43 protein-coding genes and 1 pseudogene (1 of these 44 cut by a window edge) are annotated in these 46662 nt (G+C 70.9%); 15 read left to right on the top strand and 29 right to left on the bottom strand.

The window, feature by feature from the left end; genetic code table 11:
• Positions 1-749: phosphatase PAP2 family protein (locus ABZY11_RS01045; protein ID WP_356477063.1), on the bottom strand; the 749-nt coding region annotated here is incomplete at its 3' end.
• 90 nt (positions 750-839) lie between these two features.
• Complete coding sequence (locus ABZY11_RS01040; RefSeq protein ID WP_356477062.1) at positions 840-1331, bottom strand: hypothetical protein; 492 nt, start codon at positions 1329-1331, stop codon at positions 840-842.
• Positions 1332-1402: 71 nt separating this feature from the next.
• Between ABZY11_RS01040 and ABZY11_RS01035 the strand changes: the two genes are divergently transcribed.
• On the top strand, positions 1403-2017 hold the full coding sequence (locus ABZY11_RS01035) for a flavin reductase family protein (RefSeq protein ID WP_356477084.1): 615 nt from the start codon (positions 1403-1405) through the stop codon (positions 2015-2017).
• 63 nt (positions 2018-2080) lie between these two features.
• Here ABZY11_RS01035 and ABZY11_RS01030 read toward each other — a convergent pair whose 3' ends face one another.
• Positions 2081-2980, bottom strand: coding sequence for a LysR substrate-binding domain-containing protein (locus tag ABZY11_RS01030; protein ID WP_356477083.1), 900 nt, complete (start codon positions 2978-2980; stop codon positions 2081-2083).
• A gap of 105 nt (positions 2981-3085) precedes the next feature.
• Between ABZY11_RS01030 and ABZY11_RS01025 the strand changes: the two genes are divergently transcribed.
• Positions 3086-3829, top strand: coding sequence for a DUF6585 family protein (locus ABZY11_RS01025; protein WP_356477061.1), 744 nt, complete (start codon positions 3086-3088; stop codon positions 3827-3829).
• 21 nt (positions 3830-3850) lie between these two features.
• On the opposite strand, the gene ABZY11_RS01020 is transcribed toward ABZY11_RS01025, so the two are convergent.
• The 3 genes from ABZY11_RS01020 to ABZY11_RS01010 form a co-directional block, all read right to left on the bottom strand.
• Positions 3851-5197: an MFS transporter gene (locus tag ABZY11_RS01020; RefSeq protein WP_356477060.1), complete on the bottom strand. Its 1347-nt coding sequence runs from the start codon at positions 5195-5197 to the stop codon at positions 3851-3853.
• 97 nt (positions 5198-5294) lie between these two features.
• Positions 5295-5699, bottom strand: a complete 405-nt coding sequence (locus tag ABZY11_RS01015; protein ID WP_356477059.1) for a DUF2809 domain-containing protein — start codon at positions 5697-5699, stop codon at positions 5295-5297.
• Between the two features lie 23 nt (positions 5700-5722).
• A complete protein-coding gene (locus tag ABZY11_RS01010) occupies positions 5723-6931 on the bottom strand; it encodes an MFS transporter (protein WP_356477082.1) in 1209 nt (402 codons plus the stop codon).
• A 151-nt stretch (positions 6932-7082) separates the two neighbouring features.
• On the opposite strand from ABZY11_RS01010, the gene ABZY11_RS01005 reads away from it, so the two are divergent.
• Positions 7083-8066: a helix-turn-helix domain-containing protein gene (locus tag ABZY11_RS01005; protein ID WP_356477058.1), complete on the top strand. Its 984-nt coding sequence runs from the start codon at positions 7083-7085 to the stop codon at positions 8064-8066.
• A gap of 18 nt (positions 8067-8084) precedes the next feature.
• Here ABZY11_RS01005 and ABZY11_RS01000 read toward each other — a convergent pair whose 3' ends face one another.
• From ABZY11_RS01000 to ABZY11_RS00990, 3 genes are all read right to left on the bottom strand, one after another.
• Positions 8085-9134 carry a Zn-dependent alcohol dehydrogenase gene (locus tag ABZY11_RS01000; RefSeq protein WP_356477057.1) on the bottom strand — a complete coding sequence of 350 codons (1050 nt, stop codon included), beginning with the start codon at positions 9132-9134 and terminating at the stop codon, positions 8085-8087.
• A complete protein-coding gene (locus tag ABZY11_RS00995) occupies positions 9131-10327 on the bottom strand; it encodes an acyl-CoA dehydrogenase family protein (protein WP_356477056.1) in 1197 nt (398 codons plus the stop codon). Before ABZY11_RS00995 ends, ABZY11_RS01000 begins: the two co-directional genes overlap by 4 nt.
• A 63-nt stretch (positions 10328-10390) precedes the next feature.
• Positions 10391-11305 carry an SDR family oxidoreductase gene (locus ABZY11_RS00990; RefSeq protein WP_356477055.1) on the bottom strand — a complete coding sequence of 305 codons (915 nt, stop codon included), beginning with the start codon at positions 11303-11305 and terminating at the stop codon, positions 10391-10393.
• Between the two features lie 83 nt (positions 11306-11388).
• On the opposite strand from ABZY11_RS00990, the gene ABZY11_RS00985 reads away from it, so the two are divergent.
• Complete coding sequence (locus ABZY11_RS00985) at positions 11389-12315, top strand: cyclase family protein (RefSeq protein ID WP_356477054.1); 927 nt, start codon at positions 11389-11391, stop codon at positions 12313-12315.
• 26 nt (positions 12316-12341) lie between these two features.
• On the opposite strand, the gene ABZY11_RS00980 is transcribed toward ABZY11_RS00985, so the two are convergent.
• The 4 genes from ABZY11_RS00980 to ABZY11_RS00965 form a co-directional block, all read right to left on the bottom strand.
• Positions 12342-12845, bottom strand: a complete 504-nt coding sequence (locus tag ABZY11_RS00980; RefSeq protein ID WP_356477053.1) for an ATP-binding protein — start codon at positions 12843-12845, stop codon at positions 12342-12344.
• A gap of 517 nt (positions 12846-13362) precedes the next feature.
• A complete protein-coding gene (locus ABZY11_RS00975; RefSeq protein WP_356477052.1) occupies positions 13363-14316 on the bottom strand; it encodes an acyl-CoA dehydrogenase family protein in 954 nt (317 codons plus the stop codon).
• Between the two features lie 7 nt (positions 14317-14323).
• Positions 14324-15484, bottom strand: a complete 1161-nt coding sequence (locus ABZY11_RS00970) for an acyl-CoA dehydrogenase (protein WP_356477051.1) — start codon at positions 15482-15484, stop codon at positions 14324-14326.
• 7 nt (positions 15485-15491) lie between these two features.
• Positions 15492-16685: an amidohydrolase family protein gene (locus tag ABZY11_RS00965; protein WP_356477050.1), complete on the bottom strand. Its 1194-nt coding sequence runs from the start codon at positions 16683-16685 to the stop codon at positions 15492-15494.
• A 144-nt stretch (positions 16686-16829) separates the two neighbouring features.
• On the opposite strand from ABZY11_RS00965, the gene ABZY11_RS00960 reads away from it, so the two are divergent.
• Positions 16830-18368 (top strand): AMP-binding protein, encoded by a 1539-nt coding sequence (locus tag ABZY11_RS00960; protein ID WP_356477049.1) that lies wholly within the window; start codon positions 16830-16832, stop codon positions 18366-18368.
• Between the two features lie 72 nt (positions 18369-18440).
• On the opposite strand, the gene ABZY11_RS00955 is transcribed toward ABZY11_RS00960, so the two are convergent.
• Positions 18441-18962: an EF-hand domain-containing protein gene (locus ABZY11_RS00955; protein WP_356477048.1), complete on the bottom strand. Its 522-nt coding sequence runs from the start codon at positions 18960-18962 to the stop codon at positions 18441-18443.
• Between the two features lie 88 nt (positions 18963-19050).
• Positions 19051-19413 carry an STAS domain-containing protein gene (locus tag ABZY11_RS00950; RefSeq protein WP_356477047.1) on the bottom strand — a complete coding sequence of 121 codons (363 nt, stop codon included), beginning with the start codon at positions 19411-19413 and terminating at the stop codon, positions 19051-19053.
• 371 nt (positions 19414-19784) lie between these two features.
• On the opposite strand from ABZY11_RS00950, the gene ABZY11_RS00945 reads away from it, so the two are divergent.
• Positions 19785-20360, top strand: coding sequence for a sigma-70 family RNA polymerase sigma factor (locus tag ABZY11_RS00945; RefSeq protein ID WP_356477046.1), 576 nt, complete (start codon positions 19785-19787; stop codon positions 20358-20360).
• A complete protein-coding gene (locus tag ABZY11_RS00940) occupies positions 20357-21691 on the top strand; it encodes a zf-HC2 domain-containing protein (protein WP_356477045.1) in 1335 nt (444 codons plus the stop codon). The genes ABZY11_RS00945 and ABZY11_RS00940 overlap by 4 nt, the downstream gene beginning before the upstream one ends.
• A gap of 19 nt (positions 21692-21710) precedes the next feature.
• Here ABZY11_RS00940 and purU read toward each other — a convergent pair whose 3' ends face one another.
• Positions 21711-22589 (bottom strand): formyltetrahydrofolate deformylase, encoded by an 879-nt coding sequence (gene purU, locus ABZY11_RS00935; RefSeq protein ID WP_356477044.1) that lies wholly within the window; start codon positions 22587-22589, stop codon positions 21711-21713.
• A 28-nt stretch (positions 22590-22617) separates the two neighbouring features.
• On the bottom strand, positions 22618-23121 hold the full coding sequence (locus ABZY11_RS00930; protein WP_356477043.1) for a hypothetical protein: 504 nt from the start codon (positions 23119-23121) through the stop codon (positions 22618-22620).
• A 117-nt stretch (positions 23122-23238) separates the two neighbouring features.
• Here ABZY11_RS00930 and ABZY11_RS00925 point away from each other — a divergent pair, with 117 nt between their 5' ends.
• Positions 23239-24519, top strand: a complete 1281-nt coding sequence (locus tag ABZY11_RS00925; protein WP_356477042.1) for an ABC transporter substrate-binding protein — start codon at positions 23239-23241, stop codon at positions 24517-24519.
• Positions 24520-24595: 76 nt separating this feature from the next.
• Here the strand turns inward: ABZY11_RS00925 and ABZY11_RS00920 are convergent, their stop codons facing one another.
• Together ABZY11_RS00920 and ABZY11_RS00915 are read right to left on the bottom strand one after the other, a co-directional pair.
• Positions 24596-26080: a hypothetical protein gene (locus ABZY11_RS00920; RefSeq protein ID WP_356477041.1), complete on the bottom strand. Its 1485-nt coding sequence runs from the start codon at positions 26078-26080 to the stop codon at positions 24596-24598.
• A 161-nt stretch (positions 26081-26241) separates the two neighbouring features.
• Positions 26242-27624, bottom strand: a complete 1383-nt coding sequence (locus ABZY11_RS00915) for a transcriptional regulator (RefSeq protein WP_356477040.1) — start codon at positions 27622-27624, stop codon at positions 26242-26244.
• A 314-nt stretch (positions 27625-27938) separates the two neighbouring features.
• Here ABZY11_RS00915 and ABZY11_RS00910 point away from each other — a divergent pair, with 314 nt between their 5' ends.
• Genes ABZY11_RS00910 through ABZY11_RS00900 form a run of 3 tightly spaced genes read left to right on the top strand, consistent with a single transcriptional unit; the run spans position 27939 to position 31163 of the window.
• A complete protein-coding gene (locus tag ABZY11_RS00910) occupies positions 27939-28649 on the top strand; it encodes a bifunctional DNA primase/polymerase (protein WP_356477039.1) in 711 nt (236 codons plus the stop codon).
• Between the two features lie 40 nt (positions 28650-28689).
• Positions 28690-29520: an ABC transporter ATP-binding protein gene (locus ABZY11_RS00905; RefSeq protein ID WP_356477038.1), complete on the top strand. Its 831-nt coding sequence runs from the start codon at positions 28690-28692 to the stop codon at positions 29518-29520.
• Positions 29517-31163, top strand: coding sequence for a transporter (locus ABZY11_RS00900; RefSeq protein ID WP_356477037.1), 1647 nt, complete (start codon positions 29517-29519; stop codon positions 31161-31163). Before ABZY11_RS00905 ends, ABZY11_RS00900 begins: the two co-directional genes overlap by 4 nt.
• 91 nt (positions 31164-31254) lie before the next feature.
• On the opposite strand, the gene ABZY11_RS00895 is transcribed toward ABZY11_RS00900, so the two are convergent.
• Complete coding sequence (locus ABZY11_RS00895) at positions 31255-32148, bottom strand: alpha/beta hydrolase (protein WP_356477081.1); 894 nt, start codon at positions 32146-32148, stop codon at positions 31255-31257.
• A 720-nt stretch (positions 32149-32868) separates the two neighbouring features.
• On the bottom strand, positions 32869-33561 hold the full coding sequence (locus ABZY11_RS00890) for a metal-dependent transcriptional regulator (protein ID WP_356477036.1): 693 nt from the start codon (positions 33559-33561) through the stop codon (positions 32869-32871).
• Positions 33562-33770: 209 nt separating this feature from the next.
• Here ABZY11_RS00890 and ABZY11_RS00885 point away from each other — a divergent pair, with 209 nt between their 5' ends.
• Positions 33771-34532 (top strand): SIS domain-containing protein, encoded by a 762-nt coding sequence (locus tag ABZY11_RS00885; protein WP_356477035.1) that lies wholly within the window; start codon positions 33771-33773, stop codon positions 34530-34532.
• Positions 34533-35040: 508 nt separating this feature from the next.
• Here ABZY11_RS00885 and pdxH read toward each other — a convergent pair.
• Positions 35041-35673 (bottom strand): pyridoxamine 5'-phosphate oxidase, encoded by a 633-nt coding sequence (pdxH, locus tag ABZY11_RS00880; protein WP_356477080.1) that lies wholly within the window; start codon positions 35671-35673, stop codon positions 35041-35043.
• 247 nt (positions 35674-35920) lie between these two features.
• Between pdxH and ABZY11_RS00875 the strand changes: the two genes are divergently transcribed.
• Positions 35921-37030: a citrate synthase 2 gene (locus ABZY11_RS00875; RefSeq protein WP_356477034.1), complete on the top strand. Its 1110-nt coding sequence runs from the start codon at positions 35921-35923 to the stop codon at positions 37028-37030.
• A 236-nt stretch (positions 37031-37266) separates the two neighbouring features.
• Here the strand turns inward: ABZY11_RS00875 and ABZY11_RS00870 are convergent, their stop codons facing one another.
• The 3 genes from ABZY11_RS00870 to ABZY11_RS00860 form a co-directional block, all read right to left on the bottom strand.
• Positions 37267-37959: an ABC transporter ATP-binding protein gene (locus ABZY11_RS00870; protein ID WP_356477033.1), complete on the bottom strand. Its 693-nt coding sequence runs from the start codon at positions 37957-37959 to the stop codon at positions 37267-37269.
• A gap of 42 nt (positions 37960-38001) precedes the next feature.
• Complete coding sequence (locus ABZY11_RS00865; protein ID WP_356477032.1) at positions 38002-40065, bottom strand: hypothetical protein; 2064 nt, start codon at positions 40063-40065, stop codon at positions 38002-38004.
• Between the two features lie 202 nt (positions 40066-40267).
• Entirely contained in the window at positions 40268-40561 is a 294-nt protein-coding gene (locus tag ABZY11_RS00860) for a lactococcin 972 family bacteriocin (protein WP_356477031.1), read from the bottom strand.
• Positions 40562-41123: 562 nt separating this feature from the next.
• Here ABZY11_RS00860 and ABZY11_RS00855 point away from each other — a divergent pair.
• Positions 41124-42521, top strand: coding sequence for a glycosyltransferase family 39 protein (locus tag ABZY11_RS00855; RefSeq protein ID WP_356477079.1), 1398 nt, complete (start codon positions 41124-41126; stop codon positions 42519-42521).
• Positions 42518-42955: pseudogene (locus ABZY11_RS00850) on the top strand (transposase). Before ABZY11_RS00855 ends, ABZY11_RS00850 begins: the two are co-directional and overlap by 4 nt.
• Positions 42956-43131: 176 nt before the next feature.
• On the opposite strand, the gene ABZY11_RS00845 reads toward ABZY11_RS00850, so the two are convergent.
• The 4 genes in view from ABZY11_RS00845 to ABZY11_RS00830 are tightly spaced (at most 25 nt apart) and all read right to left on the bottom strand, a layout consistent with a single transcriptional unit that may run on beyond the window.
• Positions 43132-43716, bottom strand: coding sequence for a hypothetical protein (locus ABZY11_RS00845; RefSeq protein WP_356477030.1), 585 nt, complete (start codon positions 43714-43716; stop codon positions 43132-43134).
• A gap of 13 nt (positions 43717-43729) precedes the next feature.
• A complete protein-coding gene (locus ABZY11_RS00840; RefSeq protein WP_356477029.1) occupies positions 43730-44323 on the bottom strand; it encodes a TetR/AcrR family transcriptional regulator in 594 nt (197 codons plus the stop codon).
• Positions 44311-45057 (bottom strand): enoyl-CoA hydratase family protein, encoded by a 747-nt coding sequence (locus ABZY11_RS00835; protein ID WP_356477028.1) that lies wholly within the window; start codon positions 45055-45057, stop codon positions 44311-44313. The genes ABZY11_RS00840 and ABZY11_RS00835 overlap by 13 nt, the downstream gene beginning before the upstream one ends.
• 25 nt (positions 45058-45082) lie before the next feature.
• Positions 45083-46662 carry the 3' portion of an AMP-binding protein gene (locus ABZY11_RS00830; protein WP_356477027.1) on the bottom strand. The gene runs 31 nt beyond the window's last position, so 1580 of the gene's 1611 nt are visible here — the last part of the coding sequence; its start codon lies off the right edge, out of view; its stop codon occupies positions 45083-45085.

The following is a 46662-nucleotide window of genomic DNA, read 5'->3' as shown; positions in this document are numbered from 1 at the left end:
TGCGCCGGGTCCGCCGTGACGGTGACACAGCCGGGAGCGGTGGCCCCCAGCCGCCTGCCGAGCGCTGACGCCGCGGTCCGCGCGAGCGGCAGGAACGCGAGCAGCACGGCCGCCACCACCGAGGCCCCGAGGGCCGCGCCGGCCAGCACGTCGTGCGGGTAGTGTGCCCCCACCATGACCCGCAGCAGGGCCGCCGCCGCGGCCACCGGCAGGGTGACGGCGGCGAGGCGGGGACGCAGCACGGCCAGGCCCACCGCGAGGCCGGCCGCCAGGGTGGCGTGGTTGCTCGGGAAGGACCAGTCGCCGGGCGGCGGGCACTCGGCGGCCGTCTCCGCGATGCCGCGCAGGGCCCGGCAGGGGCGTTCCTCGTCCACCACCAGCTTCGCCGCCTCGCTGACGGCGTACGCCACCACGGTGCCGATGCCGGTGAGCACGGTGCCTGCGGACATCCGGGTGTCCCCGCGGCGTACGGCGCTCCACCAGGCCCACACCAGCAGCAGTCCGAGGACCACCAGGGTGCCTTCGGTGGCCGCTTCCAGCAGCGGCCCCGTCCAGGACGGCGTGTCGGCCACCGCCCCGGTCACCGAGCGGTACCCGGACGCCGAGGCGCCGCTCGTCACCTCCACGGCGTCGGCCGTGCCCCAGCCGCCCGGGGCGAGCGCCACGACGGTTGCCGCTCCCGAGGCCAGGACGACGCAGGCGAGCAGCGGCCGCCCGGTCCGGTTTCTGCTTCCGGTTTCTCGTCTCATGGAACGTGAACCTAGAAGCGGCGGGAGCCGCGGACCCGGGCCGAACGGCAGGGCCCACCCCTGACGATCGTCGGGGGTGAAGCCCTGGAACTACGCGGCCGGGGCGTCCGTGCCGCTCCGCACCCGCCAGAGCCAACCCGCACCGGCGAGCGTCACGACGGCCGTCGCCACGATCGCCGTCCAGTACGCGGACTGCGGCGGATCGTTGGGGTAACTGAAGAGGAACCAGGCGACGTTCATCAGCGAGGGTGCCAGAGCGGTCGGCGCGAAGCCGGTCCACTTCCGGCTCGACGTCCAGTACCGGGACCTGAACAGCACGACGGCTCCGGCGACCTTCAGCGCGAAGCCGAACAGTACCCAGTGGTAGCCGAGGCCGAGGGCGAGCACCGGCAGCAGCACCACGAGCCACACGGGCGAGCGACACGCGGGTGCCTTCGCCGCCCCGGCGAAGGCACCGGGAGCAAGGCCGGGAGCGAACCCGGGCTCCTGGAGCGCGGTGGCGGCGATGGTTCGCGGGTCGCCCAGTTCGCGCAGGACGTCCCGGCTGCTGCCGGGCCGCTCTCCGCGCACAGGCAGGTCCAAACCGCCTCCTCCCGCGCCTTCCCATCTGACGTATCGTCAGTTCTAATCGAAGGGTGATGGGACACGCAGGCATGGCCGCCATCGCCGTCCGGTACCTCAGGTCCGTCGGCGCCGCCACGACCGCAGGACCGGCGCCGGTCGATCCGCTGCCGCGCCCCGATCTGCGAGCGGTGGCCGACGGTGAGCGGCCACCCGTCGACCCGGGCGAATTCCGCCGTGTGCTGGGGCATTTCGCCAGCGGCGTCACCGTCGTCACCGCACACGCCCCGGACGACGCGGAGGGCCCGGCGGGCTTCGCCTGCCAGTCGTTCGCCTCGCTCTCCCTCGACCCGCCGCTGGTCACGTTCATGGTCGCCCGTACGTCGACGACCTGGCCGCGCATCGCGCGCGCCGGGGCCTTCTGCGTCAACATCCTCGGCGCGGACCAGGGCGCACTGTGCCGGGGCTTCGCGGTGCGCGGCGCGGACAAGTTCGCGGGGGTGGGGTACGAGGCCGCCCCGGCGACCGGGTCACCGCTGCTGGACTCCGTACCGGCCTGGATCGACTGCCGCATCCAGGCCGTCCACACCGGGGGCGACCATCTGATCGTCGTCGGCCGGGTGGAGGCGATGGGAGCGGCGGACGGGTCCGATCCATTGCTGTTCCACCGGGGGGTGTTCGGGCGGTTCGGACCGCTCGACGGGTGAGCGGTGCGGCGGACCGGCCCCGCCCGCTCAGTCTGCCCCGCCCGCTCAGCCCGTCCCGCCCGCTCAGCCCGCGGCGTCGTGCGAAACGGCGTCGCGCAGCTGATCCCGCAGTTCCAGTGCTGCCGGAAGCGGGTCGGCGGGCAGTGCGACATGTACGGTCCGGTGCGGGGCGAGGTCGCCGAGCCGGCAGACGGCGAGTTCGGCGGGGACCGCCCAGGCGGCCAGCGAGGGGACCAGCGCCACCCCCAGCCCGGCGGCCGCATAGCCGAACTTGCCGGTCCACTCGGCGATCCTGGTGATCCGCCTCGGCCGGAAGCCGGCCCGTTCGCACACCTCGGCAAGCATCATGGGCCGGTCGGCGGACACGTCCTGGAGCCAGGTCTCGTCGCGCAGTTCGCGCAGATCGACCGTCCCGGATCCGGCCAGGCGGTGGTCGCGAGGGAGGACGACGAACAGTTCGTCCGCCAGCAGGACCTCGGTCGTGACGGCGTCGACCGACGGCAGACCGGACGGGTAGTCGCTGACCACGGCCAGGTCGAGCGCCCCCTCCGCCATGCGCCGCATCGACTCACCGGTCCGGCCCTCGACCGCGACGACCTCGACATCCGGCCTGGACCGCACGAACGCCCGCAGCGCGGCGGGCACCAACGAGATGTTGGCCGTGGCGAACGCCCCCACCCGCAGCCGCCCGCCCCGCCCGGCGCGGATCGCGGCCATCTCGTGCTCCGCGCTCGCCAGACGCGCGAGCACCTCCACGGCGTGCCGGTGCAGCGCGTGGCCGGCCGGATTCAGCCGTACGCCCCGGGCGAGCCGTTCGAAGAGCGGCCCGCCCGCCTCCTTCTCCAGGGAGGCGATGCGCCGGGACACCGCGGACTGCGTGTAGTCGAGCTTGACCGCGGCCTTCGTGAACGATCCGGTTTCGGCCACCGTCACCAGCAGACGCAGTGCGTCGATCTCGAACACATTCCCCCTATGCATGGCTCACATGCAATCTAGTCGCTGGTGGATTGCATTGTCCGGCCCTAGCTTCAAGACGAGTTCGCGAGCTTCGAGACGAGGGACACGTCCATGGCAACAGCACCGAACACCCTGTCGCCCGAGGCCGCCGAACTGGCAGCCGCCCACCGACTCGGCGCCCTGCAGGGCACGTTCACTCCCAAGCGCCTGAACAAGGCGATCTTCGTCCTCTACATCTTCATGACGCTCCACCTCTTGGCGATGCTCGTGATACCCGGCCTGCTGTTCTTCTGGTGGCTGCGCCGGTATCCGGACTTCAGCCGGAGACAGGCCGCCAAGCGTCTTCACCTGTTCGAGAACGGACTGATCGTGCACCCGGAGTCCGGCGACGGCAGGGTCGTCATCCGCTGGGACTCCGTACGGCTCTACCAGGACATCACCCAGAAGATCATCAACGGCATCCCGTCGACCACCGAGTACGTCTACTCCGCGGTGGGCCCGGGCCGGGACCACGCGAGGATCACGCACTTCTACGAGGGCCCCGAAGCCTGGGGACCCTATATGCAGCAGGCCGTCCTCCAGGCCCAGGGACCGGCGGCCCTGGAATCGATCCTGGCGGGCGAGACGGTCAACTTCGGGGAATTCTCGCTCTCCCGCACCGGCCTGACCGCCCGGGGGAAGGGCCACCTCCCCTGGTCCGGCGTCCAGGAGATCCAAGTGTCAGCGGGCTGGGTCAACGCCATGGGGACCGGCGGCTCCGGCCGCCGGTGCAGTGCCGCGGTCAGCGACATCGCGAACCTGCACGTCTTCCTGGCCGTCGCTCAGCACCTTTCCGCCGACAGCTCGTCGGCCTGAAGCGCCGGGCTCCGGGCGCCGTCAGCCGAGGCCGGCGACGGCGTCCGAGGGCTCCCGGACCCGCCGGATCACCAGCGCCATCAGCGCCGCCATCGCGCACAGCGCCCCGGACGCGTACCAGACCACGTCGTACGAACCGAACGCATCGCGCGCCACCCCGCCCAGGAACGCCACCAGCGCCGCGCCCACCTGGTGGGAGGCCAGCACCCAGCCGAAGACGATGGCGCTGTCCTCGCCGTACTGCTCGCGGCACAGGGCCAGCGTCGGCGGGACGGTGGCGACCCAGTCCAGGCCGTAGAAGACGATGAAGAACACCATCGGCGGATGCACCGTCGGCGCCATCAGCATCGGCAGGAAGAGCAGCGAGACGCCGCGCAGCGCGTAGTAGACGGCGAGGAGCCGCCGGGCGTCGAAGCGGTCGGTGAGCCAGCCGGAGAAGACGGTGCCGATGATGTCGAAGATCCCGATGACGGCGAGCAGCGAGGCGGCGGCGGTGATGGGCATGCCGTGGTCGTGGGCCGAGGGCACGAAGTGCGTACGGATCAGGCCGTTGGTCGAGGCCCCGCAGATCGCGAACGTACCGGCCAGCAGCCAGAACGGTCCGGTGCGCGCCGCGTCGGCCAGTACCCGCAGGGTCCGCCGCGCCGCCCCGCGCGCGGGTGCGGGCTTCTCCGCATAGGTCCCGCCGTACGGGGCGAGGCCCACATCTGCCGGGTGGTCGCGGAGCAGGAACCAGACGAACGGGACGACGACCAGGGCCGCGAGCGCCACCGTCACCGAGGCGGGGCGCCAGCCGTGTTCCTCGACGATCCAGGCGCACAGCGGCAGGAAGACCAGCTGGCCGGAGGCGCCCGCCGCGGTGAGGATGCCGGTGACCAGGCCGCGCCGGGCCACGAACCAGCGGTTGGTGACGGTGGCGGAGAACGCCAGCGCCATCGAGCCCGTGCCGAGGCCGACGAGCAGGCCCCAGTAGATCATCAGCTGCCAGGAGGCGGTCATCCATACGCCGGCCAGCGCCCCGGCCGCCACGGCGCTGAGGGCGACCACAACGACCCGGCGGATGCCGAACCGGTCCATCAGCGCGGCGGCGAACGGTGCGGTCAGCCCGTACAGCGCCATGTCGATGGAGACGGCGAGTCCGATCTCCCCGCGCGACCAGCCGAACTCCGTGTGGAGCGGGTCGATGAGGAGGCCGGGAAGGGAGTTGAAGGCGGCGCCGCCGATGATCGTCACGAAGGTGACGGCGGCGACGATCCAGGCGCGGTGCACACGTCGGCGGGAGGGGCGCCCGGGGGCTGCCGGGGTGGTGGCCTGCCGGCCGTCGTCCCGGGTGGCGCTTTCGGTTGTCTGGGTCACGTCACTCAGCATCGGTCCGGGGGTCCCTCCTCACGAGTGGCCAGAGGGACACCCTTCGCAGGAATCGGGCCACCACGATCGCCGCTTTCCGGCCCAGGACGCCGTGCCGCTACCGCGCCCTGTACCGTCGCGAGGCGGAGGCGGCCAGGACCGTCACCACCCAGGCGAACCCCGCCCCCACCGCGTACCAGAACAGATCGGGTGCGTTGAAGGTCGAGCCGAGCACCAGCCGCGCCACCGTGCTGTGGCGGGAGAGCTCCGCGGGCACCCCGGTCAGTTGCAGCAGCTCCACCGCCCAGCTGAACGCCAGCCCCGTCCCTGCCGTGACGGCCGGCCGCGCGCCGGGCGCGATCACGGCGGCCAGGGCGCAGATCAGCACGGTGTAGAGCGCGTCCCCGGCGTACTTGGCGAAGTCGCCGTCCGTGAACGCCCTGACCGCGAGCCCGGCAAGTACGGTCAGCGCCGCGGCCCCGGCCGCGACCGCGCGGGCGGCGTGCGGGGCTGTCCGGGACACGGCTGCCGACCGCCCGCCCCCGGTCACGCGATCCGCTCCAGTCGGCTGATCGGCCGGGCCACCAGCAGTACCGCCACCACCACCAGGTTGATCACCGCGCCGGCCAGCAGCACCTCGGGCGCCCCCACCCGGTCCGCGACCGGTCCCGCCAGCGCCCGGCCCGCCGCCAGCATCAGCAACGAGCCCGCCACGTCGTACGCGTGCAGGCGGTTCAGCGCCTCGGGCGGCACATGGGTCTGGACCGTCGTCGACCACATCACCAGCCAGAACGCGAACGCCGCACCCGCCACGAACTGCCCCGCCCCGAGCGCGGGCACGGGCATCCCGAGGCCCAGCACCAGCAGGTTCACACAGACCCCGGCCAGCGCGACGGCCCCCGCCGCGAGCGGGCGGCGGGGCCGCAGGCGCAGGGCGAGCAGCCCGCCGACGACGCTGCCCGCGCCATTCACCGCCATCATCACGCCGTACGTCCCCGAGCCGTGCGCCTCGGTGACCTCGACCGCGGTGAGCGGCAGCATCGGGCCGAGCACCGTGAAGCCGTACACGGTCCAGATCGCGATCACTCCCCACAGCCAGCTGCGGGCCCGGAACTCCCGCCATCCGTCGACCAGTTCGGCGACGAAACCGCCGCGCTGCGCCTCGTCCGAGGGGGCCGGGGCGAGTCGCAGCAGGAAGAGGCAGAGGCCGGAGACCAGGAACGTCGACGCGTTCGCCGCGTAGACCACACCGGCGCCGGCCAGCCCGACCAGCATGCCCGCGAAGGCCGGGCCCGCCATGGTCATCAGCGCCTCGGAGACCCTCAGCACGGCGTTGGCCCGCTGCACGTCCGAGGCGACCCGGGGCACGGTCGAGGCGACGCCCGGCTGGAAGAGCGCGGCACCCACCCCGGCCACCGCACTGAGCGTGTACACCGCCCACAGCGGCGGGTTCCCGGTGGCGAAGGAGAACGCCAGCACCGAGGCCCCGACCAGCCGCAGCGCATCCGCGATGATCATCATCCGGCGGGGGGTGAACCGATCCGCCAGTACGCCGCCGAAGAGCACGAAGAGCGCAAGCGGCCCCATCCAGGCCGCGAGCGCGAACCCCACCGAGGAGTGCGGGCGGCCCGCGCCCAGCAGCCCCGCGGTGAGGGCCACCGGGATCATGCCGTCCCCGAAGAGCGCGGCGGTGCGGGCGACGAAGAAGAGCCGGAAGTTACGGTTCCAGAGCCCCTCCGGCCGGCCGTCGCCCATCGTGCGGTCCGCGGAGGAACTGAACAAAAGGGGCTGCACACCATCGCGCTCGACGGCGGGAATGCGCGGGTGCTCCGCTGACTTTTCCTTCACAGGAGTGACATGTATCAGGGTTGAGGTCTATACCACTAGGGTTGAAGGGAGTCCGCCAATGCCGCACCGTATCGCCGTCCTGGCCCTCGACGGGCTGCTCCCCTTCGAACTGGGCATCCCCCAGCGGATATTCGGCCGCTCGTTCGGTATCGAGCCGCACAACGAGGGCCGCAGTCTCTACGAAGTCGTGACCTGCTCCGTCCGTCCGCCGGGCCCGGTCCGTACCGACGCGGACTTCACGATCACCGTCGAACGCGGCCCGGAAACCCTGGCCACCGCCGACACGGTCGTGGTCCCCACCAGTTACGAACTCGGCCCCGTCTACACGGAGGGCAGGCTCACCGACGACCTGGCCGCCGCGTTCGCCCACATCAGGCCGGGGACCCGGATGGTCTCCATCTGCACGGGCAGCTATGTGCTGGCCGCCGCCGGATATCTCGCCGGGCGCCCCGCCACCACCCACTGGTGGCACGCCGACCACTTCCAGCAGCTCTTCCCCGAGGTCCGGGTCGACCCGGACGTCCTGTTCATCGACGACGGGGACGTCCTGACCTCCGCCGGGGTCGCCGCCGGAATCGACCTCTGCCTGCACATCGTGCGCCGCGACCACGGCACCGCCGTCGCCAATGACATCGCCCGCCGCACGGTCGTGCCCCCGCACCGGGACGGCGGGCAGGCGCAGTACATCCAACGCCCCGTGCCCGATGCCCAGTTCGCGACCACGACCACGGCGCGCACCTGGGCGCTCGGGCGGCTGGAGCGGCCGATCCTGCTGCGCGACATGGCGCAGCAGGAGTCGATGAGCGTGCGGACCTTCACCCGGCGGTTCCGGGAGGAGGTCGGGGTCAGCCCCGTCCAGTGGCTGACCCGGCAGCGGGTCGAACGGGCCCGGCAGCTGCTGGAGTCGACGGACCTGTCGATCGACCAGGTGGCGCGGGACGCGGGCTTCGGGACGCCCACGTCGCTGCGGCAGCATCTCCAGGCGGCGCTGGGGGTCTCCCCGACGGTGTACCGGCGCACGTTCCGGGCCGGGAGGACCTGAAGGCGTGCGCCCGGGTGGTCAGAACACCAGCACGCCCCGTGCCACCCGGCCGTGGTGCGCGTCGTCCGCCGCCTTGGCGAAGTCCTCCACCGGGTAGGTGGTGGTGACGAGTTCGTCCAGGAGCAGCCGGCCCTCCCGGTACAGCTCCGCGTAGAGCGCGATGTCCCGCTGCGGGCGCGAGGAGCCGTAGCGGCAGCCCAGGATCGACTTGTCCAGGTACATCGACGAGACGAGGAACGAGGCCTCCGCCGTCGCGGCCGGGACGCCCAGCAGGATCGCCTGGCCGTGCCGGTCCAGCAGGTCGATCGCGGTACGGATCAGCTCCGTACGGCCCACGCACTCGAAGGCGTGGTCGGCGCCGCTCGGCAGGATGTCCCGCACACCGTCCGCCGAGGTCAGGAAGTGCGTCGCGCCGAACCGCCGGGCCGCCGCCTCCTTCGCCGGGTTGGCGTCGACGGCGACGATCGTCAGCGTGCCCGCGATCCGGGCGCCCTGAATCACATTGAGCCCGATGCCGCCGGTGCCGATCACCACGACGGTGTCACCCCGGTCGACCTTCGCCCGGTTGAGTACGGCTCCGACTCCCGTCAGCACCCCGCAGCCGATCAGGGCCGCGGAGGTCAGTGGGATGTCCGCCGGGATCTTCACCGCCTGCACGGCCTTGACCAGGGTCCGTTCGGCGAAGGCGGAGTTGGAGGCGAACTGGTGGAGCTGTTTCCCGCGCCGCGCGAACGGCCGCCCCGGCATCCCGATCGCCTTGCGGCACATGGTCGGGCGCCCCCGGTCGCACTGGGCGCACGCCCCGCAGTTGGCCAGCGTGGACAGCGATACGTGGTCGCCGGGCGCCACATGGGAGACGCCCGCGCCGACCGCCGCCACCACACCCGCGCCCTCGTGCCCGAGCACCACCGGGGACGGGAACGGAATCGTTCCGTCGATCACCGAGAGGTCGCTGTGGCACAGCCCGGCCGCGGCCACCGCCACCAGCACCTCGCCGGGCCCCGGATCGCGTATCTCCAGATCGTCGACGACCTCGGTCCGCTTGCCGTCGAAGACGACGCCTCTCATCTCGGCTCCCTCGGTAGGCCGAGCACCCGCTCGGCGATGATGTTCCGCTGGATCTCGTCCGAGCCGCCGTAGATGGTGTCGGACCGGGTGAAGAGGAACAGGCGCTGTGTCTCGTCGAGTCCGTACGGTGCCTTCGCCGACCAGTCGTCCGGGCCGACGGCCGCCGCCGCGCCCCTGACCTGCACGGCCAGCTCGCCCAGGCGCTGGTGCCAGCCGCCCCAGAGCAGTTTCGCCACACTGGGCGCGCCCGGGTCGCCCGTGGCGCCGAGGGTGCGCAGTGCGTTCCAGCGCATGGTCCGCAGCTGGGCCCACTGCCGTACGAGGCGTTCGCGCAGCACCGGGTCGGTGACGGCGCCGCTGTCGACGGCCGCGCGGACCACCCGGCCCAGTTCGGCGGCGAAGCCGATCTGCTGGACGAGCGTGGAGACGCCGCGCTCCAGGGCCAGCAGCCCCATGGCGACCGTCCAGCCGTTGCCCTCGCCGCCGACGCACTCCTCGGCGTGCGCCCCGTCGAAGAAGACCTCGTTGAACTCGCTGGTCCCCGACATCTGGCGGATCGGCCGCACCTCGATCCTGCCGGGCTGGTCCATCGGCACCAGCAGGAACGACAGGCCGTGGTGGCGGCTGGAGCCGGGCTCCGTACGGGCCAGCACGAAGCACCAGTCGGCCTCCTTCGCAAGTGACGTCCAGATCTTCTGGCCGGTCACGCGATGGCCGCCGCGGCTCCGGTCGGGCACGGCGGCCGTGCGCACCGCGGCGAGGTCCGATCCGGCGTCCGGCTCGCTGTATCCCTGGCACCAGAGCGCGTCGCCGTGCGCCACGGCGGGCAGGAAGCGCTGCTGCTGTTCCTCGCTGCCGTAGGCGATCAGGGTCGGGGCGAGGAGGTTCTCGCCGATGTGGCCGACCCGGGCGGGGGCGTCGGCGCGGGCGTACTCCTCGGCCCAGACGACCTGCTGGGTGAGGCTCGCCCGGCGGTTGCCGTGGCCGGCGCCGTGGTTCTGCCAGCCGAGGCCGATCCAGCCGTCGCGGCCGAGTTCGCGCTCCCAGGCGCGGCGGATGCCGACGCCCTCGTGCTCACTGCCCGGACCGCCGGTGCCGGCGGCCGCCGCGTACTCGCCGACGAGGTGCGCCGCCAGCCAGGCCCGCGCTTCCTCGCGGAACGCGGTGTCGTCCGGGCCGAAGGTGAAGTCCACGGTGCCTCCTGCTGTTGCCGCTCTGCCGAAACCGGGGGCTCCGGGGCAGGACCCCGGCCGGGGCTACGCGTTCGGCCGGGCCTTCGCAGCGGCCGCCGTGGCCATCTCCTCCAGCCGGGCCAGCATCGGCATCGGGTCGGTGCCCACCGTCCCCGGCAGGAAGTCCGCGATCCGTTCCGGGGTCCACGCCCCCTCGACGTACCCCGCCCGCAGCTCCCTCGGCTGGGCCCAGACCGCGATCTTCGGCCCCGCGACCGTGTACACCTGACCGGTGATCTTCTCCTGGCGGGCCCGTTCGCTGAGCAGGTAGACGACGAGCGCCGCCACGTCCTCGGGCTCGCCGATCTCCTTGAGCTCCATGGGGACGTTGGCGGACATCCGGGTGCGGGCGACCGGGGCGACGGCGTTCGCCGTGACGCCGTACTTGTGCAGGCCGAGCGCCGCGCTCCGCACCAGCGAGATGATCCCGCCTTTCGCGGCGCTGTAGTTGGCCTGGGCGACGCTGCCCTGGTGGTTGCCGCTGGTGAAGCCGATCAGGGTGCCGCCGCCCTCCTGCTTGCGCATCACCGCCGACGCGGCCCGGAAGACGGTGAAGGTGCCCTTGAGGTGGGTGGCGACCACCGGGTCCCACTCCTCCTCGGACATGTTGAACAGCATCCGTTCCCGCAGGATCCCGGCCACGCAGACGACCCCGTCGATCCGCCCGAACCGCGCGAGCGCCGTGTCCACGATCCGCCGGCCGCCCGCCATCGTGGAGATGTCGTCGGCGACCGCCACCGCCTCGCCGCCCGCCGCCCCGATCTCCTTGACGACCGACTCGGCCACCTCGCTGCTCGGCTCGCCGCCCTCGATGGAGACGCCGTAGTCGTTGACGACGACCCGCGCCCCCTCGGCCGCCGCCGCGAGCGCGACCGCCCGCCCGATGCCGCGACCGGCACCCGTCACGGCCACCACCTTGCCTGCCAAGAAGTTCCCCATGCCCGGCCCCTTCCCGCGGTTTCTGACGGACCGTTAGATTTTATGGGCCATCAGGTCCACGAGCACAAGCCCCAGGAGGCGCCATGTCACTGCCGGCCGAGTTCCACGACATCGCCGAGCGGGTCAACAACTGGGGCCGCTGGGGCGCGGACGACGAGATCGGGACACTCAACCTGATCACCGACGCCGTGGTGCGCGAGGCCGCCGCCACCGTCCGCACCGGTCTGCGGATCCCGCTCGCGCTCCCCCTCCAGCAGGACGGCGTACAGAGCGGGCTGATCCCCGGGCGGATCAATCCGCTGCACACCATGGTCCAGATCAACCAGGAACTCTTCGGCCCCGGCACCGTCGCCACCAGCGACGACACGGCGGTCCTGAGCCTGCAGACGGCCACCCACTGGGACGCCCTCACCCATGCCTCGCACTCCGGGAAGATCTACAACGGCCGCCCGGCCGCGACGATCACCGCACACGGCGGCGCGCAGTTCAGCGGGATCGACAAGGCGCCGCACATCGTCTCGCGCGGGGTGCTGCTCGATGTGGCGCGCGCACACGGCACGGACCGGCTGCCCGGCGACCACGCCGTCACCCCCGAGGATCTGGACGCGGCCGAGGAACTGGCGGGGGTACGGGTCCGGTCCGGTGACATCGTGCTCGTACGGACCGGGCAGATGCAGGTCTATCTGGCGGGCGACAAGCACGCGTACGCCTATCCGTCGCCCGGCCTGTCGATCCGGACGCCCGAGTGGTTCCGCGCGCGCGATGCGGCGGCGGTCGCCAACGACACCCTGACCTTCGAGATCTTCCCGCCGGAGATCGACGATCTGTGGCTGGGGGTGCACGCGCTGGACCTGGTCGAGATGGGCATGCCACAGGGCCAGAACTGGAACCTGGAAACCTTGTCCACAGCCTGTGCGGAGGAGAAGCGGTACGCCTTCCTGCTCTCCGCGATGCCGGAGCCGTTCGTCGGCGCGACCGGCACCCCGGTCGCGCCGGTCGCCATCCTCTGACCAGCCCGGGGCAACTGCTCTAACCTTTATGCAAGATGCGTCCGCGCAAGCTTCGTCACGACTTGCGACACCTTGCGCGCATCGCGGTCCGCGTCCCCCGCGCCGGAGTGCAGCGGCACCTGGATCAGCGGCGCGCCCCGGTCGACCTCGCACCAGATGCGCTTGCCCGCGCCCTCCGGCTGCCAGCCCCAGCGGTCGGCTAGGCCGTCGACCAGCTCCAGGCCCCGGCCGTTGGTGTCCTCGCCCGCCGCGTGGCGCTGCTGCGGCGGGTGACAGCTGGTGTCGGCCACCTCGACCCTGACCGTCCCGGCCGAGCCCGTCAGACCGAACAGCATGCGCAGCACGGCCGGACACCCGGTGTGCACCACCGCGTTGGTGACCAGCTCGGAGATCAGCAGGATGAGCGTCTCGGCCAGCGGCTCGTCGTCCCTTATCCCGGACCCGACCAGTCTCGACCGGGCCCATCTACGGGCCCGCCCGACCTCCGCGGGATCCGGCCCGACCTCCAGCTGAACCTGAAGCACCTGCACCGCTCACACCATCCGAACCGGCGGACACATCGCCTCGCTCCTCCTCGGGGTCACGGAACGTGATTCCCCTGCGAGACAGCATGGTTGACGTACAGTCACCGCAACAAGCGCTTCGGGCATATTCCAGCGCGAAGGAGTACGCGTGGTGCATACTGTGCGACGCGCGCTGCGGGGAGTCGAACAGAGGCGCATCGAGACCGCATGGGCCGCCTCCCGGGCACGCCCGGCGCTTCTGCCTGGAACGCGAGCAGGGCACCGCTCCGGAGCCGGAGTCACCGCGCGGGCAACACCCGGATCGCCCGGTTCCAGTTCCTGTCGCATCCACCGGAGCGTACCCGAGCCCGGTGCCGACTCCACCCCGTCACAGAAGACGTGAAGGGCGCGGACCGGAGCCCGTGCCCGCCGACTGCACTGCGTAACTCCGCAGCGTGAGGCTCGCACCCCTGTCTGTCACCTGTGTGCGCCGGGCGGGCACCGGCCTTCGGGCGCCCGAAGCCTGCACGGAACCCGTCCGGCTTCAGCACAGGTCCCCCGCAAGCACCTCCTCGGCCGCCGCCGCCGTCAGCCACTGCCCGGACCGCAGCCAGGCCCGTTTGAGGTGCAGGTGAACGTCTGCCTCCCAGGTGAAGCCCATGCCACCGTGCACCTGGAGGCAGTCCCGCGCGTTGCGGACCGCCGCGTCGTCGGCGAGCAGCTTGGCGCCCGCGATCTCGACCGGGTCCGCGGTCACGGCCGCCGCGTACACGGCGCAGCGGGCCAGCTCGGCGCGGACCAGCATCCCGGCGCACAGGTGTTTGACCGCCTGGAAGGACCCGATCGGCGATCCGAACTGCTCGCGCTCTCCGGCGTGTTGAACGGCCATCTCGGTCGTCCGGGCGGCGCTGCCGAGCTGTTCGGCGGCGGCGAGCAGGGCGCCCTCGTCGCGCAGCCGCTCGCCCCGGGGCAGCGGCTCGCCGGCCGCCACCGGGTCCGTGACCCGCCACAGGGGCGTGAACGGGTCGATCGAACGTACGGGGCCGGCGGCGTCCCGTACCGGTGCGGCGTCCCGCAGCGTGCCGCCGGAGGCCCGCGGCGCGTTTCCGGGGGCGAGCACGAGCAGCGCGTCCGCCTCCCCCAGGTGGGCCACCGGCTGCCCCGCGTCGAGCACGGCGACCACCGTCCCGCCCTGCGCCGCGCCCTTCACCGAACCGGCCGCGAGATGGCTGGCGATCAGCGGCCCGGGCAGCAGCGCGCGGCCCGCCTCCTCGAAGAGCAGGACCGCCTCGGGCAGCCCGAGACCGACGCCCCCCGCCGCCTCCGGCAGCCGCAGCGCGAAGAACCCGGCCTCGCCGAGCTCCCGCCACAGCGCCCGGTCGACGCCGGTACCGGCGTCGAGCGCGGCCCGCATCCGGTCCCTGCCGAAGCGCCCGGCGAGGAGTTCCCGCACCCCCGCCCGCAGGGCCCGCTGGTCGTCCGAGAGCTGGAAGTCCATGAGTGCGTCAGCGCCCCTTCGGCAGGCCGAGTATGCGTTCGGCGACGATGTTCCGCTGGATCTGCGAGGTGCCCGCGGCGATGGTGTACGAGAGCGAGGAGAGCCGGTCCAGGACCCACTCCCGGTCCAGGTCCGCGCTGTCCGCGCCGAGCACCTCGGCGGCCGCCTCGTACAGCTCCTGGCGGGCGTGCGAGTAGCGCAGCTTGAAGACCGAGCCGCCGGTTCCGGGGACTCCGCCGCCCCCGGCCCGCTGCGCCTCGCTGACGTTCCACTGGGTGAGCCGCCACAGCGCCCGGAATTCCGCGTTCAGCCTGCCCAGCCTGCGGCGCAGGACCGGGTCGTCCCAGCGTCCGCCGCGCCGGGCCTCGGCCGCCAGTGCGTCCAGGGTGCGGCGGCAGGCGACGACCTCGCCGACGAAGGCCGTACCGCGCTCGAAGGAGAGGGTGACCATGGTGACCCGCCAGCCGTCGTTCTCGGCGCCGACCCGGTGGGAGACCGGCACCCGCACCTCGTCGAGGAACATCTCGGCGAACTCGGTGGACCCGGCGAGGGTGCGCAGCGGCCGGACGGTGACGCCGGGGGCGTCCATCTCCATCGCGAGCCAGCTGATCCCGCGGTGCTTCGGCGCCGCCGGGTCCGTCCGCACCAGCAGCTCGCACCAGTCGGCGACCTCCGCGTGCGAGGTCCAGATCTTGCTGCCGCTCACCACGTAGTGGTCGCCGTCGCGCACCGCCCTGGTCCGCAGCGCGGCCAGGTCCGAGCCGGCGCCGGGCTCGCTGAACCCCTGGCACCAGATCTCGTCGCCGCGCAGCACCGGCGGCAGCCAGCGGGCCCGCTGCCCGGCCGTGCCCTCGGCCGCGATCGTCGGGCCGGCGTGCAGCAGCCCGACGAAGTTCGCGCCGACGTACGGGGCCCCGGCCTTCTCCGTCTCCTCCAGGAAGATCAGGTGCTGGGTCGGGGTCGCGCCCCGGCCGCCCGCGTCGACGGGCCAGTGCAGACCCGCGTAGCCCGCGTCGTACAGCATCCGCTGCCAGGCCGTGTCGTACGCGCGGCGGCCCGGCCAGTCGTCGGGGCCGGGCTTCGCGGGCAGTCCGGGGAGCACGGCGGCCAGCCACTCGCGCAGCCGCGCCCTGAACTCCTGCTCCTCCTCCGTGTACGCGAGGTCCATCGCGCGCCTACTTGTCGAGGTCCAGATCGAGCATCCGGATGGCATTTCCGCGCATCAGTTTGTAGACGGTCTCGTCGTCCAGGCCCTTGACGTGGTCGAGGGCGACCTCCTTGGTGTGCGGGAAGGTCGAGTCGACGTGCGGGTAGTCGGTCTCGAAGGTGGCGTTGTCCCGGCCGACGACGTCGAGCGAGGCGACGCCGTGCTTGTCGCGGAAGAAGCAGCAGAAGATCTGCCGGTAGTAGTACGTGGACGGCGGCTCGGGGATCAGATCGCGCACCCCGCCCCAGGCCCGGTGCTCCTCCCAGACGTCGTCGGCGCGCTCCAGGGCGTACGGGATCCAGCCCATCTGGCCCTCGCTGTAGGCGAGTTTCAGCCGGGGGAACTTCACCAGCACCCCGCTGAACAGGAAGTCCATCATCGAGGCCATGGCATTGTTGAAGGAGAGGCTGGCCTGTACGGCGGGCGGGGCGTCCGGCGAGGCGGCGGGCATCTGCGAGCTGGACCCGATGTGCATGTTGACGACCGTGCCGGTCTCCTGGCAGGCCGCGAAGAACGGGTCCCAGTAGCCGGTGTGGATCGACGGCAGTCCGAGGTGGGTGGGGATCTCGGAGAAGGTCACCGCGCGCACCCCGCGCGCCGCGTTCCGCCGGATCTCCGCGACCGCCAGGTCGATGTCCCAGAGCGGGATGATGCAGAGCGGGATGAGCCGGCCGCCGCTGTCGCCGCACCACTCCTCCACCATCCAGTCGTTGTAGGCGCGCACGCAGGCGAGCGCCACTTCCTTGTCCTGCGCCTCTGCGAAGGTCTGGCCGCAGAAGCGCGGGAAGGTGGGGAAGCAGAGGCTCGCCTCCACGTGGTTGAGGTCCATGTCCTTCAGCCGCTCGGCCGGGTCCCAGCAGCCGGGCCGCATCTCCGCCCGGGTGATCCCCTCCAGCGTCATGTCGTCGCGGTCGAAGCCGACGGCGGCGATGTTGCGCTTGTACGGGAACTTCAGGTCCTCGTAGATCCACCAGTCGGTGGGCGGGCCGTCCGGGTCCATCGTGATGACGTACTTGCCGCCCGTGTACGCCAGCTCGCCGATGCCCGCGGTGAGCGGCTGCGGGCCGCGCTCGCGGTACTTGGCGGGCAGCCAGGTCGAGAAGAGGTGCGGCGGCTCGATCACATGGTCGTCGACGCTGACGATCCGAGGCAGTTCCGTCATGGTGTCCCCTTCGACGCACGCTTTTCTGATGACCCGTCAGATTGACGTCGCCCACAGGCTAGCCCCGCACCCCTGGACCGACAAGGCGCAGCGCTCTACGCTCTCCGCACTATCTGACTGTCCGTCAGCTGTGAGGGGTTCGCCGTGACCGAGACCGCACACGCCCTGGGTGCATCGGGCACCTTCTGGGAACTCGTCGAACGCCGGGCCGGTCTGACCCCGGACCGCCCGTTCCTGATCCAGGACGACCGCACGCTGACCTTCGGCGAGCTGCGCGACCGCGGCGAGCGGGTCGCGGCCGGGCTGTGGGAGATGGGCGTGCGCCCCGGCGGCGTCGTCGCCTGGCAGCTGCCGACCCGGATCGAGACGGTGCTGCTGTCGTTCGCGCTGACCCGGATCGGGGCCGTGCAGTCGCCCGTCATCCCGTTCTACCGGGACCGCGAGGTGGGGTTCGCGCTGCGCGAATCGAAGGCGGAGTTCTTCGCGGTGCCGGGCACCTGGCGGGGCTTCGACCACACGGCGATGGCCGGCCGGCTGGCGACGGACCGGCCGCCGGTGGTGTTCGAGGCGTACGCGTCGCTGCCGGACGGCGATCCGTCGGTGCTCCCGCCGCCGCCCGGCGACGGCACGGCGGTGCGCTGGATCTACTGGACCTCGGGCACCACCTCCGACCCGAAGGGGGTGCTGCACACCGACCGCAGCCTGATCGCGGGCGGCTCCTGCCTGGCCCACGCGCTGCGGCTGTCGGCGGCCGACATCGGCTCGGTGGCCTTCCCGTTCGCCCATGTCGGCGGGCCGGACTACGCGGTGATGCTGCTGCTGTACGGGTTCCCGGCGGTGCTGTTCGAACACTTCGCGATGCCGGACGCGCTGGCGGAGTACCGGCGCCACGGGGTGACGGTGGCGGGCGGGTCCACCGCGTTCTACTCGATGTTCCTGGCCGAACAGCGCAAGGACCCGGGCCGGAAACTGATCCCCACCCTGCGGCTGCTGGCCGGCGGCGGGGCCCCGAAGCCACCGGAGATCTACCACGCGGCGGTACGGGAGATGGGCGTCCAGCTCACCCACGGGTACGGCATGACCGAGGTCCCCATGATCACGATGGGCGCCCCCGACGACACGGCGGAACACCTCGCCGGTACGGAGGGGCGGCCGCCCGGGGGCATGGAGATCCGGATCACCGACGAGGACGGCAAGCCCCTGCCGCACGGCACGGACGGCGAGGTGCGGCTGCGCGGGGAGGCCGTCTGCAAGGGCTATCTGGACCCGGCGGCGTCCGCGGCGGTGTTCGACGCCGAGGGCTTCCTGATCACCGGCGATGTCGGCCACGTCAGGGAGAGCGGGCATCTGGTGCTCACCGGGCGGCTGAAGGACATCATCATCCGCAAGGGCGAGAACATCTCCGCCAAGGAGATAGAGGACCTGCTGCACCAGCACCCGGGCGTCGGGGACGCGGCGGTGATCGGGCTTCCGGACGCCGAACGGGGCGAGCTCGTCTGCGCGGTCGTGGAGCAGCCGGCGGGCGCCGCGCCGCTGACCCTGGCGGAGGTCACGGGGTTCCTGCGGACCGAGGGGCTCTCCGTGCACAAGCTGCCGGAGCGGCTGGAGGTGGTGGCGGCACTGCCGCGCAACGACGCCTTGCGGAAGGTGCTGAAGTACCGGTTGCGGGAGCAGTTCGCCTGACGGGGGACGGGGGTGCGGCGGTGCGGGGGTGCGGGGGCGGGCCTCGGGGCACGCCGCCGCACCCCGGTGGTCCTACGCGTCCGGGGCGATCACCGTGAAGTAGTCGGCGAACGCCGACACCGCCCCGTCCTCCGTGATCCTGCCGTCCCGGTCCGCGTCCAGGCTCCGCGCCGCGAGCCCGGCCGTCCCGGCGTCCGCGCCCAGCACCCGGAGCGCCCGCTCCACGGCGGGTACGGACGCGCCCCCCAGGCCGTCCCCGTCCGCCACGGCGATCGCCGCGCGCAGGAAGGGGCGGGCGATCTCCGCGAAGCGCTCCGGGTTGTCGCGCAGCCGTTTCACGGCCCCGCCCACGAACTCCTCACGGGTGACGCGCTGGTCCCCGTCGACATCGGCGATGCCCGCCATGCCCTGCCAGAACGCCTCGGCCCCGGCGTAGAGAGCCTGGCCCTTGTCGCAGCGCGCCGTCGTGCCGAATTCGGCGAGCAGACGGGCCGCGGCGGCATCGAAATCCGCGCGATCGATGTATCCGTTGCCGTCCTGGTCGAAGGCGGCGAAGCGGAAGGCGATCTTGCGCTCATATTCTGCGCTGTCCATGCGGGGAGCGTACGACGCCGGGAGGCATCACGTGTCACTTACGCGCTCCACCGGTGTTACGACCCCGTCATCGCGCCCGGACACGGCCTCACGCGGAGAGCGGCCGGGACCGCTCGTCGACGGCCGCGTCCCAGTCGGGGTAGACCTCGAAGAGCCGGCGCACACCGAGGGCGGCGAGCACCCGGTTGACGTGGGAGCCCTCCTCCGCGCCCCGGGCCGGCAGGATCAGCCGCAGCCGGCCCCCGCAGGAACGCATCAGACGGCGGGCGGCGATCAGCACACCGACGCCGCTGGAGTCGCAGAACAGGACCTCGGAGAGGTCGAGCACCACATCGTGGCGGCCGACGGCGACCGCGTCATGGACGGACTGGCGCACCACGGGCGACGTCACCAGATCCAGTTCGCCGCGTATGTGCAGCACGGTCCACTCCCCCTGCACGGTCTCGGCCACTTCGAGTGTCTTCCGGGAACGTTCCTGGGCGAGCCAGGGGGCGTGGGTGGATGCAGCCGGAGGGTGGTTTCCAGGAGGGCAAGGCTTGCTCACGCGACTGGGCCTCTCGTTCCGGGGATTCCGACGATCCGGAAGTTTCCGTTCCTTCTCGCGGCTGCCCCAGCCGCACCCCTATGAAACACCGAGCGGCCTGACAGGACACGCCGGATTCGGGCAGAAATGAACACTTCAGGTCCAATTCGGTCGGCGCCGGATGAGGCATTCCCTACCATCCCAGGCCTCTTCAGGGGCGTACTTGCCGTAAAGGGACGTGCATGGTCGGCGCCGCCGACTACATTCGATGTGACGAGGGGAACAGGGCTGGGGGTCGCATGGCTAAGAACGCACCACCCCGCTGGGACCGCAAGATGCAGCAGCGGCTGGCTCGCGGTGAGGCGGCGGCGCTCGGCGAGCTCTACGACCGGTTCGCCTCGCTCGTGCACAGCCAGGCCCACCGGATGCTCGACGACGAGACCGCCGCCGACCTGGTGACCCGCGAGGTCTTCGGCTACGTCTGGGAGAACCCGGACGCGTACGACCCCAAGCAGGGCTCGATGCGTTCCTGGGTGGCCCGGCTCACGCACCGCCAGTCCGTGCGGCGGCTGCGCGAGGAGGACAGCCTCCGCGACGGCCCGGACGACGACGGCATCGGGCTGGAGGAGCGGGTGCACCGGGCCACGGCCGCGGCACGGGCCGACTACATCGTCGCGTCCATGCCCTCCCCGCTGCGGGCCGCCCTGGAACTCGCGTACATCCAGCGCCGGGACTACCGGCAGACCGCGGCCGACCTCGGGCTCACCGAGGACGAGGCCCGCCGCCGGCTCCGGCTCGGGCTGCAACTGCTCTCCACCGCACACACCCGTCCGCTCGAAGGGACGTCGCCGCCCGGATACGGACGGCCCCTGTGACCGGCGACGACGACACGAACGGGCGCGAGGACGGCGGACGCGACGACGAGGTGCGGGGCGCACGGCGCATACCCGGCCCCCGGGCCGCCGCGGACGACTTCGACCTCTCCTCCGTGCCCCTGCCACCACCCGTCCCCGCGACCCCGCCGACAACACCGGAACCGGAAACCGCCGTGGCACCACCGGACCCATCGGCCCCCTCGGACCCGCCGGTGATGGCGCACCGCGTCCTCAAGGCGCTCCTCGGCGCATGGGCGTTGGCGGCCTGCTCGGCGGAGGAGACCGAGGCCGTCGAGGCGCATCTGACCGAGTGCGCCGCCTGCGCGGACGAGGCCCTGCGGCTGCGCGACGCGGTCGGGCTGCTGCACACCGACCGCAGCCTGGACCTCGACCCGACGCTCCGCACCCGGGTGATCGACGCCTGCCTGAGCCGCCGCCCGGCCGATATCCCGGTGCCGGACTGGGCCTCCCCGTACGACGCGGAGACCGCGCGGCTCGACGCGCTGCTCCGCGACATCGGCAGCTCGGAGTGGCACGCCCCGGTGCGTCTGAAGTGGTTCGAGAGCGAGCAGGAGGTCAACCGCAAGACCACGGTCGCGGGCGTCATCGGCCATCTCATGACCGTCGACGGACTGATCGGTACCGCCCTCGACCTCGAAGTGCCGCTCGGCGACGGAACCCTCGGCCGGGGCGCCGACTGGCCGCTCTCGCCCACCGCGCGCACCGAGAAGTACTGGTCCGCGGCCCGGCGGCCGCCCACCCGCGCGGTCCGCGAGCCATGGCGCGAGCAGAGCCACACCCTCATCCGTACGGTGTCCTTCGTCGGCCGCGGGGTCTGCGAACTCTCCGTCTCGTACGGGGACTTCGCCCTGCCGCTGCACGACGCCCTGCTGGACCGGGCCTTCGAATGCTGGGTGCACGGCGGCGACATCGCGGCAGCGGTGGACTACCCGTACGAGGCGCCGTCCGCCGCCCATCTCAACCGGATGATCGACCTGGCGACCCGGCTGCTGCCCGCCGCCCTCGCCGAGCGCCGCAGGACCGGGCTGGCCGGGCCCGCCCGCCATCTGGTGACGGCCGGTTCACCGGGCCGATCGCTGCATCTGGAGGTCGAGGGCTCGGGCGGCGGCGACTGGTACATCCCGCTGGACTCCCCGGCCGCGCTCGGCTCCCCCGCCCACGCCGTGGCGCAGGTCGCTCTGGACGGCGTGGAGTTCTGCCAGCTGGTGGCCGGGCACGTGCCACCGGTGGAGGCGGCGGCCGGTCAGGAAGGGGACCGCGAGGCGATCCGCGACGTACTCTTCGCCGCGGCCTCGCTCAGCCGCCTGTAGCGCCTCCCGCCGCGGGTCCCTACGCGAAGACCACCGTGCGGCGGCCGTTGAGCAGGATGCGGTGCTCCGCGTGCCACTTCACGGCCCGCGCCAGCGCCTGGCACTCCACATCGCGCCCGATGGCGACCAGCTGGTCCGGCGTGACGCCGTGGCCCACCCGCTCGACCTCCTGCTCGATGATCGGCCCCTCGTCCAGGTCCGCGGTCACGTAGTGCGCCGTCGCACCGATCAGCTTCACACCACGGGCGTGCGCCTGGTGGTACGGCTTCGCGCCCTTGAAGCTCGGCAGGAAGGAGTGGTGGATGTTGATGATCCGGCCGCTCAGCTGCTTGCAGAGGTCGTCCGAGAGGACCTGCATGTAGCGGGCGAGGACGACCAGCTCGACGTTCTCCTCGCGGACCAGCTCCAGCAGCTGCGCCTCGGCGGCGGCCTTGGTCTCCTTGGTCACCGGGATGTGCCGGAAGGGAACGTTGTACGAGGCGACGAGCTCGGCGAAGTCCGTGTGGTTGGAGACGACGGCGGCGATCTCGACCGGCAGCGCCCCGATCCGGGAACGGAACAGCAGGTCGTTGAGGCAGTGCCCGAACCTGCTGACCATCAGCACGACCCGCATCCGCTCCGCGGAGCGGTGGATCTGCCAGTCCATCCGGAAGGAGTCGCCGATCGCGGCGAAGCTCGCCCGCAGCTTCTCCACGGTCACCGGGGCGTCCGCCGAGAAGTGGACGCGCATGAAGAACAGGCCCGTGTCGTGGTCGCCGAACTGCTGACTGTCCTCGATGTTGCAGCCGGTCATGAAGAGATAGCTCGACACGGCGTGCACGATGCCCTTTTTGTCGGGGCAGGAAAGTGTGAGGACGTACTGCTCGGGGGCGGTCTCGGCGGGCTGCGGCGCGGTCATCCCCGTAGCGTGCCACACCGGCCCGGAATCAGGCCGATCTGGTCATGATGCGGAGCACGTCGAGGGAGCGCGGCGGCGTGTCGGGGTCCTCGCCGTCGTTGCCGGCGAGCAGCACATGGGCCTCGCGGGCGGCCCGTACGGCCTCCTGCCAGCCGTGGTGCTCCAGATACGCCGACACGGGGGCGTCCGCGCCGACCTGGTGCATGATGCGCAGCACCCGGAGCACGGCGACGTCGACGAGGGCGGCCTCGTCGGCGCCGCGGAAGATCGTCCCGATGTACTTCTCGGCGGACCAGTTGTCCAGCCAGGTGTCCTCGACCAGGCGGTACACGGCGTCGGTGACGTCGCCGTACCCCTCCCGGCCGGCCAGCCAGCACTCGTGGTGGAAGACCGGGTCGGAGAGCATGTGCAGCGCCGAGCGCACGTTGCTGCGCCAGCGCCACCAAGGCATGTCATTCAGCGGCATGCCGCCCATGGTGGAGGAGCGACGGCCGCGACGGGAAGAGTTCTCCGAACCTTGCTGCACGGTCATCGATCGTACGTTCCCTTTTCCGCCCCACGCACCGGCCCCTGCAATTCACCCGGATGTCACCGAGCGTTGAGCGGGGCACACTGCGGCGTTACCCCACGGGCGGAAATGTTCCTGTCCATGACCGGACGGCTCCGCCCCACCTCCCCCCGCCCCTACAGGTTCCTCGCGAGTACGGCGGCGGCCGGGGCGTTGCTGGTCACCGGCTGCGGCGCACTCCCTGGGGCCACGGGGGGCTCCAGGGAGCCCGTCACCGTCATGACCTGGGCCCCCAGCGGCGTCGCGGGGCCGGACGTGGCGAACATGGCGGGCATGACCGCCATGGCCCGCACCTACGCCCGCTGGACCAACGACAACGGCGGGCTGAGCGGTCACAAGCTGCGCGTCGTCACCTGTGACGAGCAGGACACCTCGATCGGCGCGGCGAACTGCGCCCGGCTCGCCGTCAAGGAGAAGGCGGTGGCGGTCGTCGGCTCGTACAGCCGGCACGGGACGGCGTTCATGCCGCCGCTGGAGGCCGCCGGAATCCCCTACATCGGCGGCTACGGCGCTTCCGACGAGGAGTTCACCAGCTACAACTCCTACCCGGTCAACGGCGGCCAGCCGGCCCTGCTCGCGGGCAACGCCCGGCAGCTGGCCCGCAGTTGCGAGCGGGTGTCCGTGGTCCGGCCCGACACCCTGATCGGCGACGACCAGGCCTGGCTCCTCAGGACCGGCCTCACCGAGGCGGGCCGGCCCGCGCCCGCCGACATCCGGGCGTCGGAGTCGGCCACTTCGTACGACGAGGCCGCCGGGCCGGCCCTCCAGGCGGCGGGGGCGGCCGACGGCTGTGTGACGGCCGTGCTCGGGAAGCGTACGGAGACCTTCTTCGACTCCTTCCGGCGGCTGGAGCCGTCGTACGGGAACGTGCGGATCTCCTCCGTGCTCGGCAGCGTCGACCAGCCGCTGATCGACAGCACCGGCGGCCGCAACAGCCCGTTCGAGGGGGCCTACATCACCGGCTGGTACCCGGACGCGGGCGACGCCCGCTGGGACGGGATGCGGCAGGTGATCCGCAAGCACGCCTTCGGCGACAACCGGATCGACCCGGACGACACGGGCGTGCAGACCACCTGGATCGCGTACACGGTGCTGAAGGAGATCGTGAGGGCGATCGACTCCCCCCAGGTCAGCTCCTGGAAGCTCACCGCCGCCCTCAACCAGGGCACCCCGGCGGAGACCGGCGGCCTCACCCCGGTGCTGCGCTGGAGCTTCGATGATGTGCTGGGCTCGTCCGCGTATCCGCGGATCGTCAACACCAGGGTGACGTTTCAGGTGGTGCGCGACGGCCGGCTCGTCGCGGACAGGAAGGGATTCATGGACGTCACGAAGACGTTGTCGGACGCCAGCGCGAAGGGCTGACCTCCGCGCCCGCCCGCGTTCGCGGGGCGGGGCGACGGGCCCGCTCCGGACCCCCGCGCCCCGCTCCGCCCGGCCGTCACAGCTCCGTCGCGGCCCGACGGGTCAGCCCGTACTTCGACGCGATCGAGTTCCACAGCCCGGACGCCTGCTGCTTCGCCTTGCTCGCCTCGCCGCTCTGCACGGTGGCCTGCTGCGTCTCGGAGGTCGTACGCGCCTTCCCGTGCTTGCACACCTTCTTGCCGTGCTTGGCCTGCTCGGCCCACGCGGCATAGTGCTCGTCGGCGGCGGCGGAGGCCCGCCAGGCCTTGGTGAGGGAGGCGGTCAACTGGGCGTGGTTCGGCAGCTTGTCGACGGACAGCCCCTGGAGCCGGGTGACCAGATCGCGGCGCTGCTGGGCGGCGCCCTTCAGATCGGTCACGGCCTGGTCCAGATCCTTGCAGTTCTTCGTCTTCTCGACGGCCCCGATGACCGCGGCACGGCTGTTGTTGCTGTCCGCCAGCAGCTTGTCGAGCGCCTCGGCCTGCGGCTTCGCCGGATCGACCGCGGCCTTCGTGGCGGGCTCCTCGGCGGGTGAACTCGCCGCGGCGACCGGCTGCTTGTCGTCCTTGCCCTTGTCGTCGCCGCCGCTCATCAGCGCGCCCGCGCCGAGACCGACGACGGCGCAGCCGGCCACGACCGCCGCGATGAGCGTGACGTGGGCCCGCTTCCTGCGCGGCCCCTGCGGCTCCTCGTCCACGCGCTGGTACTGGGGCTGCTGGGACCGCGGCGGCTGCTGCTGGTGCTGCGGGGGCTGCTGGGCGCCCTGGTACTGCTGCCCGGGGTCGAGCCGGGGCATCTGCTGGGTGGCGCCCGCCGGCTCGTCGCTGCGGAACAGGTTGTCGAACTCGGCGGGCGGCTGCCGGTCGCCCGGGGTTCCGGGCCTGATGCCGTACGGGGCGCCGCCGGGGACCGGCGGGATGTACTGGGTCGCCTCGGCGTCCCCGCCGTTGCCGGGCTGCTGCTGGTACGCCTGCGGCTGCTGCTGCGACTGCCCCGCGTGGCCGAGGAACTGGGTCGACTGCGCGGGCGCCTCCGGCGGCAGCCCGCCCGGCGCGGGCCCGCCGGGCACCGGCGCGATGTACTGCGTGGCCTCCGTGTCCCCGCCCATGCTCATCCCGGGCACGGCCTCGGGCGGCAACGGCTGCGCGAACGACTGCTGCTGGTGCTGCTGCTGAGGCTGTACGGGCGGCAGCGGCTGGGCCTGCGGCATCTGTGCGTGCTGCGGGGCGGGCGGCTGCCCGTACCCCTGCCCCGGCTGCGCCTGGCCGTACTGTCCCTGCCCGTACGGGCCCTGCCCCTGGGCGTGCGCCTGGGGTTGGGGCTGCGGCTGGTACGAGGCGTCCTGGTGCGCCGCCTGCGGCCCCCAGGGCTGTCCCCACGGCTGGCCGCCCGCCGGGGCGGCCTGATCCGCGGGCCCTCCTGGTATCCAGGGCTCACCGCCACCCGCGGGCAGCACGACACCTTCGTGCGCGGGCCGTACAGCAGGGAGCTGCTGCTCGTCACCCTGTCCGCTCTGCGTCACCGGGACTCCTACGTGTAAACCTACGGAATCGTCGGCTCACGCTATCGGGTGGCTGCCGCCGTTCGCCAAGCGTGTGTTGTCACTCACCAGCCCTTCACAAGCGCTGTAACACTCAGCGCCCTCACGACGCAGTTAAGGGGCGGTCCGGACGCGTGCCCCGGTCAGGCCGCCTGGAGCTCCAGCCGGGCACCGAACTCGCGCACCGCCGACTCGTCCCCGTACGGGATCAGCCGCTGCTGCAGATCGTCCAGATACTCCGCTCCCCGGCTGGAGCGCACCGACCCCAGCAGCTCCATCGCCCGCGTGCCCGTGTGGCAGGCCCGCTCCACCTCGCGCATCTGGACCTGGGCCGTGGCCAGGAGCACCAGGCCGATGCCGCGGCGGCGGGTCCGGGACTCCGGGTGGCCGTCCAGGGACTCCTTCGCCCGGCGCGCGGCGGCCTCCGCCTGGCCGAGGTCGCGGTGGCAGTGCGCCAGCTCGTCCGCGAGATAGGCGTGGTCGAAGTGGGCGATCCAGTCCGGGTCGTCGCCCGTGCCCGGTTCGGCCTGCTCCATGGCCGTCAGCGCGCGGCCGGTCACCGTCTGGCAGGTGCGGGCGTCTCCGAGCAGGGCGTGTCCGCGTGCCTCCGCCGCGTAGAACATCGCCTCCGCCCTCGGGGTCACGCGCCCGCGCGCGCCCTCCTGCGCGGCGCGGGCCAGCTGGGCGATCTCCCGGGGATTGCCGAGCTGCGCGGCGAGATGGCTCATCGAAGCGGCCAGTACATAACCGCCGTACGCCCGGTCACCCGCCGCCTGGGCCAGGCGCAGCGCCTGGATGTAGTAGCGCTGGGCGAGCCCCGGCTGGCCGGTGTCGACCGCCATGTACCCGGCGAGTTCGGTGAGCCGGGCGACCGCCGCGAACAGCTGCCGGCCGACCGATTCGCGGTACGCCCCGGAGAGCAGCCCGGAGACCACACTGTTCAGGTAGTGCACCAGGACCGGCCGCACATGTCCGCTGCCGAACCGGTGGTCGAGGTCGACCAGCGCGGCCGTCATCGCCCGCACCGCCGCCACGTCCGACATCCCGACCCGGGCACCGGCGGCCCGTGCCACCTGCGGGTCGGCGCCGGTGATCAGCCAGTCGCGGCTGGGTTCGACGAGCGCGGAGGAGGCGACCGCCGAACCGGAAAGGAAGTCGCGGCGGCCGACATCGCTGCGCCACAGCTCGCAGACCTGCTCGATCGCGCCGATCACGGTCGGGGCGAACTGGAGGCCGACGCCGGAGGCCAGATTCTTGCCGTTGGCCATGCCGATCTCGTCGATCGTGACCGTACGGCCGAGCTTGCGGCCGAGCGCCTCGGCGATGATTCCCGGGGCCCTGCCGCGTGGTTGCTGTCCGCGCAGCCAACGGGCCACGGACGTCTTGTCGTAACGCAGATCGAGCCCGCGCTCCGCGCCGACCATGTTGACGCGGCGGGCGAGGCCGGCGTTGGAACATCCGGCTTCCTGAATGAGCGCCTGGAGCCGTTCGTTCGGCTGACGGGCGACGAGAGGCCTGGCTGCCATGTTTCCCCCTGAGGCCGCAGTGATCATTGAGCCGATCACTGCCCGGCGAATACGCGGAAAATGCACAGATTCATCGTGTTCGTCACGTGCGTCGTGTTCCTTGTCATTCATGTCGGCATATGACAGAGGCCGACCGTTCCGGACCCGCACACCGGCTGCCCGGCGGTTGCCCGTATGTGGTTACCCGCCAGGCCGGGCACCGCCTCACGCGCGCCCCCGCCCATGCATCCATGCGCCCCGTATGCCGGATCGATACGCCCTGACCGCACCCGCCGCGCCCGTAACCCCGGGCATTGGCCGTAGTTGTGCTCTGCGTGGAAGAGCCCATCGGAGTCGAAGAGCCCGTCGGAGTCGTGGAAGCCACGCAGGTCCCCCGGCAGCGGGGCGAGCAACTGCTCGACGCAGCGGTGCGGTACGCGGAGGAGCGGCACTGGGACGTGTGCCCGGGCACCTGGCTGGAGGCGGCGGAGGGAACCGAGCGGTGCTCCTGCGGCGACCCCGGCTGCACCGCGCCCGGCGCCCACCCCACCGGCCCCGACTGGGCGGGCCGGGCGACCGGAAGCGGTGCCGCGGCCCGCCGGATGTGGTCCAGGCACCCGAAGGCGTCGATCCTGCTGCCCACCGGCCGCAGCTTCGACGCGATCGACGTACCGGAGTCCGCCGGCTTCCTGGCGCTCGCCCGGCTGGAGCGGATGGGCCTGCCGCTGGGCCCCGTCACCTGCAGCCCCGACCGCCGGATGCTCTTCTTCGTGCTGCCGGGCGCGGCGGCCAAGTCGGACAGGCTGGTACGGGAGTTGGGCTGGCGGGCCGCCGCCATCGATCTGGTCGGCCGCGGCGACGGGCACTACGTGACGGGTCCGCCGACCCGGGTCGGCGGACGCGGGGCGGTGCAGTGGGCCCGCCGCCCCACCCCCGCCAACCGCTGGCTGCCGGACGCGGAGGAACTCATCGGCCCGCTCGCCTATGCCTGCGCCAGGGAAGCGGCCGACGCGCGGACCCGCCGTCAGCAGAGCGCCCTTTCGTAGGGTGGTCCCCGGAAACGGGGTCACCGAAAGGCAGTGCATCATGCAGGACCGGGCAGAGACCGACAGAGCGACGGGGTCGGGTGAGGCGGGCGGACCGGCCACGCCGCCGCCCGCCGTTCGCGTACAGGGGCTGTGGAAGCGGTTCGGGGAACAGACCGCGGTGGCCGGGATCGATCTGGAGCTGCCCGCGGGCAAGTTCATCGGTCTGGTCGGGCCCAACGGCGCGGGCAAGACCACCACATTGTCGATGGTCACCGGGCTGCTCCGCCCCGACCACGGCACCGTCGAGGTGGCCGGCCACGACGTGTGGCGCGACCCGGTCGAGGTGAAGAGCCGGATCGGCGTGCTCCCGGAGGGGCTGCGACTCTTCGAGCGCCTCTCGGGCCGCGAACTGCTCGCGTACACCGGCAGATTGCGGGGGCTGCCGGGGGCCGAGGTCGACAAACGGGCCACCCAGCTCCTCGATGTGCTCGACCTGGCGGGCGCCCAGCACAAACTGGTCGTCGACTACTCGACCGGCATGCGGAAGAAGATCGGGCTCGCGGCAGCGCTGCTGCACAACCCCGAAGTGCTTTTCCTGGACGAGCCGTTCGAGGGCGTCGACCCGGTTTCGGCGCAGACCATCCGCGAGGTCCTTGAGCGGTACACCCGCTCGGGGGCGACGGTCGTCTTCTCCAGCCATGTGATGGAGCTCGTCGAGTCCCTCTGCGACTGGGTGGCCGTGATGGCGGCCGGCGCGATCCGGGCCCAGGGCACCCTGGAGCAGGTACGCGGCGAGGCGTCGTCGCTGCAGAACGCCTTCCTCGAACTCGTCGGCGCGGGCTCCCGCGCCACCGGCGACTCCCTGGACTGGCTGGGCGGCAAGCGATGAGCGTGCTCGACGCCCCCGTGGGGGCCGCCCCCGGACCGGCCGGCAGCGGCGAGGGGCTCGTCGGCGTCTTCGTACGGCTGAAGCTGACCCTGCTGCGCAACGGGCTGCGGCAGTCGGCAGGGCGGCGGGCCGCGTACATCACCTCCGTCGTCTTCACCCTGCTGATCGCGGCGGGCCAGCTGCTCGGGCTGATCGCACTGCGCGGGCACGCCCACACGGACTCCCTCGTCGTGCTGCTGGCGGGGGTACTGGCGGTCGGCTGGGCCGTGATGCCGCTGTTCTTCCCCAGCGGCGACGAGACCCTTGACCCGAGCCGGCTGGTGATGCTGCCGCTGCGGCCGCGCCCGCTGGTGGCCGCGCTGCTGACGGCCTCGCTGGTCGGGATCGGGCCGCTGTTCACGTTCTGCCTGGCGGCCGGATCGGCGTTCGCGGTGGCGCACGGGGCGGCCGGGGCGGCGTTCGCCGTGGTGGCCGCGCCGCTCATGCTGCTGCTGTGCGTGGCGCTGGCCCGCGCCGTGGCCACGGCCAACACCCGGCTGCTGACGTCCCGCAAGGGCCGCGATCTCGCGGTGCTCAGCGGGCTGGTGATCGCGGTGGGCTTCCAGGTCGTCAACTTCGGTGCGCAGCGGATCGGGCAGGCGGGTGGCCTGGCCGCGCTCGACCCGGTCGTGGACGTGGTGCGCTGGCTGCCGCCCGCCTCGGCGGTCGGGGCGGTGGACTCGGCGTCGCGGGGCTCGTACGGACAGGCCTTCGCACAGCTGCTGCTGTCCGTCGCGGCGCTGTTCGCGCTGCTGTGGCTGTGGCAGCGCAGCCTGGTGAAGCTGATGACGGCCCCGGACGGTTCGACCCTGGCCGCCGCCGGGCCGGCCCGCGAGAAAGCGGGCAAGGGCGGCTCCCGGCTCTCCGCGCTGCTGCCCCAGGGGCGCACGGGGCCGGTGATGGAGCGCAGTCTGCGCTACATCGCACGCGATCCGAAGACCAAGGCCGCCTGGGTCACGGCGCTGGCGATCGGGCTGATCGTGCCGGTGCTCAACGCGCTCCAGGGCACCGGCTCGATGTACTTCGCCTGCTTCGCCGCCTGGATGCTCGGCATCCAGATGTACAACCAGTTCGGGCAGGACACCTCGGCGTTCTGGATGGTGGCGCTGACGATCTCGTCCACCCGGGACGCCTATCTGGAACTGCGGGCGCGGGCACTCGCGTTGCTCCTGATCACGCTGCCCTACACGATCGTGGTGACGGTGGTGACGGCCGCGGTGCTCGGCGGCTGGGATGACCTGGCGGAGGTCATGGGGCTGTCGTTCGCCCTGCTGGGCGGGATGCTGGCGACGGGCGCGGTGGCCTCGGCGAACTTCCCGTACTCGATCCCGCAGGACGGGGCGTTCAAGAACGTGGCACCGGGGCAGGCCGGGCTCGCCTGGATCTCGATCTTCGGCGGCATGGTCTCGGCGGGGCTGCTCTGCGCGCCCGTGATCGCGGTGACGATCTGGCTCCATGTCGCCGATCTGGAGCAGTGGCTGTGGCTGCTGCTGCCCGTGGGGGGTGTGTACGGGGCGCTGATCTCCTGGGTGGGGCTGCGGTTCGCCGCTCCCCGCACGGCGAACCGGCTCCCGGAGATCCTGGCGGCGGTCAGCAAGGGCTGAGCGCGTCCGCCGCAGGACCTGTCCGTGTGACTGCGTTGCTGCCTGACTGTGTTGCTGCGTCGGTGCGTCGGCGCGTTACCGCCTCACCGCGTTACGACGGGACGGGCTCGCGCTCGCCCCGGGGGTCCTCGGCGAACTGCTCCAGGAAGGGTTCGACCGCCGCGCGCCAGCCCTCGGGCTGGTCGTAGTGGACGAGATGGCCGGCGTCGGCCACTTCCGCGTACTGCCCGCGCGGCAGTACGCGGACCATCTCCTGGGCCTCCGCCCGGCCCAGCTCGCCGTCGAGCCCGCGGAGCACCAGGGTCGGGCAGCAGACCTGCGCCAGCTCCTCCCAGTGCGCGTCGAACACCCAGGTCGCGCGGGACTGGAGCATCTGGCGGCGGGAGAAGACGGGGCGCCAGCCGTCGGCCCGCTCGGCCATCACCTCGGCGAAGAACTCGCCGCGGGCCGGGTTGGGCCGCTCCACCCAGGGGTCGTCCTCGCCGAACCACTTCCGTACGTCGGAGAGCGTCGCGAACGGCACCGGCCAGGACTTGAACCAGTCCTCCCACTCGCGCTGCGAGGCCGCGCCGAGCGCGGAGGCCCGCATGTCGCAGATGACCAGGGCCCGGACGAGATCGGGGCGCTTCGCGGCGAGCTGCCAGGCCGTCAGCGCCCCCATCGAATGTCCGACGACGGTGACGGGGGCGAGGCCGAGCTGTTCGATCGCGGCCTCGGCGTCGGCGACGTACGCATCACGGGTGTACGGGCCTTCGGCCGGCTTGTCGCTGCGGCCGTGCCCGCGCTGGTCGAGGCCGACGGCCCGGTGCCGCTCCGCGAGCCAGCGGGCGGTCGAGGCCCAGTGCGCGGCCCGGCCCATCAGGCCGTGGAGCAATAAGACCCCGGGGGCGCGCTCGCCCTCCGCGCGCCCCTTGGGCGAGTCGGCGAACTCCCAGGCCGCTAGGCGTACGCCGCCGGTCCCGGTCACATCGATGCGCCGCACCATATGTCCTGGCACCCCCTTCTGGTCCTCGATCACCGCTTGATCACTGCTCGATCACCGCGTGGTCGCGTCACGCCAGACTATCGAACTCATATTCGAAAACCGCCGTCCGCCACACAACACCGCTCGTTCGAGTGACCGGCTCCAAGGATTGATGGCGGCGGCGGAGGGGAGACCTTCTCCGGGAGGCGGGCCACTCGGGGATGAGGGCCCGTGGGGATTGGCCTTGAGAGCTCGGGGCTCCAGGTCAAAGCAGGGGAGGACAGGCCCCGGCGCCGCGCGGCGCCGGGGCCCTCTGCCTTCGGCAGGAGCCGCCGGCGGCGATGCGCATCGGCGGACGGCGGCACCGGTTTCGCGGGCGGCGGTGTGCGATTCGTGGGTACTGACGCGCGATTCACGGGCGGCCGGGACCATGGCAGCCACCTTCCGCTGGGCGTGCCCGACATGCCGGACACGCCAGTACGACGGGCGCATGCGCCTGCTCCCTCCCCGACCGCGCGGCCAGTCGGCCGACACTCTCAGGTATGCCTCAGCCACAGCCTGGCACGCGATCCGTCCGGGCGCTGCAATTCCGGGCGGAAAAACGGGGAGCGGACATCACGCTTCAACGTCCGGGCGGCGCCTCGGCGGCGGCATCCGCTCGGGGGCGCCCGTCCAGCGGTGGTTCCCGGCGGACAGGCCCCGGGGTCTGTCCGCCGGTTCAGGGTCGAGCAGGGCGGGCGCTCAGCGCTTGCCCACGAACACATGCGAGGCGACCTCGGCGTCCAGCTCCGCCGCCTCGCCGCTGCTGCCGACCAGCACGCCGCCGGGCGACTGGGTCACGCTGACCACGGAGCCGGGCTGCACACCCGCGCGCCGCAGCGTGTACATCAGCTGGGCGTCCGTCTGGATCGGCTCACCGATCCGGCGCACGACCACCGTCTTGCCGTCGGCGCCCGGGTCGAGCTCCGACAGGCTCACCATGCCCTCGTCGAGGAAGGGATCGGCCTCGGCCTTCTCGCCCAGCTCCTCCAGGCCCGGGATCGGATTCCCGTACGGGGACTCCGTCGGATGGCGCAGCAGCTCCAGCACCCGCCGCTCCACCGCCTCGCTCATCACATGCTCCCAGCGGCATGCCTCGGCGTGGACCTGCTCCCACTCCAGGCCGATCACATCGACGAGCAGGCACTCGGCGAGCCGGTGCTTGCGCATCACTCGCGTCGCGAGGCGGCGCCCCTCGTCGGTCAGCTCCAGGTGCCGGTCGCCCGCGACCTGCACCAGCCCGTCACGCTCCATGCGTGCCACCGTCTGGCTGACCGTCGGACCGCTCTGGTCCAGCCGTTCCGCGATCCGGGCGCGCATGGGGACCACGCCTTCCTCTTCGAGTTCGAGGATGGTGCGGAGATACATCTCCGTGGTGTCGATCAGTCCGGACATTCGTGCCCCTCGATGCTGTGACATGAAAAACGTCGTGCGCTGGCCCTGCCCCAATTCTGACGCATACCGCTGACAACCGTGCCGCACCGACCGAACACCGTGCAGTGGCGCCGCGTGGGCGGTATTGACAGGCCACTGGTCCAGACCGCAACGTGATCCGCGGCACGGACACCCATGAACACTTTCTCCCGCCGGAAAGGGCCTCCTCGATGAGCGACAGCAAACTGGCCGGTCAGTTCTTCGATGCAGCGATCGGCCTGCTGGAGCGGGTACGCGACGAGGAGTCCGGCAACATCGCGGCCGCCGGTGCCGCGATCGCCGACACCGTCGCGGCGGGCGGCAGGCTCTTCGCCTTCGGCGCCGGGCACTCCTCGCTCGCCGCGCAGGACGTCGTCTACCGGGCGGGCGGCCTCGCCCTGATGAACCTGCTGGCCGTACCAGGGGCGGTCGGCGTCGACGTCATGCCCGCGACCCTCGGCTCCGCGCTGGAGCGGGTCGACGGACTGGCGGGCGCCGTGCTGGACTCCAGCCCCGCCACGGCCGGCGACGTCCTCGTGATCATCTCGCTCTCCGGACGCAACGCGCTTCCGGTGGAGATGGCACTGAACGCGCGGGCGCTCGGCCTGAAGGTCATCGGCGTGACGTCGGTGGCGTACGCGGACGGCACCCGGTCCCGGCACAGCTCGGGCGGCTTCCTGCGGGACCACTGCGACATCGTGCTCGACAGCAAGATCGCCATCGGCGACGCGGAGCTGACCCTCGACGGGATCGAGGCGCCGTTCGCCCCCGCGTCGACGGTGGTCACCAGCGCGTTGATGCAGGCCATGATGGCCGCCGCGGCGGAACAGCTCGTGGAGCGGGGGGTGGAGCCGCCGTTGCTGCGGTCGGGGAACGTCGACGGCGGCCACGAATGGAACGGACGCGTCATGGCGGAGAACCGGGACCGGATCTTCTACCGCAACGGAAGGTGACCGGGACCGCCGGACGGGCCGGGTGCGCCTCGGTCGTTCCACTGCTTGTGGACGCACTCATCCCGTACCCCCGCAGGACGCATCCGGCATTTCCGCACGTCGGACCATTGGACCCGAAGGTGGCCCGGCACACAGCGACTTCCCGGAAATCGGCCGGCCCATTAATTCGCTTGTGCGGCGCCGGGGAGGTTCCTAGGCTGCTGCCACACGTGAAAGGAGGTGTTCCGGAAGTGATTTCTTCTCGGGCTCGTGAGGTGGCTGCGGGCTGACGCCCGTTGTCGCGCTCTTTGCAGTGCAGGCCGGTCATCGGCCAATCCCAAGCAGTCACCGACCCGCAGGCTCGCCGGTAAGTCCGGCCGGCTCCTCCGCAAGGAGGGACCAGAGCCTGCGGGTTTCTGCATGTCCGGAGGGCTTTCTACGGACCCGGGCGCTGTCCGGAGGGTTTTCCACGGACACAAGAACGGTCCGGAGGGTTTTCCACCGACACAAGCGCGGTCCGGAGCGTCTGCTACGGGCACAGGCGCTCGACGCGCCAGCCCTTGCCGACCCCCTCGCGTACGTACCTCAGCCGGTCGTGCAGCCGGTTCTCGTGGCCCTGCCAGAACTCGATCGTGTCGGGGACGACGCGGAAACCGCCCCAGTGCGGGGGCGCGGGGACCTGTTCGCCCTCGGGGTAGCGGGCCGCCAGTTCCTCGTAGCGGGCGAGCAGCTCGTCGCGGGAGCCGATCACCGTCGACTGGGGGCTCGCCCAGGCGCCGAGCTGGGAGCCGTGCGGGCGGGTGCGGAAGTAGGCGACCGTCTCGTCGCGGCCGGTCCGGTCCGCCCTGCCGGTGACGATGACCTGGCGGGCCATCGGGTGCCAGGGGAAGAGCAGCGAGACGTACGGGTTGGCGGTCAGCTCGCGGCCCTTGCGGGAGTCGTAGTTGGTGAAGAAGACGAAGCCGCGCTCGTCGTACTTCTTCAGCAGCACGGTGCGGGAGGACGGCCGGCCCTCGGGGGTGGCGGTGGAGACCACCATGGCGTTGGGCTCGTGGAGCAGCCCGCCGACGGCGACCTGCCGGAACCAGTGGGCGAACTGCTGCATCGGGTCGGCGGCCAGCGTGTCCTCGGTGAAGCCCTCGGAGCGGTACTGCTCGCGCATCGCGGCCGGATCGGTGGTGGAATCGGAGGGAGAGTCTGCGGTGGGCACGGAGTCATCCTGCCGCAGCGGTCGAGCCGGTCCGGCAAGGAGGGGCGTGGGAAGGACGAGGAGCGGTCCGGCGGCGGCGAGGCGGCGCCGATTCGGGGTGCTGTGCCGGATGTCACGCTTCCCCGCGTCAGGGGAACCCGCCAGTATTTTGGGGCAGGCCGCTGTGGCCTCCGCAGAGCCGTCGACCGAGGGAGCCGCCATGTCCGACTTCGTACCGGGACTAGAGGGAGTCGTCGCGTTCGAGACGGAGATCGCCGAACCGGACAAGGAAGGCGGTTCGCTCCGTTACCGGGGTGTCGACATCGAGGATCTCGTCGGCCATGTGTCGTTCGGAAACGTCTGGGGACTGCTGGTCGACGGGGCGTTCAACCCCGGTCTGCCGCCTGCCGAACCGTTCCCGATCCCGGTGCACTCCGGGGACATCCGGGTCGATGTGCAGTCCGCGCTGGCGATGCTCGCCCCCGTGTGGGGTCTGAAGCCGCTGCTCGACATCGACGAGGAGACGGCGCGCAACGATCTGGCGCGGGCCGCCGTGATGGCGCTGTCGTACGTCGCCCAGTCGGCGCGCGGGCAGGGGCTGCCGATGGTCCCGCAGAGCGAGATCGACAAGGCGCAGTCCGTGGTCGAGCGGTTCATGATCCGCTGGCGGGGCGAGCCGGACCCCAAGCATGTGAAGGCCGTCGACGCGTACTGGACTTCGGCCGCCGAGCACGGCATGAACGCCTCGACGTTCACCGCCCGCGTCATCGCGTCGACCGGCGCCGATGTGGCGGCGGCGCTGTCGGGTGCGGTGGGTGCGATGTCGGGGCCGCTGCATGGTGGTGCGCCGTCCCGGGTGCTCGGCATGATCGAGGAGATCGAGCGGACCGGCGATGCCGTCGCGTACGTGAAGAAGGCCCTGGACAAGGGCGAGCGGCTGATGGGCTTCGGGCACCGGGTCTACCGGGCGGAGGACCCGCGGGCGCGGGTACTGCGGCGTACGGCCGAGGAGTTGGGCGCACCGCGCTTCGAGGTGGCGCAGGCGCTGGAGAAGGCCGCGCTGGAGGAGCTGCACGCGCGGCGCCCGGACCGGGTGCTGGCGACGAACGTGGAGTTCTGGGCGGCGATCATGCTGGACTTCGCGGAGGTTCCGGCGCACATGTTCACGTCGATGTTCAGCTGCGCGCGCACGGCGGGCTGGTCGGCGCACATCCTGGAGCAGAAGCGGACGGGGCGGCTGGTGCGTCCGTCGGCGCGGTACGTGGGTCCGGGGCCCCGCGATCCCCGGGAGATCGAGGGGTACGACCAGCTCGCGAATCTGGCCAACTGAGGCCCGGGCCGGCCCCCGGGCAGGTCCGCAAGGTCTCACCCGGCCTGCGTGTCCATACGCCTGGACCGACTACACGGCGTTGGTACTGAACGACGGCGCCCTTCACTGGTGCAGTGGGGGCGCTGTCATGTCCGCGAAGCCGTGACGGCGGCGCGTCCACGGGCCGGTCGGGTCGTCTCCCGCACGGTCTACAACGGCCGACGCGAACGGAGCCTGTGCTACCTGCCGAAAAGGCGTCAGTTCGATACCCCATGGGAATGGACTGTCTCGCGTCGTGAGGGGGTAACGAGTGCGGACTCATCCACTGCAAATACGGCGTCACACCGGTCGCGGACGCCGGCATCGTGGGTGGCAATGACCACAGCACATCCGCCCCGGCTCATCTCGTGAAGGATGTCGACAACCATGGAGGTATTGGCATCGTCGAGGGCGCCGGTCGGCTCGTCTGCCAGCACCAGGTCCGGCTGCTGAACCACGAGACGGGCCAGAGCCACGCGCTGCTGCTCTCCGCCGCTGAGGTGGCAGATCTTCTCTCTCCCTCGCCCTGCCAGACCGACGCGATCAAGGGCCTCAGCGATAGCCGTGGCGGCTGTGCCTCGCAGTGACCTCTGCAGCCTTGTGACTACTTCCAAGTTTTCATCGACAGTCGCATTCTCTATCAGGGCGTATTGCTGGAACAGATAGCCGAGAGTATCGCGGCGGAACCGGAGAATATCGCGTCGACCGAATCGAGTGATATCGCTCCCCTTATAGTGAATTTTACCGCCGCTTGGCTTTTCGAGCAGGCCGAGACAATTAAGGAGGGTTGACTTACCTGATCCACTGGGGCCGACCAGCGCGAGCATTTCACCACTTTTGGCGGTGAAGTTGACATCGCGCCACAAGGTCCGGGCATCGAAAACTTTCGACAGATTCTCAATATCGATCACAGCATACTCCGACTGACTGGAGGGATTTCACACATGAAGAGCTCAGACCTCGGTTGCGCCTCCCCGCATGATGCGGCCGTGGAAGAATGCAAGGGCAAGTAGCACAGCCCCGAATTCGAAAGCGACAAGCCCGGTGATGACACTGATGTCAAGTGCAGTGATGCGGATGGGCTCAAAGGGGGCGGGCACGCCGTTGGCAGCATACTTTTTCAGTTCCTGATGTTGCTGCCATGCGACGAAAGGAACTCGGGTGGCGAAGATGACCGCAATTGCCGCTTCGACGGCGAGGATGAAGCGGTGGGTGGCGATGTACCGCCAGCCGCTGATACGTTTCGCGAATATGACCTGTGCATTCTTGCGCGCATAGATGAGACAGACACCCACACCAGCGATAAGAATGACGATCACGGAAACGATTAGGTTGAAGATCTGCAGCCGGAGTTCCCTGACTGAATTCCTGAGGTCCAGAGCGGTCTTCTGCGCGACCGGACTTACGGCGTTTATATAGTTCTGCAGCTTCTCCGTCTCTATGCCGTTCAGTACATCATCGGGGTTGGGGAAGACCACGCCGGCCTGAGTGGCGTAGGCGGTGTAGGCGCTGTCCGTGAGGAAATGCGATCCGTTGGGGACAACGATGAGGACGGGGTCGCGCACCAGGGATCTGTCTTCGTCCGGTCCGTGTGCGGCGTTGTAGACGTAGGCGCCGGTGTTGTAGCCGAAGAGATTTTGCCCCGCCTTGCTCGTCAGCGTCTCGAGCGGGATGTGCTGATTGAGATTCGGATCAATGATCCGGGAAGCTGCTTTGCTGATCGTCGGCGCGTGAGCCTTCAGGGATTCGGGAACGATGACCCGTACGGGTCGCGTGTCGGGGTTCTCATCGCTCTGGGCTGCAGAAGTGTATCGGCGTCCCGCCGGACCGGTGACTGGCTGTTTGCCGAGATAGGTGTCATTGACGATGAGGATCTCACCGGTCGGCAGATGTGCGTCCGGTGCGGAGATCTGGAGATCTCTGCGCCCGGCAAGAATGACTTTGCCCTGCCTGTCGGCTTGGCGCAGCCATGGGCCCACGCGTTTGTCCACCTGGTCCATGTCCACGGCGAAGGCGCCGTTGATACGGATCGAGACCGCCTCTCCTACGGTGCGGTAGGCGTCCTGGTTTTCCTGGCGCATCAGTACGTCCCGGCCCGCGAGGGTGGCATTCGTGGCAATGCTGAGAGTGAGTAGCAGAGCGGGGATGCGCACAAGGTAGACGCTGATGGATGCCCCCCGTGAGGGCAGCTCACCCTTGAGGGCACGCAGTACGTCGACCTTGAAGGTCAAGGCGAGCACTGCGAAGTGGGTGGCCAGCGCCACGAATACCAGGAGGACGGTGATCACTGCGGCCACCGAAGTGAACAGCCCCAGCCAGGCGAGGCTGTTGTAGAAGCCCAGGAAGGCAAGCGTCGCAGCCACCACGATGCCGGCTGTCGCCAGCCAGAAGACCGCCAGCTGGCGCAGATCGCGGACGAGGATGCCGGTGAGGGACATGCCCTGCAGTCGCAGAACCCCGTAAGCCTTCGCGTTGAGGAGCACGCTCGCGCCGGTCATCGTCAGCGCCGCAAGGGCGACCACGCAAAGGGCCCGGAATAGAGGGTCATCCGTGTATCTGTCGGAGAGTTCGGCGTACGACAGGGGATGGGAGACGCTTGCTTTCATGCCGAGGCCGGCGAACGTGGCGCTCAAGGCTTCTGCGTCCGCAGGTGATCCGAACACGTAGTAGGGACCGCGTGGATCCTGCTGTGCGATCTCGGAGAGCAGACGCACTCGCGTTTCGTAGCTGCTGCTGAACGCCGGGTAACCGTTGTCCAGCCATTCCGCTGTCAGAGAGCTTGGGCTGCCCGGAGTCACGTAGAGATTCCGCACGCCGTCGGGGTTCTTCAAATCGGTCACATCGCGAGCCACTCCGACTCCGCGCTCGATCGCGAACGACTCGACGGCTCGGATGACTTGAGCAGCGCTCGTTGACTCGTCGGAGTCGAATACATCAACCAGCGCCGAGTTTCCCAGCGGCGCACTCTCATCCAGCCCCCGCACGAACAGAAAGGCGAGAACTGCGGAGAAGGCCAAGATGGCGGCGTGAACGAATCGTATACCTCGGTGCAGCATCGGATACCTCGGTCGAGGGCGCTCTGCGAGCACGTCCGGGAGAGTTCAGGCGGTGAAAACAGCTGTGGAGGCAAGCAGGACCCGCCTCCACAGCTGGACCGGGCCAGGTAAGCGCGAGCGGCGCCACCCGCGCATACCTAAGCCCTAGATGCGATCAACCGGACTAGCAGGAGCTCTTGTAGTAGTAGCTGATCGCGCCGCCGTTCTTCGAGCCCGAGGCCAGGGACCAGTTCCCCTTGGCGGTGCAGCCACTGGCGAAGGTCACGCTGCCGATCTTCACCGAGGACGCGTGGCTGTTGGTCGGGTGCGTGTAGTTCGACCACGCCGTGTTGGCGCCCTGGTCATAACTCCACTTGCCGCCACCGACGTCGACGGTGACGGCCAGAGCCGGCGTGGCCGCGGCGAAGAGGAGGCCCGCCGTCACGACGGCCGCCTTGATACCAGTTCTCTTGTTCATGATTGATCCCCTTTTCATCATGACCGTTGGTCTGGACGAAGCAAGATCCTGATGCAGAGCGTGGTCATGAGGCAACCGTGCGAACACGTGACCTAACTAACCTCATGCATATGTGAATCGCCACGTGCCACCGATGCTGTAGTGATAGCCGCGCGGGAAGAGAAGGGGAAAGAAAGCGTCTCGGGCTGCGAGAACGCCCTGGTGGAGCTGCGCACCTGCCCGGCCGCTCGGCTCGACCCGGCAGTTTTCGCCGTCACAGAGCGTGGTCCTGACCAATTGGCCGAAAAGAGCGAGACAAGCCGGTCACGCGCTGGCAACCTTGATCGCGAACGCCTTCAAGAGGGCCGCACACGGGGGTACTGCGGTGCATACGATTCCTGGCCGGTGAGTTGCCTTCCTGCGCTTGGCACTCCGCCCTATTCGACAGCCACTCCAGAAACCCTCCTTGATGACCACTGCTCGCACCTTGCGTTCGTCGCCCCGTTCCCCGGGGACCGGAACGCTGTCCATGACATCTCCAGCCGGCCCCGAGCGTCGCCGTACTCTCACCTGGTTGATACCGATGCTGTGGACTTTTTCCCTCGGCCTATGGGGCCTGTCACGGCAGGGCAGCGTGTGGCGGGACGAGGCCGCGACCTGGCAAGTGGCCCAGCGCTCCACGGCTGAGATTTGGCACATGCTGGGGAACGTCGACGTCGTGCACGGCTGCTACTACCTGCTGATGCACGCACTGTTTGAATGCTTCGGCCCCAGTACCACCGTCCTGCGGCTGCCTTCAGTTGTCGCCACGGGAGTAGCGGCGGCGTGTGTGGGGCTAATTGGCCAACGGCTGGCCGGTATGTGGGTGGGCTTGGCCGGAGGGCTGGCTTTCGGACTGGTTCCGGCCGTGCAGTTCTATCTCCAGGAGGGGCGGCCGTACGCCTTGGTCGCAGCCGGGGCCGGAATCTCCACCCTGCTACTCGTGACCCTGCTGCAGGGACGCGACCGCACGGTGTACTGGGCTGCCTACGGCGGCATTGTCGTGATGAGTGGGCTTTTGAACTGGCTCTCGCTCATGATTCTCCCGGCACACTTGGCGACTCTGGTCTGGAGCCGGGCCGACCACGCAGTGTGGAAACGCTGGACTACTGCTGCCGCGAGCGCAACGGCCTGTGTCCTGCCGTTGGTCGTTTTCAGTCGAGGCCAGTCCGCCCAAATCTCCTGGATCCCACCGCTGACCTGGCACATGCTCATCGGCCCGGCGGTCCTGCTGGCGATCGGTGGAGTCGGCGCACTACTGGATCTGCCCCGGGCAGGCCGACTGTCGGTGGCAACCGTCGCACTGCCGCTGCTGGCGGTCCCGCAGATCGGCCTCATCGGGCTTTCTCTGATCCAGCCGTTGTTCCTGGACCGGTACGTCCTCTTCAGCCTGCTGGGGTTGGCGCTGCTGATCGGCACGGTGATCGGCTCGGCGGTACAGGCAGTGAAGCCGCGGCACCCGAGAGCGGCGATGGCAGTTCTCCCCGCAGTGCTCGTCGTGGCGATGGTGGCATTGTTGCCTCAGTCGCTGGCCAAGCGATCCCCTTCGAGCCGGGTGGACGACGTCCTGGCGGTAGCCTCGAACGTGCGGCAGTTGCAAGAGACCGGGGATGCGGTGCTCTTCATTCCGTCGGCGCGTCGGGACACCAAATCCGTCTCCCCGAGCGTCTTTTCTGGTCTGCGAGACATTGCTCTGGCGCAGAGCCCGGAGAAGTCCGGGACCCTTAAAGGCGTGGAGGCGACCCCGGATCAGATCCGTGCAGCGATGCTGGCCCAGCACCGGATCCTGCTGGTGACGGACACGCCTCAGGTGGCGAGACCGGTGACAGCCGAGCGGGACAAGATGAAGGCTTACGTGCTGAAGAAGTACTTCAGGGTCGTGGCTGACGAGCAGGTCCGCGGACGAAGGGTGACGGTGTATGAAAACCGCTCGACCGGGTGAGGCGGCCGGACACCTCGAACCGCTGTGGCTGCCTCGCTCGCCGTCACTCGGTGTCCCTGTCCCGGCAGTACTGCGGCGCGCTGGGCAAACGCTCGCCCTGCCAGGTCGGGGTCAGCGCCCACGCCGTCATCGACCAGGCCTCGTGCCCGCTGTCGTGACGGCTGTTCGTGCCACCGGAGTGGGACGACCGCGACGATGTCCGCTGGGAGCGGACCGGTCTCCCGCCGGAGGCCAGGCACGTCGAGAAGTGGCGGCCTGCTATCGGCATGCTGGACGAATCGACCGCCTGGGGGCTTGCTCCGCAGGTCGTCGTCGCTGACGCCGGCTACGGCCAGTCCGCAGCTTCCGCCATGCTCTGCGCTCCCGGTGCCTGGACCACATCGTCGCCGTGCGTGGGGACGAGACGGCCCACCGCTTCGACGCAAAACCGGTGACGCCCGCCTGCGGCGGCGCAGGCGGACGCACCCTGCCCTGCTACCAAGTCCTCGACATCGTCCAAGACCCGATACAGGCCTGGACCGGCGAATGCCCCACCTCCACCGCGAGTTACCCCACACACAACGACAACGCCACAGCCACAGCCACAGAAGCACAACCCGACGAAGCGCTACTAGAGCTTGCCGCGGAGGGTGACGGTGCGGTGTCCGCCGAGGCGGCGCCGCACCTCCTGTTCGAAGCCGTGGGTCAGCTCCGCCCAGTTCCAGAAGGTGAGGCCGAGCCGGCCGCAGGCGTAGTAGTCGTCCTCCCAGCTCCAGCGGTCGATGCCGGAGGACCGGTGGCAGGAGGGGCATTCCACGGCCCCTTCGCCGCCTTTCTCCCAGTCCCCGAACCGGCCCGCGAGCGGGGCCCAGGCGCTGTCGATCGGGCACCAGGTGTCGTCGACCAGGCGGATCTCGGTGGCGCAGAGCGGGCAGGTGGCGGCTCCGGCCTCGCCCTGGCCGCTGTCGAAGACGGTCCTTCCGGTCGTGATGTGGAGGCCGTTGCTCCACAGATCGACCGGTTCCGGGTCGTCGACGGCCTCGGCATAGCGCGGGCCGGGTGCGTTGCCGTATCCGTCCGCGTCGAGGACGCAGTCGGTGCGCTCGGCGTCGACGATTCCGTCGGCGATCAGCCAGTCGAGAAGCGCGGCGCCGAGTGGTGCGGCGTCCTGCTCGGTGGCGTCGAGATCGACGATCGTCTGGAAGTAGTCGCCCACAGGTCCCCCGCGGTCAGTCGAGTACGTCGTCCAGCAGCGCCGCCCACTGTGCCACGACCCTCTGACGCCGGGCCGTGTCGTCCGTGAGGACGTTGGCGAGTCCCAGGCCGCGGGCCATGTCGAGGAGGCCCTGGACCGTTTCCCGTACGCCGGGGCGGGTCTCGTCGGCGTGCAGGAGGCCGACCGCGATGCGGTGGGTCTCGCGGCCTACGCGGGCTTCGAGTTCGGTGACGCGGGGCCGGAGCTGGGGCTCGTTGGAGGCGGCCACCCAGAGCTGGAGCGCGGCGCGGAAGAGCGGGCCCGTGTACAGGTCGACGAGGGCGGCGACGACGTCCCTGCGGCCCTGGACGGGCAGGGCGAGCAGGGCGGCGGAGCGTTCCTCGGCGACGTATTCGACGGCTGCGGTGAACAGGTCCTCGCGGGTGGGGAAGTGGTGCTGGGCGGCGCCCCGTGAGACGCCCGCGCGTTCGGCGACGACGGAGACCGTGGAGCCCGCCCAGCCGTGTTCGGCGAGGCAGGCGACGGCTGCTTCGAGGAGCCGGCGGCGAGTGGCCCGGCTGCGGTCCTGCTTGGGGGTCCGTTCGGTGGAAGGCGTCACAGCGCCCATGCGGGGTCCCGTCGTTCGAGGAAGGCCGTCATTCCTTCCCGGGCCTCGGCGGAGGCGAAGAGGGCCGCCGAGCGGGCGATGAGGTCTTCGGCATGCTGGTCGAAACTCTTCAGCACAGTAGCCGTGACCAGCTCCTTCGATGCCGTCAGCCCCTGTGGTGACGCCTTGCGCAGTCCGTCCAGGACGGGTATCAGCTCCTTGTCGATGTCTTCGGTGGACCCGACGGCCATCGTGATCAGGCCGATGCGGGCCGCTTCGGCCGCGTCGAACCGTTCGCCGGTGAGGTAGTAGCGGGCGGCGGCGCGCGGTTCGGTGCGGGGCAGCAGCGGCAGGGAGATGACGGCGGGGGCGAGGCCGAGCCGGGACTCGGTGAGGGCGAACGAGGCCTCGGGCCCGGCCGCGGAGATGTCGCAGGCGCTCAACAGGCCGAGGCCGCCCGCCCGTACGTGCCCGGTGACCCGGGCGACGACGGGCTTGGGCAGGGCGACGATCCGCCGCATCAGCGCGACGAAGGCCGCCGGGTCGGGCGGTCCGGTCAGGTCCGCGCCCGCGCAGAAGGTGTTACCGGTGTGGGTGAGGACGACGGCTCGTACGGTGTCGTCGGCCGCGCACGCGTCCAGGGCGGTGGCGAGCTCGCCGACCAGGGCCGCGGAGAGTGCGTTGCGGTTGGCGGGTGAGTCGAGGGTGAGGGTGGTGATGCCCCGGTCGTGGGCGGGGCCGGCGAGCGCCGTCATGTGCGGTTCTCCTTCTCGTGGGTCCTCAGCCGGTGGTCGTCCCGCGGGACTTCTCCCGGTCGCGCAGTTCGCGCCGGAGGATCTTGCCGGAGGTGGCGCGCGGGACCACGTCGATGAATTCGAGCTGCCGGACCTTCTTGTACGGGGCGACGCGCTCGGCGACGTACGCCATCACGTCGTCCGCCGTGAGGCCGTCGCCCGCGGCGGAGGCCCGGCGGACCAGGTACGCCTTGGGGACCTCGTTGCCGTCGGTGTCGGGCACGCCGATGACGGCGGCGTCCGCGATCGCCTCGTGGCCGAGCAGCAGTGCTTCGAGTTCGGCGGGGGCGACCTGGTAGCCCTTGTACTTGATCAGTTCCTTCACCCGGTCGACGACGAACAGCCAGCCGTCGGCGTCGACGTGCCCGATGTCGCCGGTGTGCACCCAGCCGTCGGCGTCGATCATGTCGGCGGTGGCCTCGGGGTGGCCGAGGTAGCCCTTCATCACCTGCGGGCCACGGATCAGGATCTCGCCGTCGCCGCCCGCCGGGGCGTCCTCGGTGTCGTCGCCGAGCGAGGCGATCCGCATCTCGGTGCTGGGCAGCAGCTTGCCGACCGCGCCGGGCGGTGGGTTCTCGGCGGCGAGCGGGACGACATGGGTGCCGGGCGAGAGTTCCGTCATGCCGTACGCCTGGCGCACCGGTGGCAGTCCCAGGCGCTGTGAGCAGTCGGCGGCGAGCGCGGCATCGAGCGGGGCGGCGGCGCTGACGACGTACTCCAGCGAGGACAGGTCGTACCGGTCGACCGAGGGATGCTTGGCGAGCGCGAGGACGATCGGCGGGGCCACGTACAGGCCGGTGATGCGGTGCTTCTCGATCGCGGCGAGGAACTGGTCGAGTTCGAAGCGCGGCAGTACGACGACGGTGGCGCCCGACCGCAGCGGGGCGTTCATCAGGGCGGTCAAGCCATAGATGTGAAAGAAGGGGAGTACGGCCAGGATGCGGGCGCCGGGGCCCATGGGGATGAAGGGGCGGAGCTGCTCCAGGTTGGTGCCCATGGAGCGGTGGGTGAGCATGACGCCCTTGGGGGTTCCGGTGGTGCCGGAGGAGTAGGGCAGGGCGGCGATGTCCTCGCCGGGGTCGACGGTGACGCGGGGTTCGGGGGCGGTGGTGGCGAGCATGTCGAGTACGGAGGGGTGTCCCTCGGCCCGGTCGCAGACGAAGATCTGCTCGATGGAGCCGGCGATTCCGGCGGCCTCGCGCGCCGTATCCAGGAGCGGGGAGACGGTGACGATCCAGCGGGCGGAGGAGTCGCGGAGCTGTTTGGCGAACTCCTCCGCCGTGGCCAGCGGATGGACGGTGGTGACGGTGGCACCGGCCCGCGTCGCGCCGAAGAACACCGCCGGGTAGGCGATGGTGTTGGGGCTGTGCAGGGCCAGCAGGTCGCCCTTGCGCAGCCCGGCCCCGGCGAGCGCCGCGGCGATCTTCCGGTGGAAGGCGTCGAGCTGCCGGTAGGTGAGGGTGGAGCTGTCGTCCGTCCCGTCGATCAGGGCCACCGTGTCGCCGTATGCGGCGGTGGCCTGTCCCAGGACCGCGTCATGGATGGGTGCGTCGAGTACCGGTACGG

This window comes from Streptomyces sp. NPDC006510, assembly GCF_040611955.1.
In the GTDB taxonomy this organism is placed as follows: domain Bacteria; phylum Actinomycetota; class Actinomycetes; order Streptomycetales; family Streptomycetaceae; genus Streptomyces.
The sequence above is the reverse complement of the archived record's forward strand: the minus strand, read 5'-3'. Positions and strand labels throughout refer to the sequence as shown.

Excerpts from the sequence above, each read along its gene's own strand:
- ABZY11_RS01005 (WP_356477058.1), top strand. The coding sequence starts at position 7,083 with ATGCCGCACCGTATCGCCGTCCTGGCCCTCGACGGGCTGCTCCCCTTC.
- ABZY11_RS00905 (WP_356477038.1), top strand. The coding sequence starts at position 28,690 with ATGCAGGACCGGGCAGAGACCGACAGAGCGACGGGGTCGGGTGAGGCG.
- pdxH (WP_356477080.1), bottom strand. The coding sequence starts at position 35,673 with ATGCGCGAGCAGTACCGCTCCGAGGGCTTCACCGAGGACACGCTGGCC.
- ABZY11_RS00930 (WP_356477043.1), bottom strand. The coding sequence starts at position 23,121 with ATGACCGTGCAGCAAGGTTCGGAGAACTCTTCCCGTCGCGGCCGTCGC.
- ABZY11_RS00875 (WP_356477034.1), top strand. The coding sequence starts at position 35,921 with ATGTCCGACTTCGTACCGGGACTAGAGGGAGTCGTCGCGTTCGAGACG.
- ABZY11_RS00900 (WP_356477037.1), top strand. The coding sequence starts at position 29,517 with ATGAGCGTGCTCGACGCCCCCGTGGGGGCCGCCCCCGGACCGGCCGGC.
- ABZY11_RS00925 (WP_356477042.1), top strand. The coding sequence starts at position 23,239 with ATGACCGGACGGCTCCGCCCCACCTCCCCCCGCCCCTACAGGTTCCTC.
- ABZY11_RS00965 (WP_356477050.1), bottom strand. The coding sequence starts at position 16,685 with ATGACGGAACTGCCTCGGATCGTCAGCGTCGACGACCATGTGATCGAG.
- ABZY11_RS00945 (WP_356477046.1), top strand. The coding sequence starts at position 19,785 with ATGGCTAAGAACGCACCACCCCGCTGGGACCGCAAGATGCAGCAGCGG.
- ABZY11_RS01010 (WP_356477082.1), bottom strand. The coding sequence starts at position 6,931 with ATGGGCGACGGCCGGCCGGAGGGGCTCTGGAACCGTAACTTCCGGCTC.
- ABZY11_RS01025 (WP_356477061.1), top strand. The coding sequence starts at position 3,086 with ATGGCAACAGCACCGAACACCCTGTCGCCCGAGGCCGCCGAACTGGCA.
- ABZY11_RS00895 (WP_356477081.1), bottom strand. The coding sequence starts at position 32,148 with ATGGTGCGGCGCATCGATGTGACCGGGACCGGCGGCGTACGCCTAGCG.
- ABZY11_RS00840 (WP_356477029.1), bottom strand. The coding sequence starts at position 44,323 with ATGGGCGCTGTGACGCCTTCCACCGAACGGACCCCCAAGCAGGACCGC.
- ABZY11_RS00990 (WP_356477055.1), bottom strand. The coding sequence starts at position 11,305 with ATGGGGAACTTCTTGGCAGGCAAGGTGGTGGCCGTGACGGGTGCCGGT.
- purU (WP_356477044.1), bottom strand. The coding sequence starts at position 22,589 with ATGACCGCGCCGCAGCCCGCCGAGACCGCCCCCGAGCAGTACGTCCTC.
- ABZY11_RS00915 (WP_356477040.1), bottom strand. The coding sequence starts at position 27,624 with ATGGCAGCCAGGCCTCTCGTCGCCCGTCAGCCGAACGAACGGCTCCAG.
- ABZY11_RS00890 (WP_356477036.1), bottom strand. The coding sequence starts at position 33,561 with ATGTCCGGACTGATCGACACCACGGAGATGTATCTCCGCACCATCCTC.
- ABZY11_RS00860 (WP_356477031.1), bottom strand. The coding sequence starts at position 40,561 with ATGAACAAGAGAACTGGTATCAAGGCGGCCGTCGTGACGGCGGGCCTC.
- ABZY11_RS00970 (WP_356477051.1), bottom strand. The coding sequence starts at position 15,484 with ATGGACCTCGCGTACACGGAGGAGGAGCAGGAGTTCAGGGCGCGGCTG.
- ABZY11_RS00955 (WP_356477048.1), bottom strand. The coding sequence starts at position 18,962 with ATGGACAGCGCAGAATATGAGCGCAAGATCGCCTTCCGCTTCGCCGCC.
- ABZY11_RS01020 (WP_356477060.1), bottom strand. The coding sequence starts at position 5,197 with ATGCTGAGTGACGTGACCCAGACAACCGAAAGCGCCACCCGGGACGAC.
- ABZY11_RS00855 (WP_356477079.1), top strand. The coding sequence starts at position 41,124 with ATGCTGTGGACTTTTTCCCTCGGCCTATGGGGCCTGTCACGGCAGGGC.
- ABZY11_RS01035 (WP_356477084.1), top strand. The coding sequence starts at position 1,403 with ATGGCCGCCATCGCCGTCCGGTACCTCAGGTCCGTCGGCGCCGCCACG.
- ABZY11_RS00985 (WP_356477054.1), top strand. The coding sequence starts at position 11,389 with ATGTCACTGCCGGCCGAGTTCCACGACATCGCCGAGCGGGTCAACAAC.
- ABZY11_RS01000 (WP_356477057.1), bottom strand. The coding sequence starts at position 9,134 with ATGAGAGGCGTCGTCTTCGACGGCAAGCGGACCGAGGTCGTCGACGAT.
- ABZY11_RS00885 (WP_356477035.1), top strand. The coding sequence starts at position 33,771 with ATGAGCGACAGCAAACTGGCCGGTCAGTTCTTCGATGCAGCGATCGGC.
- ABZY11_RS00975 (WP_356477052.1), bottom strand. The coding sequence starts at position 14,316 with ATGGACTTCCAGCTCTCGGACGACCAGCGGGCCCTGCGGGCGGGGGTG.
- ABZY11_RS00835 (WP_356477028.1), bottom strand. The coding sequence starts at position 45,057 with ATGACGGCGCTCGCCGGCCCCGCCCACGACCGGGGCATCACCACCCTC.